Below are 52593 nucleotides of genomic sequence, written 5' to 3' on the forward strand. Positions count from 1 at the left end.
TCCAGGCGTTCAACCTTCTGGCGGGCCTGTCGGTCGTGGAGAACGTCATGCTGCCGGGCCTACTGGCGGGCAAATCCGGCCGCTCCCAGCATGCCCACGCGATGGGCCTGCTCGACCAGGTGGGGCTGGCCGCCAAATCCAAGCGGGTCCCGTCGGAGTTGTCCGGCGGTGAACAACAGCGGGTCGCCGTTGCCCGGGCGCTTTTCATGAAGCCAGACGTCATTCTGGCCGATGAGCCGACCGGCAACCTGGACACCGTTAACGGGCAGCGGGTTATTGACGCCCTGTACAACCTGAATGCCGCCGGCCAGACAATTGTCCTGGTGACCCACGACCGGAAAATAGCCGACGACGCTCCCCGGCTGGTTTCACTTCTCGACGGTGAAATCGAGACCGACAGCGGAATGGCTCATGCGCCCGACAATGTGACATGGCTCGCGGGACATTAGCCGCGACTTTCGGCCTGCTCCGGATCATCAATTTTCGGGCCGTTCGTAAACACGCATTCCGGGCCGCACTGGCCGCTTTCTCGCTGGGCGGCGGCGTCGCGGTCGTGGTGGCCGTCATGATCGAGGTCACCAGCGTGTCCAAGGCGGTGGAAGACGTCGGCTACCAGATCGCCGGGCCCGCACCGCTGCGCGTGGTCGGCGCCGCCACCCGCGGCGGCATCAGTCCGGCGGTCATCGAGGACACCCGGTCGGTCGCCGGGGTGGGCGCGGTGGTGCCCGTCATCCGCGGCGTGACGATGATCCGCAACGACGGCGACAGTGGCGGCAAGGGCACCGAGAGCTACGGGCTGGGCCTCGGCGTGGACTGCTCGGCGCAGTGGATCGTCGACCCGAAGGTCTGCCAAGCCGGGCAGCAGGAGCCACCGCCGGCGATCTCGAAGTCACTGGGCGACTCCCTGGACGCCTCGGCGACCCTGGTCACCGACGCCGGACAGCTGTCAGTGGAGAAGTTCCAGCGGGTGGCCGACCTGGACGAGGTCAACAACGGCCTGGTCGCGGTGCTGCCGCTGAGCATGGCCAAGGTGCAGTTCGCCCGCGGCGACCGAGTGGACATGTTGTACGTGACGCTGGCCCCCGACGCCGACGCCGGCGAGGTCCAACAGCAGCTGAAGACCACGCTGGGACCCACCTACAGCGTGCAGCCCCGCAGCGAACCGGCGAAGGGCTACAACGTCAACGACGTGCTGCTGCCGCTGCTGGGCATCTTCGCGCTGATCTCGATCGGTGTCGGGGTCATCCTGATCACCCAGATCACCCGGCTCTCGGTCGAGGAGCGCCGCCGCGAGATCGCGATCGCCTCCGCGCTGGGAGCCTCACCCGCCTCGATCATGACCGGGTTTCTCAGCGAGGCCGCGCTGCTGGGCGCGGCGGGATCGGCGATGGGCGTGCTGACCGGCATCGTGATCTCCGAGCCCATCGTGGCCAGCGCCAGTGAGCTCACCGAACGATTCGTCGGCGTCACCGTGCCGGTGGTGCTCAAGCCGGCGATCCTGGTGGTCGGCGTGCTGGCCGGGCTGCTGCTGGCGGTGGGGGCCGCGATCGGGCCCGCCCTGTCGGCCTCCAACACCCCGATCGCCGCCGAGCTGTCCGGGCGGGCGGCCCAGGAGCAGACCACACAACGCAAGATCTGGTTCCGGGCGCTGCTGCTGCTGGCGATCGGGCTCAGCGGGGTGATCGCGGCACGGCTGGCGACACTGTCCGGCGCCCTGGTGGCCTGGCAGGCCATCCTCGCCGACGTGGGCGCGGTGGTCGCGCTCATCGGGCTGCTGCTGGCCACCGCGTACCTGAGCGCGCAGGCCATCACCAGCGTGCGACCGCGGCCGGACAAGTCGCGCGGGGCGACGCTGACCATCGCCCTCAACGCGCTGCGCTCGGACCGCTCGCGCACCGCGGCGATCTCGGGCGCCATCGCGGTGCCGGTCGTGGTCGCGATCCTGCTCTCCGGGTTCCTCGTCGCGATTCACATCGGCGCCACCCGGGTCGCCGAATCCCAGGCGGACGGTCGCATCGCCATCACCACGACGCAGTTCGCCGACTACGGCCCCGTGGACGCCCGATTCGCCCCGCAGACGGTCAACAAACTGAACGCGTTGACCGGGGTGGAAAAGATCGAGCGGATGGCCGAGATCGAGATCAGCCTCAAAGACGGGTCACTGGCGCATATTCAGGCCCAGGACCGGCCGACATTTCCGTTCGGATTACTCGCCGGCCAATCCCCGGAGGCGAGTCAGAAGGCTAATCAGGTCGTCATCGGCAGCGTCCTCGCGCGGGAGAAAAAGCTCCATATCGGTGACATTCTGGTATTTGGAAGTGGACTCGATGCGCAGGCGATGAGCATCGGCACCATTGTGGCCACCCCCGAATACGGTGGCCGCCGGATCTACATGCCGTACTCGATCGCCGAGCAGATCTACGGCCCGCAGCCCGCCGGCCTGATCTTCGCCACGCCGGCAGCGGGATTCACCGCCGGCCAGGTCATCGAGAGCATCGGGGCCACCCAGTTCGACCAGCCGGTGACCGCGGTGGACACCGACGGCTACGCCTCGGAGATCGCGACGTCCATCGGCCGGTATCTGACGCCGTTGAACACCCTCAAGTACGGCCTGCTCGGCATCGCCTTCATCTCGGTGCTCTCGACGTTGCTGCTGGTCGGGATCCGGCGCAGGCGCGAAGTGGCGCTGATCCAGGCGCTGGGGGCCACCCGGGTGCGGGTGTTCTCCATCACCACCATCGAGGCCGTCGTCGCCGGCGCCGCCGGCGGCCTGTTCGGCGCGGTGCTGTCGATCGCCATCTCCGAGGCGGTCCGACGGGCCGCCGTGGTCAACGTCGGCCTGATCACCCCGCTGGTGTTCCCGTGGTCGGACGCGGTGCTCTACGCCGTATTGGCCACCGTCGCCGCGGTTTTCGCGGCCGTCATTCCCGCCTGGAAGAGCACTCGGTCCACTCCGGCGACCGAGCTTCGCGACGAGTAAGAGCTCCGCCGACACCGAGGATGCCATGACAGCGACCGCCCCTGCCGTGCCGGGATTCTCCGGCGAAGTAATCGCCCCGAGCGACGCCCGCTACGACGAGGTCCGTCAGGTCTTCAACGGCATGATCGACAAGCGGCCGCGGGTGGTGCTGCAGTGCCGCTCCACCGACGACATCGTCGCCGCCGTGCGCTATGCGGTGGCCGCCGGAGCCGAGATCGCGGTGCGCAGCGGCGGACACAGCGTTGCCGGTCATTCGGCCACCGACGGCGGCATCGTCATCGACCTGACCCTGATGCGCGGGGTGCGGGTCGACGCGCAAGCGCGGATCGCCTATGTCGACGCCGGCGCCACCTGGGGCGACGTCGACCCGGTGACCAGCAGGCACGGGCTGGCCTGCCCGGGCGGGGTGGTGTCGACGACCGGCGTCGGCGGGTTCTCGCTCGGCGGCGGCATCGGCTGGCTCTCCCGCGCCCACGGGATGACCTGCGACAACCTGATCGGCGCGACACTGGTGACCGCATCCGGCAACGTGTTGACCGTCAGCGAGACCGAGCACACGGACGTGCTGTGGGGGCTGCGCGGCGGAGGCGGCAACTTCGGCGTCGTAGCGCAGTTCGTGCTGCGGCTGCACCCGGTGAACGCGGTGACCGCCGGGGTGCAGTCCTACCCCGACACCGACGCCGAGGCGGCCCTCAAGCATTTCCGCGCCCAGATGGACAACGCACCCGACCACCTGGCGTCCATCCTCGACTTCTCCACCGACTTCACCACCGGCAAGACGCTGGTCAATGTGCTGGCCTGTTCAACACGGACCGACTCGATCGGCAGCAACGATGTCAGCGCCCTGCTCGACGTCCGTGGCGTGGCGGCGAAGCCGGTGGTGGCGGTGCAGCACACGCTGGACTACTCGACCTGGCAGCAGGCCCTCGACTACACGGCGCCGTACGGCTGGCTGAACTACTGGAAATCGCTGTTCGTCACCGAACTCACCGACGAGGCGATCCGCCGCATCGCGCTGCTGGGCCGGTCACGGCCCTCGACGCAGACCCGGCTGCACCTGATCCGGCTCGGCGGGTACGCCAGCCGCGTTCCGCCGGAGTCCACGGCCGTCGTCGCCCGCGACCACCCGTACATCATCCATCTGATGACGACCTGGACCGACCCCGCCGACACCGCTCGGTGCACGGCGTGGGCCGGGCAGGCCTTCGAGATCCTGCGCCCACTCGGCCCGGCGAGCGCCTACCTGAACTTCGTGGGCGACGAAGGACAGGACCGCATCCGCGCGACCTTCGGCGACGCCGGCTACCAGCGACTCGCCGAACTCAAGGCGCGGCTGGACCCGGAGAACCGGTTCACCCTCAACCACAACATCGAGCCCGCCGATTGACGTGCGCAGTTCTTAGTGTGTCGCCAACGCGGCCACACGTTTGCGCAGCGCACGGTGGGTATTGTGGTCCGCGGGGGAAAGGACGCAACCATGTCTGCCGCGCACGATCATGAGCAGGATCATGAGCTGGCTTTTGCCGGTGTCGCGCGCCTGGCACAGCTGGTGCATGAGCGGGAGGTGTCCCCGCGCGAGTTGGTGGCCCTGTACCTGGATCGGATCGCCCGGCTCGACCCCGTTCTGAACGTGTTCCGCACGGTGTTGGGTGACCGGGCGATGGACGAGGCGGCGCACATCGAGCGGCGGTTGGCCGCCGGGGAGGTGCTGCCGCTGGCCGGTGTGCCGATCGCGGTCAAGGACGACACCGACGTGGCCGGTGTTTCGTCCATGTGCGGCACCGGAATCGATGTCGGCCCGGCGAGCACCGACAGCGCCGCGGTGCGGCGACTGCGCGCCGCGGGTGCGGTGATCATCGGCAAGACCCACCTCTCGGAGTTCGGCGCCTACCCGGTGTGCGAATCGGCGACCTGGGGTGTGACCCGCAACCCGTGGGATCTGTATCGGACCCCGGGCGGCTCCAGCGGTGGTTCGGCCGCGGCGGTCGCCTCCGGGATGGTGCCGGGCGCCACCGGCAGCGACAGCGGCGGCTCGGTGCGCATCCCGGCCGCCTGCTGCGGGTTGGTCGGTCTCAAGGGCCAGCGCGGCCGGATCAGCACCAAGGAGTCGCCCGAACGAGCGTACCGCTTCCACGGCCTCAACCACATCGGGCCGCTGGCTCGCAGTGTCGTCGACACGGCACTGCTGCACGACGCGATGACCGGGCCCGAACCCGACGACGAGATTCCGTCGCCGCCGTCGGCGCCGCCGCTGATGGACGCGCTGGTGGCGCCGACGCGGCGGTTGCGGATCGCGATGTCGTTCAAGCCGGTGGTCCCGGTGCACGTCAGCGACGAGGTGCGCCGCCCGGTCCTTGAGACCGCGGAGTTGTTGCGTTCGCTGGGCCACGACGTCGTCGAGCGCGACCCGGTCTACCCGGTGGTGGGGATCGCCGCGGTGCTCGCGCTGTTCATGAACGGCTTCGCCGATGAGATCGATCGACTCCCGAAAACCGAACTGCTGGAACGGCGGATGCAGGCCGAGGCGCGGACCAGCCGGCTGGTTCCGGACTGGCTCGCCCGGCGTGCGGTTGCCGCCGAGCCCCGGATCACCGCCCGCTCGCAGCGCCGGATCGCCGACTTCGACGTCCTGATGACACCGGTGCTGGCGATACCGCCGGTGCGGGTGGGCTACTTCGAGGGGTTCGGACCGACGCGCGCCATGCTTCGGATGCTGAAGTTCATTCCGTTCACCTTCCCGCAGAACTACAGCGGCCAGCCGGCCATCTCGGTGCCCACCGGTATCGACGCCGCCGGGGTGCCCGAGGCGGTGCACCTGGTGGGGCGGACCAATGATGAGGCCACCCTGATTTCGCTTGCGGCACAGCTGGAGTCGGTGCGGCCGTGGGCTCAGCGCCGGCCGCCCACCGAGGCGCTGCTGAGCCAGGTCGGCTAGGCGTAGCGCTGGGACAACTTCGACAGTGTCGCCTCGATGCCCGCGGCGTTGATCTTGTCCGGGGCGGACCGAATTTCTCACAGCTTCCTTAGAGTCGGGCTTCCGGATCAGCCCGGGTTTCTGTCGGGGGGTCGAACTAGTGTTCGGGTTATGGGTAGGGACGCGCTCGCCGATCGGGACGCCATCATGGGGTGTCTCGATGAGCAGGAGGCGATTAATGCCCGGTTGGCGCAGTGTTCGTTCGACGCGTTGAGCCCCGAGGAGCTGGTAGCGGTGCTGGCCCGCCGGGAGGTGTTGGCGTGGCAGGCGCCGGTGATCGATCATCAGATCCTGGCCCGGCTGGTGGCCGAGGGCCATTCCGAGGTGCTGGCGGGGTGCTCGCTGGCCAAGGCATTGAGTGAGCGGTTGCGGATCAGCTCGGCGCAAGCCCGACGGCGGGTGGCTGAGGCCGCTGATCTGGGTCCGCGCACCGCCATGACCGGTGAGACCCTCGAACCGGTGCTGCCCAGCCTGGCTGCCGCACAGGCGGCCGGACTGGTCGGCCCGGAGCAGGTGGCGATCGCCCGTAAGGCCATGGAGAAGATCCCGGCCCGGGTGGCTACTGCAGACCGGGAACGCGCCGAGCGTGAGCTGGCGGAGCTGGCGACGCTGTTCGCCCCGGAGGCCTTCCAACGGTTGGCGGTGCACTTGATCGCCGTATTGGATCAAGACGGCGACGAGCCCGACGACCGCGAACGGCAAGCCCAGCGCGGGCTGCGACTGGGGCCGCAACGCGCCGACGGGATGAGCACCTTGAGCGGCAAGATCAGCCCGGAGCTACGGGCGACCTTGGAGCCGGTGCTGGCCAAACTGGCCGCCCCGGGGATGTGCAACTCCGCCGATGAACAACCCTGCGTGTCCGGCGCCCCCAGCCAGGAGCAGATCCAGAACGATCACCGCAGCCGGGATCAACGCCAGCACGATGCCCTGCTGGCCGCCTTGCGCGCCACGCTGGCCTGTGGAGACCTCGGTCAGCTCAACGGCCTGCCGGTCACGGTGATTGTCTCGACCACCCTGGCGGAGCTGCAGGCCGCGTCCGACCATGCACCTCACACCGATCAGCCGCGGCCCGAACCGGCACCGCCGGTAGGCGAGTCCCGTATCACCGGCAAGGCGTACACCGCAGGCGGCAGCCTGCTGCCCATGAGCGATCTGCTGCGCATGGCTTCCCACGCCTACCACTACCTGACCATCTTCGACGGGAAAGGACGGGCACTGTGGTTGGGCCGCACCAAACGCCTCGCCTCGGCGGATCAGCGCATCGTGCTGCACAACCGCGATCGGGGCTGTACTCGGCCGGGATGCACCGTGTCGGGGTATCTGTCCCAAGCGCACCACCTGGAACGCGATTGGGCTGACAACGGCCAAACCGACGTCGATTCCCTCGCGCTGGCGTGCGCGCCCGACAACCGGATGGCCAGCGAACAGGGCTGGACCACCCGACTCGGCGAATCCGGCCGCGTCGAATGGATCCCGCCGCCCAAACTCGACCACGGCCAACCCCGCGTCAACCCCTTCCACTTCATCGAAGCCGTCATCGACCACCACCGCCGACCGCCGCCCGAGGAGCTGCCACCGCCCGACGCCGAGTGGCCGTGGCCCGACGACCCGGTTCGCGATGATCCATTGTTCGACGACCCACTGTTCGACGAGGCCAGCTACGAAGCCGTTCCCGTCGAGGGCCCCGTCCAACGACACCTCTTCGCCGACGACGACTGGCAAAAAGCCGGGTGACGGCCGCTACCGGCGGCAGGACGTGGGGTCAGCGATGCAGGTAGCCATTGTCGCGGTACCACTCGTAGCCGGCACGCAGCGCGGTGGCGAACGGGGTGAACGGCACGCCCAGTTCCTCGCGGGACTTGGTGGCGTCGGCGAAGATGTCGGCGGTGGACAGCCGCATCTGGCGGGCGTCGATCGGCAGTCGCGGTCCGACTACGGCGCGGGCCACGCTGACACCCGCCGCGGCCACCGGGATGAACCAGCGCGGCAACATGACCGACGGTGGACGCCGGCCGAAGAGGTTGTTGGCTTCGGTGAACGCCGCACGAAACGACAGGTTCTCACCGCCCAGGATGTAGCGCTCCCCGATCCGGCCCCGCTCGGCGGCGGCGATGTGCCCGGCCACCACGTCGTCGACCGAGACGAAGTTGGTGCCGCCGGGTGCGGCGAACCACAATCGGCCGTGCTGCGCTTCGACGAGCATGGCGCTGGCGATGCGGTTGACGTCGCGGGGCCCGATCACCACCGAGGGGTTGACGATCACCGCGGGAAGACCGGCGGCGACGGCCTTGCGCAGTTCGGCCTCCGCGAGGTGCTTGCTGTGCCCGTAGGGGAACTGCCGGGGCCGGATGTTGAATTCGTCGGTCTCGACCAACTCGTGTCCGCGCGACGGGATACCCAATGCGGCAAGCGAACTGGTATAGACGAAGCGCTTGACTCCGGCCCGCTGGGCGGCGGTGGCCATGTCGCGGGTGCCGTCGACGTTGGTGCGATACAGCCGGGTCTGGGTGCGGTGGCGCCAGTAGTCCGAGATCGCCGCGGTGTGAAACACCCAGTCGCAGCCGGCCATCGCCTCGGTCAGCGCCTCGACGCCGTCGAGCACGTCGCCCACCCGGGTCTCGCAGTCCAAGCCGTCCAGCGCAGCCATCGGTGAGGTGGCACGACGCAGCACCCGTACCTGCATGCCGCGCTCCAGCAACGCGGCGACCAGATTCGAGCCGACGAATCCGGTTCCCCCGGTGACGAATGCCCGCATCAGATCAGAACCGGTAGGTGGTGCAGCCGACCTCGACACCGGAGCCGACGGCCATGATCAACGCGACGTCGCCGGGCTTGACCAGTCCGCGTTGCCGCGCGTCGGCGATCTGGTAGGGCAGCGTCGAGGTGAACGGATCACTGGTGCAGCCCTGCACCGCGAGGTCGACGAAGCGTGACCGGTCCACCCCGGTGCCCGCGGCGAGTTCGTCGAGGGCGGTGCCCGGAAGATACGGCGGGAACACCAGCGAGATGTCCTCGGGCTCCAAGGATTCCAGCGTCAGCAACTCCTTGACGGCCGAGGGCAGGCAGCTCACGTAGATGGCGGCCAGGTTCGGGTCGCGGTCGACCCGCAGCCACATCCGGCCGTCGCGCTCCTGGGTGTAAGTCCGCAGTGCGCCCCGGTATTCGGGGTGGTGGGCGAAGACGAACCGGCCGAAGCCCTCCGGGCCGGCGCTGGGGCTCAGCATGATCGCCGACCCGGTCTCGGTGATGCCGGCGCGCGGGTAACCGCTCTGCGGGGTGTTGTTCTCCACCTCGGAGGCCAACACCATGGCGTGGCCGGTCCGGCCGGCGCCGATCATCCCGGCCGCGACGTGGCAGCCGTTGAGGAAACCGACTCCGCCGTTGAGGATGTCGAACGCGAATGTCTTGGGGGCATCCGCGGATTCCGGCTCGGCGTTGATCCCGACCTCGCCGGCGACCAGGGTGGCCACGGCCGGTTCGGACAGGAAGTCGTCGCGGTAGATACCGGTGTGGATGACCAGTCCGACCTCGGTCCGCTCGACCCCGCTGTCATCCAAGCAGGCGGCCGCGGCGTCGACGGCGAACTGGATCGAGCTGGGCTGCGGGCCCGCGGCCCCCAAATCGGGCACGGCTATGCCGATCCCCTCGATACGCACCCGCGGCGTGGCCGGCAACTCCCGGCGGCGGGACCGGGTGCCGCGGGCGGGCTGCCCGGCCTGGCCGTTGCCGGCTCGGCGCATCCGGTCGGGCAGGTCGTCGAAGGTGTAGAGCCCGGTGCCGATGGTCTGCCCGGAGCCGGTGATGGACAGCACCACATTGTCACCGGAGTTGATCCGGCCCGCATTGATGTAGTCGTACAGCGCGACGAAATGGGTTGTGGTGGCGGTGTTTCCCCGTTCTGCAAGGTTGCAGATGGTGTTGGCCCGGCTGGCCGCACCGGCGCCGAACACCCGGTTGATGGTCAGGATGGCGTCGTTGATCGACGCCTCGGAGGTCTGGTGCATCAGCAGCTGGTCGGCCGTCTCGGGACGCCAGCCGTGCCGCTGCATCACCGCCGCGACGTAGGGCACCGAGTGCTTCACCGCGATCGCTGTCTGGGTGACCGAGTCGGTGACCATGATGGCGCCGCCGTGCGGGCCCTCGGTGGCCTTGGCGATGCACAGTTTGGCGAATTCGCTGTAGGTGGCCAGGTCGAGGTCGTGGAAGCCGACCCGGTCGCCTGCCCCGAGTTCGAGTACCGCCGCCGCGCCGGCGTCGCCGACGGTCAGGCAGGCCAGCCGGGGGTCCATCGCACCCTCGATCTCCTGCTGCGCGGTCTCGGTGATGTGGCTGATGTATTCGCCGCTGAACACCAGCGCGTTGCGCACCAGCCCGGTCTTGAGGAAGTCCTGGGCCACGCTGACACCGGTGAACATGCCCGCGCAGGCATTGTTGATGTCGAAGCACACCGCGTTGGTCAGCCCCAGCTCGTCGCGCAGTTGTGAGGCGGTGCTGGGCTCGAAGGTGAACATGTGCTCGGGGCCGTCGCAGCGGGAGATGTTGCAGGCGATGACCAGATCGATCTCCTCGGGGGCGTAGCTCGACCGGGACAGACAGTCGGCGATCGCCTTGCGGCCCAAGTCGATCGAGAATTCGTCGACCCCGGCCATCCGCCGGTTCTTGATGCCGGTGAGACGCTCCAGCGGGATCTTCACCTCGTTGACGCAGTCGGCGAGCACCTGCTCGGTGGAGACCGCCCGCGGCGGCAGGTACACCCCGAGGCTTTCGATGACGACGTTGCGGGACGGACCGGCCTGCGCCGGGGTGATCACCGGTGCCGGGGCGGGTTGGGCCGCCGGGACCCGCTGGGGCGCGACCACCGCGGGCTGGGGCGTCGCCGCGGGCTGCTCGGCTGGCCGATCGGCCTTGGCGGCCCCGCCGATCGGGCCGAATTCGGCGGCCAGCTCGGCGATGGTGCCGTAGACGAACATCGACTCCGGGCGCAGCTCCATGCCGAGCTCACCCACCCGCACCGCGACCTCGAGTGCCTGGGTGGAAGCGCCGCCGAGGGCGAAGAAATCATCGGTGACCCCGACCCGGTCCACGTCGAGCACCTCGCGCCAGATCTGGGCGAGTGCCTCCTCGGTCGCGTCGCGCGGCGCTACAAAAACGGAGCACTCCTTCTGCTCCAGGTCGGCGTCGAGAGCCAGCAGCGCCCGCCGATCCACCTTGCCGCTGGGCGACAGCGGCAGCAGGTCGGTGGCGCGGAACACCGCGGGCACCATCGCCGCGGGAACCAGTTCCAGCAGGAACCGGCGCAGCTCCGCGGTGCCCGGGAGCGCCGCGACCGGCACGATATGCGCGATCAGTTGGGTGTTGCCGGAGCTGTCCTTGCGTGCCACGACCGCGCATTCGGCGATGCCCGGATGGTTGGCCAGCGCGGCCTCCACCTCACCGAGCTCGATCCGGAAGCCGTTGATCTTCACCTGATCGTCTCGGCGGCCCAGGTATTCGATGTTGCCGCACGCCCGGTACCGGGCCAGGTCGCCGGTGCGGTAGAGCAACGCGCCCGGGACAGCACTGAACGGGTCGTCGCCGAACGCTGCGGCGGTGGCCTCCGGCCGGTTCAGGTAGCCGCGCGCCACGCCGACGCCGCCGATGCACAGCTCGCCCGGCACACCCACCGGAACCGGGTTGCCCACGGCGTCGAGCAGGTGTATCGCGATGTTGGCGATCGGCCGCCCGATCGGAATGACCGGCTCGGTTTCGCCACGCACGCAATGGAAGTGCGTGACGTCGATGGCGGCCTCGGTGGGACCGTAGAGGTTGTACAGCTCGGCCGGGAGCACCTCGAAGAACGCGTCGCGCAGATCAGCGGTGAGTGCTTCACCGCTGCAGAACACCCGCCGCAGCCCGGTGCAGGATGCGGCCTCGGGCTCCGCCAGGAAGCGACGCAACATCGAGGGAACGAAATGCATTGTGGTGACCTGCTGTTCGGCGATGATGCGCGCCAGGTAGCCGGCGTCCTTGTGGCCTTCCGGTTTGGCGATCACCACCCGGGCACCGACGATCAACGGCCAGAAGATCTCCCAGACGAACGGGTCGAAGTTGATCGGGGTCTTGTGCAGCACCCGATCCTCGGCGGTCAGCCGATAGGCGTCCTGCATCCACAGCAGCCGGTTGCGGATGCCGGCGTGGGTGTTCAACGCCCCCTTGGGCGTGCCGGTGGAACCGGAGGTGTACATCAGGTAGGCGAGCTCGGCCGCGGTCACCTCCGGCGCGGAATCCGCCTCGGCCGGCGCCGCGGACGGCTGATCGAGGCAGAGCCGGGCGCCGGTGAAATCGGTTGGCACACAAGTCAACTGATCCCGGCGGGTGACGCAGACCGGCGCGTCCGGCACGTCGGCCAGCATCGCCTCCATCCGCCGGACGGGCTGGGCGGGATCCAGCGGCAGGAAGACGCCGCCGGCCTTGAGTACCCCCAGCAGGGCGATCACCAGATCTTCGGAGCGTTCCAGCAGCACCGGCACCACGTCGGTGCCGGCGCCGGTGCCGACACCGAACCCGCGCAACCGATGTGCCAGCCCGTTGGACCGCCGGTCCAGGTCGGCGTAGCTCAGCTCCCGGCCGTCGAAACTCACCGCCACGGCATCGGGTGTGCGTGCGGCAGCGGCAGCGACCATGTCGTGCAGAGACGCCGGGGCATCCGGGTAGTCGACCGTGGTGTCGTTCCAGGACTGCAGCCGGGCCCGTTCGGCGTCGGTGAGCAGCGGCAGCCGCGACACCGGGGTGTTCGGGTCCGCGGCGATCCCTTCGAGCAGCAGCCTGAAATGCTCGCCCATCCGGTCCATGGTCGCGGCGTCGAACAGATCGGTGTTGTACTGCAGCGCCAGCTGCAGCTGGTCCTCGTGTTCGCCGACCTGCAGGGTGATGTCGAACGGCGAACCGCCCTGGCCGATGTAGAGCGTCTCCAGGGGAAGTACGGCGTCGGATCCGGCCGCGTTGGCGGTGTTTTCGTCGAACAACCGCACCTGTTGCCAGGCGAACGACACCTGGAACAGCGGGGTGCGCCCGGCGTCGCGCGCCGGCCGCAGCCGCTCCACGAGCAGCGGCAGCGGGAACTCCTGGTGTGCGATGGCGCCCAGCACGGTGTCTTTGACCTGGCCCAGCAGCGCGGCGAAACTCGGGTCGTCGCTCACGTCGACGCGCAGCGGCAGCGGGTTGGTGACATAGCCGACCATGCCCATCAGCCCGGCCCGGTCGCGGCAGGCGAACGGCGAGCCGATGACCAGGTCGTCCTGGCCGCTGTAGCGGTGCAGCAGCACCGCGTAGGCCGCCAGCAGTGTCATGTAGGGCGTCGCGCCGGCCGTCCGCGCGACCTGCTTGATCCCGGCGGACACAGCGGCGTCGACGCTGAACCGGTGGAGCGCACCGACATAGGTCTGCACCGCCGGACGGGGCCGATCGGTGGGCAGCGCCAGCGTCGGCAGCTCGCCGCTCATCGCGCCCCGCCAGTATTCCCAGAGCCGTTCGCCCTCAGGGCCGTTCAGCATCGCGGTCTGCTGCGCGGCGTAGTCGACGTAGCGGTCGGCGGTAGCCTCCGGCATGGCGGCGCCGTGCCCATGCGCGTAGAGCCCACGCAGCTCGTCGAGGATGACGTCGATGGACCAGAAGTCGACGGCGATGTGGTGCACCGTCAACAGCAACACGTGGTCGTCGGGGCGTTCGAGCAGCGTCAGCCGCAGCACCGGGCCGTTGCGCAGATCGAACGGCCGATCGGTCTCGGCCTGGATCCACTGTTGCAGCTCCGCCGGGTCCGCACCGATGCGGTGAGTGTCGATCCGCACCGGCCAATGCGCGTGGACGAGTCCGATCGGCTGGCCGTCACGCTCGGCGTAGGTGGTGCGCAGCATCGGGTGCCGGTCCACCAACGCCTGGGCGGCCCGCTCCAGGGCCGGCACGTCGAGGCGGGCGGCGATGCGTCCGGCGTAGGCGACGGTGTAGGCGGCACTGTCGGGCGCGAGCCGGTGGACGAACCACATCGACCGCTGGCCGTAGGACAGCTGGTGTTCGGTTGTCTGCTGCTGCGCTTTGGCCGTCAGCAGCGCAGCCAGCAGTTCGCGCTTCTGCGCCGGCGACAGGCCGGAGATGTCGATGGGCCCATCGGGTCCGTCCGTCACGGGCTACTCCCATCCTGGGCGTGCTCGCCCTCGGCGATCATCTTCGCCAGCAACGCATCCACTGCCTCGTCGGAGAGGTCGGAGACCTGCGCGAGCACGTCAGCCTCCGGTGTCGGCAGTGGGACGTCGGGTGCCGCACCGGTGCCGGGAACCGGGATCGGCTCGGCGTGGCCGCCGGCGGCCAACTGCCCGCTGAGCCAGCTGGACAGACTGACCACACTGGGGCCGTCCAGCAGGCGGGCGACCGGCACCACGATGCCGAGTTCCCGCTCCACCTGGATGCGCAGTTCCAGGGTGATCAGTGAATCCACCCCGAGATTGTTCAGCGGCGCGGTGACATCCAGGCCCGCCGGGGCCAGTCCCAGCTTGCCGGCGACCAGGTCACGCAGATAAGTCTCCAGCAGCTGCTGACGTTGCGCCGGATCGGCGGCCTGCACCGCCTCGAACAGCCCGCTCGCGGTGGCCAGGTCGTCCGGGCCGCCCGGCACCGCCGCCTGCAGGTCGCGCAGCAGCGGTGACTGCGCGCTGGGACGCCACCGCGCCCAGTCGATGTCGAGCACCAAGACCTGGGTCGCTTGGGACGTCGAGTCGGCCAGCAGCGCCTCCAGCGCGGCGAAGTACGCCGCTGCCGACATGCCTTCGACGCCGTAGTGCGAGAAGTGGCGGTGCAACTCGGAGTTGGTGAACATGCCCAATCCGGCCCACGGGCCGAAGTTGACGCTGAGCGCCGGCCGGCCGGCAGACCGACGGTGCCAGGCCAGCGCGTCGAGGAACGCGTTCGCGGCCCCGTAGTTGGCGGCCCCGGGCGAACCCAGCACCGACGCGGCCGAGGAGAACAGCACGAAGAAGTCCAGCTCGGCATCGGCGGTCTGGGTGTGCAGGTTCCAGGCGCCCTGCACCTTCGGCGCCATCACCGCGCGCAGCTTCGCGGCGTCGAGACGCGCCAGGATCGCATCGTCGACGGTGCCGGCCGCGTGCACCACGCCGCGCAGCGGCGGCATCGTCGCACCGATGGTGGCCAGGGCCGCCGCGACGTCATCGGCCTTGGTGACATCACCTTGGGCGACCGTCACCTCGGCGCCCGCCGCCCGCAGCGCGTCCAGGGTCGCCGCAGCGGCGGCCGATGGCGCGCTGCGCCCCATCAGGACCAGGTGGCGGGCGCCGCGCTCGACCAGCCAGCCGGCGATCTTGCCGCCGACCGCGCCGAGGCCGCCGGTGATCAGATAGCTGGCGTCGTGGCGCACCGCGAACTCGCCGGGCTGTTCGGACAGCGCCGCCGGGTTCTCCAAGGGCTCCAGTCGCGCCACGTAGCGGCGGTGGCCGCGCAGCGCCACGTCGGTCTCGCTGTTATCCGACCAGATCTCGCTGAACAGGCCACGCAGTTCTTCGGTGCCGCTGTCGGTCGACAAGTCGACGGCGGTGGCGCGCAGTTCCGGATGTTCGTGGTCGATGCTGCGGGCCAGCCCCCAGACCGGCGCCTGCCCCACCGCCGGTGCGGCGGGCCCGGCCTCGTCCCAGCCGGCCGGTTGCGCACCGCGGGTCACCAGCCACAGCCGCGGCGACTCCGGCCAGCCCGACAGCGTCAGGGCCTGGATGAGGTGGACCACGCTCAGCGACCCGAGGGTGGTCGCGGTGTCCAGCGACTCGTCGTCGGAGACCAGCAGGTTCCACAGCTGCACCACGCCGCGACACGGCGGCCGGTCGCCGCCGAACGCCGCGCGCAGCAGCTCAGCGAAGTGTTCGGGTTTGTCCGGGTCGATGCGGTAGCTGTCCGCGCTCACGCGTTCGATCTCGGCGAGCCCGACGACCGCCTCCACCAGCACGCAGGACTGCGACTGCGCCTCCAGGTGGTCCCGCAGCGTGTCGGCCACCGGGCCGTCGGACAGGATCAGCCAACTGCCGGGTTCGGCCGCCCGGCCTTCAGACCGGCCTGAGCCGTCGGCGACGATCGACGCGGGCTGCCAGCGCAGCACATAGCTGCGGTCGCGCGGATCCGCGGGGGCGACGACGACCGGCTCACCGGCCTGGCCGGCGACGAGGGTGCCGGTGGCCAGCAGCGACCAGTGGCCGCCGGCCGCACTGGCGTAACACTCGAACGCGTCATCGGTCAGCGCGAACTGCAGGGTGCTCGCGGCGGCCGGACCGCCGCGCAGGCTCAGTTCACCGACCGACCGGCTGCCCGGGCCGAACGCCAGTTCAGCTGCCTTGCAAGCCAATTCACCCAGCTGCTCGGCCGATGGCGCCGTCACGCCCGTGACATCCAGCTCGGCCAGCACCGTTCCGGGCTGAGCGGCCGACCGGATGGGGCCGCGCCAGCCGCCCGAGGCTGCGGTGCTGCCGCGGCGCGGCGCGGCGATGGAGCCGGCATCCAGCCAGGAGTGCACTCGCTGCCAGGGGTAGGTGGGCGCGGGAACGCAGTGGCTGCCCCGCGGGTAGATCTGCTCCCAGGCCACCGGGTGTCCCCGGGTGTAGAGGGCTCCCAGCGCGCCGAGCATGGTCGAGCGGCCCTCATCGTCGCGGCGCATCGAAGGCAAGAGGCTGCAGGTGCGCCTCATGTCTTCAACGTCTTCACGGGCCGCCGTCAGCAGGATCGGGTGCGGGCTGAGCTCGACGAAGGTGTCGTGTCCGGTCTCCAGCAGCCGTCGCAGCGCCGGTGAGAACCGCACCGGCGAACACAGATTGGCCACCCAGTAGTCGGCGTCCAGCAGCTGCTCGCCCACCAGTTCCCCGGTGACCGTCGAGTACATCGGCACCGCCGGCGCGGTCGGCTTCAGCTTGACCAGGCTGCCGCGCAGGCCCGCCCCGAGGGCCTCCATCTGCGGGCTGTGGGAGGCCACGTCGACCTCGATCCACCGGCAGAACCGGTCCCGCTTGGCCAGTTGGGCCATCAGCTCTTCCAGCACCGCGCGCTCACCGGCGAGCACCGTCGACCGGTGGCTGTTGCTGGCGGCGACCGCCACCTCGCGCTCATGACCGGCGATGAGCTCCTGCGCTTCGGTCAGGGTGGTCTCGGTGACCATCATCGCGCCGCGGCCGCGCACGCCCCGCAGCATCCGGGCCCGCGCGCAGATCACCCGCGCCGCGTCCTCGAGGCTCAGCGCCCCGGCGACGTGGGCGGCCGCCACCTCGCCGAGGCTGTGCCCGACCACCGCGGCGGGTTCGACGCCCCAGGACCGCCACAGCGCGGCGAGCGCCACCTGAATCGCGAAGATCGTCGGCTGCAGAATGCCGATGTCGGAGAGCTTGGACTTGTCCTCGTCGCGGGCCAGCTCCTTGAGGATCGAGTGCCCCAGGTGCGGGTGCAGCGCGTTGTCGCAGGCGGCCAGCGCGTCGGCGAACACCGCTTCCTCGGCCTGCAACCGCTGCGCCATGCCGTGCCACTGCGAGCCCTGCCCCGAGAAGATGAACGTCACGCCGGGACCGGGCCGGCCCGGCGAGCAGTGCCCGACCGTCAGCCCGGGACGGGACTCACCGAGCCGGTAGGCCGACAGCGACTCGAACAGCGCGGCCGGTGAGTCGCCGACCACCGCCAGCCGGTAGTCGTGGTGGCCGCGGCGTGCGCCGGCGGTGTAGCAGAGGTCGGCCAGCGCGCCGCCCCCCGCGAGACCGCCGGAAAACAGCGCCATCTCGTACTCGCCGACCAGTGCGGTCAGCGCCTCCGGCGACCGGGCGGACAGCGCCAGCAGTTCGGCGCGCGGCGCGGCATCGTCGTCCGGGTGGCTGCTGCGGACCTGCGGGGCCTCGGTGAGCACCACGTGGGCGTTGGTGCCACCGAACCCGAAGGAGCTGACGCCGGCCACGGCGCGGCTGCCCGCCGGCCACGGGGTCAGGGTCTGCGCCACCTCCAGCGGCAGGCTGTCGAACAGGATGTGCGGATTCGGCTCGGTGTAGTTCAGGCTGCCCGGAATGGACCGATGCTGCAGCGACAGCGCCACTTTGATCAGCCCGGCGATACCGGCAGCCGCCTCCAGGTGGCCGATGTTGGTCTTGACCGAGCCCACCAGACAGCGGCTGCCCTCCGGCCGGCCCTCGGCCAGCACGGTGCCCAGGGCGTTGGCCTCGATGGCGTCGCCGATGGCCGTGCCGGTGCCGTGCGCCTCGATGTACTGGACCGCACCGGCCGGCAGGCCCGCCCGGCGGAACGCCTCGAGGACCACGCGCTCCTGCGCCCGCCCGCTGGGGGCGATCAGGCCGTTGGTCCGGCCGTCGGAGTTGGTGGCGCTGCCGCGGATCACCGCGTAGACCGGGTCGTTGTCCTCCAGCGCCTTGCGCAGCGGCTTGAGCACCACCACTCCGGCGCCCTCGCCGCGCACATACCCGTCGGCGTCGGCGTCGAAGGTCTTGCACCGGCCGTCGGGGGCCATCACCCGGGCCTTGGAAAAGTTGATCGCCAGCGCCGGCGACAGGATCACGTTCACCCCGGCGGCCAGCGCCATGCTGCACTCGCCGTCGCGCAGGCTGCGGCACGCCAGGTCGACGGCCACCAGCGACGAGGAGCAGGCGGTGTCGACCGACAGGCTCGGGCCGTGGAAGTCGAAGGTGTAGGACAACCGGTTGGCGGCGATGCTCAGCGCGTTGCCGGTGCCGGTGTAGGCGTCGACGAGCTGGGGCTGACCCAGCCGCAGGAAGCCGTAGTCGTTGGTGGAGATGCCGACGAACACGCCGGTGCGGCTGCCGGCCAGCGCGTCCGGGACCTGACCGCCATCTTCCAGGGCCTCCCAGGCCACTTCGAGCAGCAGCCGCTGCTGCGGGTCCATCTGCGCCGACTCCCGCGGCGAGATCCCGAAGAACTGAAAGTCGAATTGGTCGACCTGGTCCAGGAACCCGCCCCGGCGGGTGACCGCGGTACCCGGCACCGACGGATCGGGGTTGTAGAACGCGTCGACGTCCCAGCGGTCGGCCGGGACCTCACCGGTGGCGTCCACCCCGCCCGACAACAGCCGCCAGAAGGCCTCGGGTCCGTCGGCCCCCGGGAACCGGCAACCGATGCCGACGATCGCGATCGGCTCGTCGGCGGCCGGCCGTTCGGCGGGTTCGGGCGGCTGGCTACCGGACTGCTCGTTCTTGGCCACGCGGGCCAGGTGGTCGGAGAGGATGTCGATCGAGGGATATTCGTAGGCGATGGTGGGGGCCAGCTCACAGCCCAGCCACTGCTCCAGGGCGGTCGAAAGCCGCACCGCGTGAATGGAATCCAGCCCGTAGAAGGCGAACGGTTTGGCCGGGTCGACCTCGGCGACGGGCAACTCGAGGTCCTGGGCGAGCCGATCGACGAGCCAGGCGCTGATCTCGGCCGCGGTGCGAGTTTCCGCGGCCTGCTGTCCCGGCTGCGCCGCCGGGGCCGGTTCGGACTCGGGCTGCGGCGGCGGCTGCGAGGCGGCCGACGGCCACTGCGCCACGACCGGCAGCGCGCCGTCGAGGTACTGCTGCTTGCAGGCGCTGCGCTGAATCTTGCCGCTGGAGGTGGTGGGCAGTTGCAGCGGCTGCACCAGGACGACGGCGTAGGTGCGGACGGAGTGGTTCTCGGTCACCGCAGTACGGATCGCCTGCATCGCCTCGTCGGCGGCGTCGGCACCGATCCGGCTCGGGTCGACCTCCTGCACCACCACGAGCTGTTCGGCAGCGCCCGGTTCCGGGGCGATCGAGAACACCGCACCGCGGCCGCGCAGCAGCCCCGGGTTGGTGTTCTGCACGGTCAGCTCGATGTCGTTGGGGTAGTGGTTGGTACCCCGGATGATGATCAGGTCCTTGCGGCGACCGGTGACGAACAGCTCCCCGGAATGCAGGAAGCCCAGATCGCCGGTGCGCAGGAAGGGGCCCTCGCCGCTGTCGGACAGGGTTGCGGCGAACGTCTCCGCGGACAGCTCCGAAGCCCCCCAGTAGCCGTGGGCGACGCTGCCGCCGGCCAGCCAGATCTCCCCGACCCGGTCGGCGGCGCATTCCCGGCGGGTCTCCGGGTCGACGATGATCACCCGCTGGCCGCCGCGCGGCTTGCCGCAACCCACCAGGGTCGCGACGTTGGGGTCGTCGGCGTGCACGTCGATGACCCGGTTGTCGCCGAGCGCGACCCGGTCGATGTGCTGCACCATCGGCACCGGGCGGTCCGAGCCGCCGGAGACCAGCAGGGTGGCCTCCGCCAGCCCGTACACCGGATAGAACGATTCCTTCGCGAAGCCGGCCGGTGCGAACGCCTCGGCGAACGCGTCCAGGGTGGCGGTGCGCACCGGTTCGGCGCCGCACAGCGCGACCGTCCAATTGGACAGGTCCAGTGCCGCGCGCTCGGCCGGGCTGCTCAGCTCGACGCACATGTCGAAGGCGAAGTTGGGCGCCGCGGTGATCATCGCGCGATGCCGCGAGATCGCCTCCAGCCACCGCATCGGCCGCTTGATGAACGCGGTCGGCGGCATCAGGATCGAATGGCCCCCGACATAGAGGGTTTCCAGCAGCCCGCCGATCAGGCCCATGTCGTGGTAGGGCGGCAGCCAGAAGACGCCGACCACGTGCGGCATGTCGGTGTTGGCGTCCCAGGCCTCGGCGATGGTCACCAGGTTGTGCACCAGGTTGCCGTGGGTGAGCACCACGCCCTTGGGGGCACTGGTCGACCCGGAGGTGTACTGCAGCATCGCGATGCTGTCGCCGTCGATCCGCGGCGGCGTCCAAGCCGCCTCGCTGCCCGCGGCGGTGTCGTCGGTGATCGTCCACCGCAGCGCCTGTCCGCCCGGCAGCGCGTCGATCGCGGGCTTGATCCTCGGCTCGATCTCGCTGGTGGTGAGCGCGAAGCCGGGCTGGACGTCGACGATGATCGACTCGACGCGCGGGAGGAGGTGTTCGCGCATCGGGGGGTGCACCGGGATCGCGATGGCACCGGCGTAGAGGCAGCCGAAGAAGCCGGCGATGAAGTCCAGGCCGGGCGGGCACAGCACCAGCACCCGTTCCCCGGCGGCTCCCTGAGCCTGCAGGTCCGCGGCGATCTGGCGGGCACGCCGGTCGAGTTCCCGGTAGGACGCCCGACTGGTCTCGTGCTCGTCGCCGTCACGGGAGAAGCTGAACGCCGGGGCATCGCCCCGCTGCTGGGCACGCTGCATCAGCAGGTCCACCAGCGTGCGGAGGGTGTGCACCGTGTCGTCCGGCCCGCTCATCGATCGCGTCTCCCGTATGGCTAACGAAGATGGGTTCAAAAATTGGGCCCAAGGATTCCGTAGGCAACCTTGATTAAGGTTACCTTAAGAACCAGGACGTCAATCTCGTGATTTTCGGCGACGACGACCGCACGAGCAAGTTAGGTCACCCATCCCGGTGACGGCGCGAAGCTCAGCCCTCCAGCTTGTACCCCAGTCCCCGCACGGTAACCAAGTGCACCGGATTGGCCGGATCGGCCTCGATCTTGGACCGTAGTCGTTTGACGTGGACATCCAAGGTCTTGGTGTCGCCGACATAGTCGGCACCCCAGACCCGGTCGATCAACTGGCCGCGGGTGAGCACCCGGCCGGTGTTGCGCATCAGGTATTCGAGCAAGTCGAACTCCTTGAGAGGCAAGGTGATCTGCTCGCCGTTGACCATGACGACATGGCGTTCGACGTCCATGCGCACCGGGCCCGATTCCAGCACGCCCTCGCCGACGCCGCCCTCGTCGTCGCCGCCGCGGCGCAGCACCGCCCGGATCCGCGCGATCAACTCGCGGGCCGAATAGGGCTTGGTCACGTAGTCGTCGGCACCGAGTTCCAGGCCGACGACCTTGTCGATCTCGCTGTCGCGGGCAGTGACCATAATCACCGGCACGCTGGAGCGGGCCCGCAGTTGTTTGCAGACATCGGTGCCCGACATCCCCGGAAGCATCAGGTCCAACAGCACGATGTCGGCACCGGAGCGGTCGAACTCGGCCAGCGCCGCCGTTCCGTCGGTGACCACGGTCGCCTCGAACCCCTCCTTGCGCAACAGGAACGCCAGCGGATCGGCCAGCGACTCCTCGTCCTCAACGATCAAGACGTGTGTCATCGCCGCTGCTCCTCCCCTGGGTGACCGACGACGGGTGTGATCACTGTTCCTCCTTCTCATGGTCCACACTGCCCTGGTAGGCGGGAATCGCCAAGGTGAACGTCGAACCGGTACCCGGCTGGCTCCACAGCGAGATGGTGCCGTTGTGGTTGGCCGCCACGTGCTTGACGATCGCCAGACCGAGCCCGCTGCCGCCGGTCGCGCGCGACCGGGCCTTGTCACCCCGGAAGAACCGTTCGAAGACGCGTTGCTGATCCTTGCGCGCGATGCCGATCCCACGGTCGGTGACGGCGATCTCGACGAAGCCGTCGCGGCTCCGCCGGCTGATCGACACCGGCGCACCGTGCGGGGAGTAAGCGATGGCGTTGGACACCAGGTTGGCCAGCGCGGTGACCAGTAGCGGCTCGTCGCCGAGCACCCGGAAGCCACTCGGAGCGTCGGTGGTGATGGTGATCTCCGCGTTGTCGGCCGCCACCTTGTGCCGGGAGATCGCCTCGTTCACCACACTGTCGACATCGACGGCGCCCAGGTCCGGCAGCGGGTCGGCGCCCTGCAGCCGGGACAGCTCGATCAGCTCGCCGATCATGTTGGCCAGCCGGTTCGCCTCCAACAACACCTTCTCCGCGAACGGGCGTACCGCCTCGGGGTCGTCGGCAGAGGCCAGCAGCGCTTCGGCGAGCAGGCCCATCGCCCCCACCGGAGTTTTGAGCTCATGGCTGACGTTGGCCACGAAGTCGCGCCGGCTGGCTTCCATCCGGGCCTGTTCGGATTGGTCGTCGACGATCACCACCGCGAACCGGCGATCCTCATCGGACAGCAACCGGGCGTAACCGCGCACCGCCGAGAATTCCGATCGGGTGGCCCCGGCTGCCCGCTTGGCCGCCGAGAGGTCGAAATCGACCTCCTGCTCACCGTCCAAGGCGAGCTGCGCGGCCGCCCAGGCGTCGTCGTCGAGGAGCCGGCCGTGCACCAGCCCCAATTCAGTGGCGCGCTCGTTGAGATAGACGACATCGCGGTGGCTGTCGACGACGACGATCCCCAACGATGCGTGGGCCACGATCTGCTGCAGCATCTGCGAGACGGTGATCCCGGCTCGTTCGGTGTGAACCCGCCGGCGCCGCTCGGCAAACCGGGGCGATAACCAAAAACCGGCCGCGACGCCCACGATGAGCGCCGGCAGTGCCGACGCAGCAGCGAGCGTCAGCGCCGAAGTCGCAGCCACGGCAAAATCGTACGCAGTCCGGGACCGACGGTTGGCCAGCGATCGACCATGACGTGCGCCGAACGTGAATTCAGGGCGAAGATTTCACCGGATTTCCACCCGGAATTCACACTGGACGGCCCGGACGGGCTATTTGGCGCCCTGGCTGGCCACCGCGGCCGCTCCGGCGGCGGCCGCCTCCGGGTCCAGGTAAACGCCGCCGGCCAGCTTCGGGCGCAGCTCGGAGTCCAGGTCATAACGCAGCGGGATGCCCGTGGGGATGTTCAAGCCCACCACCGCCTCATCCGACATGCCGTCGAGGTACTTCACCAGGGCCCGCAACGAGTTGCCGTGCGCCGCGATCAGCACGGTCTTACCCGAGCGCAGCTCCGGGATGATGACGTCGGTGTAGTAGGGCAGGAAACGCGCCACCACGTCGGCCAGGCATTCGGTCAGCGGGCCGCCGCCGATGTCGGCGTAGCGGGAGTCGGTGTCCTGGCTGTAGCGGCTGCCGGGCTCGATCGGCGGCGGCGGGGTGTCGTAGCTGCGCCGCCACGTCATGAACTGCTCGTCGCCGTAGCGGGCCTTGGTCGCGGCCTTGTCCAGGCCCTGCAACGCGCCGTAGTGGCGTTCGTTGAGCCGCCAGGTGCGGTGCACGCCGATCCAGTGCCGGTCGGCCGCGTCCAGTGCCAGGTTGGCGGTGGTGATCGCCCGGCGCAATAGCGAGGTGTAGACCACGTCGGGCAGCAGGTCGTGCTCGACGAGCAGGTGACCGGCGCGCACCGCCTCGGTGCGGCCCTTGTCGGTCAGATTGACGTCCATCCAGCCGGTGAACTGGTTGCTGGCGTTCCATTCGCTCTCACCATGGCGCAGCAGCACCAGCGTGGCAGTGTCAGACATGCCGGTCAGTGTCTCACGGGCCCCGGGGTCACTCGTCGTCGTCCTTGTCCTCGTCGTTCTCGTCGTCCGGGTCGTCCTGGTCGATCAAATGCTCGAAGGCCCGCAGGTTCTTCAGCGACTGCCCGGTGGAGACCCGCCACTCCCACTCCTTCTGGATGGAGGAGGCGAATCCCAACTCCAGCAAGGTGTTGAAGTCGAAGTCGACGGCTTCGAGCACCTGGCCGAGCACCCGGTCGATCTCCTCCGGGCTCACCGTGGCCAGCGCCATCCGGCCGACCAGGTAGATGTCGCCGAGGTTGTCCAGCGTGTAGGCCACCCCGTAGAGCCGGCGGTTGCGCTTGAGCAGGAACCGGTAGACCCCGGCATGGTTCTCGTCGGGCTTGCGGCAGACGAACGCCTCGACGCGCACGGAGTGTTCCCCGATGCTGAGGATCGTGTTGGTCTTGAGCTTGCGCTCGCCGGGCAGTTCGACGACCAGCCCGGGCAGCCCGCCATGCGCGCCCGGAACCGGCGAATAGCTCAGCTCGGCCGCGGTCAGGGTCTCTTCGATGAGCCGGCGGACCTTGCCGGGGTTCACGCCGGGGTTCACGCCCGCGCCCCCTTCCGCGCCGGCCAGCGCCTGGGCCGGCGTGCCGCACCGACCACCCGCATGCGCTCGCCGCGCGCCGCGGCGAAGTCTTCGATCGCGTTGGTGTAGCTGGCCAGCTGGGCGTCCACGGTGCGCTCCCAGGAGAACGTCGCCGCGTGGGCGACCGCGGCCCGGCGCATCGCCCAGCCGCGGGGCCCGGAACCCAGCCGCAGCAGGCCGCCGATCGCGCTCGACCACGCCTCGATGCCGTGTCCGGCGACCAGCGTCCCGGTGACGCCGTCGCGCACCGCCACCGGCAACCCGCCGACGGCCGCGGCTACCACCGGCGTCCCGCAGGCCTGCGCTTCCAGGGCGACCAGGCCGAATGATTCGGAGTAGCTCGGCACCGCCACCAGATCGGCCGCCCGGAACAACGCGGCCAGATTCCCCCGGGACTGCGGCGGCAAGAACGTCACGCGATCGCTGATACCCAGGTCGGCGGCCAGCCGAACCAGCCCGCCGGGTGCGGCCAGCCCGCTGCTGCCCGACGGGCCGCCGGCCACCACCACGCGCACCCCGGGCAGCTCGGCCGCCGCCCGCAGCAGAATATCGGGGGCCTTGAGCGGCTGGATGCGGCCGACGAAGGCCACGATCGGCTCGTCGGGCGACAGTCCCAGCGCGGCGCGGGCCTGCCGCTTGTCTCCCGGGCGGAAGACCTCCAGATCGACGCCGGGGTGGGCGACATCGATGCCGGCGGGGTCGGCGCCGTGCAGCGCGACTAGTTGGTCTGCTTCGTCCTCGGTGTTGACGATCAACCGGTCCGCCTCGTCGACGACCTGTTGCTCGCCGACCGAGCGCATCGGCGGTTCCGGGCTGTCCCCGGCGGCCAGGGCCGCGTTCTTCACCCCGGCCAGGGTGTGCGCGGTGTGCACCAGCGGCACCGCCCAGCGGTCGGCGGCCAGCCAGCCGACCTGGCCGGAGAGCCAATAGTGCGAATGCACCACGTCGTAGTAGCCGGGCTCGTGGGCGGCCTCGGCGCGCAGCACCCCCGCGGCGAACGCGCACAACTGGGTGGGCAGGTCGTTCTTGTCCAGGCCTTCGAACGGGCCGGCCACCACGTTGCGCACCAGCACGCCGGGGGCGACATGGGCCACCGGCGGATCGGCCGACGACGTGGCGCGGGTGAAGACCTCCACGTCGACCCCGCGGCGGGCCAGGTGCAGCGCGCTCTGCAACACGTAGACGTTCATCCCGCCGGCATCGCCCGTGCCGGGCTGAGCCAGTGGCGAGGTGTGTACCGACAGCACCGCTACCCGGCGCACATCAGATCCGAATCCACGCCCCACCCCGTCATCTTTACAGTTCTGCTCAGGCGGGCACTTCCGGGACCGCCGGTACGGCGGGTCCACGCGAGCGGCGCATCGCGCCGACCGGATCGGCATACAGCCCGCCCAGCGACACCGTACCGGCGCCGGCTTCCTGGACCCGGTTGCCGAACGCGGTGACGCGGATGGTGCGTCCCGACAGCACCGATCGCTCCGCGACGGCCCGCTCCACCTCGGCGATGCCTTCCGGGTATTCGGTGAAGCCCTGGCCCCCGACCACCAGGTCGTCCGGGTTGAGAACGTCGCGCAGCAACGCCACGGCCTCGCCGAGCGCCCGGGCCCGTTCGGTCAGCAGCGCCCTCGCCCGCTCGTCGCCGGCCCGCGCCTCCCGCACCAGGCCGGTCACCGCGGCCGACGCGGCGCCGGTTCCGCCGGGCAGGATCCGCAGCCGACGGGCCGCGGCCAGCACCGCCTCGTCGCTGACGGTGGATTCCAGCTGCCCGGAGCCACCGAGCAACTCCGAGGACACCGGCAGGCCGGCGATGGTGCCCGGACCACTGGCCGGGCTGTGCACCCGGCCGCCGATCACCAGTGCGTAGCCGACCGTCTCACGCGCGTACACGTAGAGGCTGGTGGAGCTGTCCGCCACCGGGCGCCGCACCCCCAGCAGCAATTCGGCGCCGGCCATCGCGTCGACGTGCGAGGCCACCGACACCGGCAGGCGCAGTTCCTCGGCCAGCACCGGCCCGACCGGTGCGGCCGTCCAGCCCAGCCTCGGGTGATCGACGTAGCCGGTGGCGCGGTCCACCGCCCCACCGGTCGCCACCCCGACCCACAACGGCCGGCGCTTGCCCCAGCGGGTCAGATACCGGCGGGCACTGGCGGCCAGTGACGCCAGCGCCGGCGCCGCGCCGTTGGCCGGGGTGGGGATCTCGACGACGTCGAGGGTGCGGCCCAGCAGGTCGGTGGCCACGATGCTGGTTGTCTTCGCCCCGATGTGCAGGCCCAGCGCCAGGAACGGCTCGTGATTGACCACCACCGGCCGGCGCGGTCGTCCGATCGCCCCGGAGGTCGCCAGGTCGGCGCGCTCAAGCAGCAGCCCGGCCTCCAGCAATGCACTGACCTGGCGATTGACGGTGGCGACGCTCAGTGAGGTGGCACCGGCGATGGCCTCGCGCGCGATCGGGCCGCCCTGGCGGACGGCGGCGAAAACCGCGGCGCCTGCGGTGTCCGGCAAGTGCAGCGACGGAGCCACCACGCGCGGATGCGAGCGGAGGCGGTGATGAGAGACGGAGGTGAGGGAGGTGCGCACGCTGTGGTCCTTGTCTACAAGAGTCCGATGGGGGCTGGCTGCAGCTGAGACCCGGCGAACTCTCTCCTCCAAGGAGCGCTACTCGCAGCAGGTCAAGCGCAGCAACATGCGCGGCGACAACACGCGCCGTGGGCGAGCGAACAGACCGCTGTCAGATAGCGGGCACTGCGGTACATAGCCGGAAAATGTATCACGATCGCCCACGGCGGGCCGACGGCACTGTTATTGACGGATTGGCAAATTCCAAGTGTTCCCGCGCAGCTCCTAAAGTTGGAGCAATGACGGAATCTCATCAGCACGCCGCGCAACGAATCGCCGTGGTCACCGGAGCGAGCTCGGGGATCGGCGAAGCGACAGCGAGAACCCTTGCCGGGCAAGGTTTTCACGTGATCGCCGTGGCCCGGCGGGCCGACCGGATCACCGCGTTGGCGCAGCAGATCGGCGGTACCGCGGTCGTTGCCGACGTCGCCGATCAGGCCGCGGTCGCCGCGCTGGCCGAGGAGTGCGACCGGGTCTGCGACTCACTCTCGGGCTCGATCAACGTGCTGGTCAACAACGCCGGCGGCGCCCTGGGCCTGGCCCCGGTCAGCGAGGCGGACCTCGATCACTGGCGGTGGATGTGGGAGACCAACGTACTGGGCACGCTGCAGGTGACGCGCGCACTGCTACCGAAACTGATCGACTCCGGCGACGGCCTGATCGTCACCGTCACCTCGATCGCGGCATTCGAGATCTACGACGGCGGCGCCGGCTACACCGCCGCCAAACACGCCCAGAGTGCGCTGCACCGCACGCTACGCGGCGAACTGTTGGGAAAACCGGTGCGGCTCACCGAGATCGCCCCCGGCATGGTGGAAACCGAGTTCTCGCTGGTGCGCTTCGACGGTGATCGCGAGCGCGCCGACGCGGTGTATGCGGGCCTGACTCCGCTGACCGCCGCCGACATCGCCGACGTGATCGGATTCGTGGCCTCCCGGCCCCCGCACGTCGACCTGGACCAGATCGTGATCCGCCCGCGCGATCAGGCCTCCGCAACCAGGAAGGTGACACGGGCTAGCCGCCGGGCCGAGTAGTCGGCGCCGTCGTCGTGGGTGTCGTGGGGGTACCCGACAGCGTCGGGGCGTCGGTCGGGGTGGCCGGGGCGGTGCTGGGCAGCGAAGTGCGCGGCGGCCCGGAAGACGACGGGGCCGACAGCTCGGACATTGAGACCCAGGTGTCCCAATCCACCGCCCAGTCCCAGATGTCACCGTCGGCGTAGGACAGCTGGATCGAACTGCCGGTCACCTCGACCGGGTCGCCGTAGATGGCGCTGTGGAAGTACTGCTCGGCGTCCTCGGTCGACAAGTTGATGCACCCGTTGGTGACGTTGGTGTTGCCCTGGGCGCCCGCGCTGGCCGGGTTGGCGTGAATGAACTCGCCGTTGTTGGAGATCCGGACCGCCCACCGCTCATGGATGTTGTGGTAGCCGGCGGCCGGGTTGGACATGTAGAAGTCGGCGTATTTCTCGGTGACCACGTGGATGCCGTTGCGCGTGACGTTGCGGGCCTGGTCGCCTTCGCCGTAGCTGCACGGGAAATCCATGATGACGCCCTCGTCGCGCTCCACCCGGATACGGTGCGAGGAGATTTCGGCCTTCACCACCTGGCGCCGTCCGATCGAGAATTGCAGCGACATGTCCTGGGCGCCGTAGGCGCCGTCGCCGAACGCCAGGCCGTAGAGCTTGGCGTCGACGTTGACCGTGGTGCCGGCCGGGAAGTAGTCGCGGCTGCGCCAGTGCACCCGGGCGCCCTGCACCTCGTCGGGCAGCCAGGCCCAGCTGCCCTCCACCGGCGGCTCGGTGGTGATGGTCAGGGCCCGCTCGACGGCCGCCTTGTCGCTGATCGGCCCGTCGAACTGCAGGATTACCGGCGCCGCGACGCCGACCGTCTGCCCGTCGGCCAACTGGAAGCCGCCGTCGATGATCGCACTCGGGGTCACCGTGGTGACCGTGCCGGCGACCGGCACGGCGTTGCCGTCGTGGCCCACCACCGACCCACTCCAGGTGTAGACGGCGTCATAGCCCAACGGCTCGGTGACGGTGTAGCGGGTGCGGTCCCGGTTGAAGGTTCCGGACAGCACCTTGCCCGCCGGGCTGGTCAGTGCCGCCCGCTGGAACCAGCCGTCGGAGACCGTGACGGTGATCTCGGCCGTCGGCAGCACGTCGGTCTGGCCGACGGGGGGCTCGAAGGACAGGGCGGGCGCCGCCGGCGGCGCGTTATCGGCGCTGTTGCCGGCCCGGCCGAAACAACCCGCCAACGCCTGCGGCGCCAGCACACCGGCCGCCAGCGCAGCCAGAGCCTTCCGCCGGGTCACGTTCACGCCATCCCAAGATACCGGCCGGGACCGCCTGACCACCTGCGATGTTGATTACAGCGCGCAACCCACCAGCACCGGCTCCGGGTGCAAGATGATGCCGAACGTGTCGTGGACCCCGTCGCGCACGGTGCGCGCCAGGCTCAGCACGTCGCCGGTAGTGGCCCCGCCCCGGTTGGTCAGCGCCAGCGCATGCTTGCTGGACAATCGGGCGACCGCGCCCTCGCCCGGATAGCCCTTGCCGAATCCGGCGCGCTCCACCAGCCAGCCGGCCGCCAGCTTCACCCCGCCGGGCGCGTCCCAGTGCGGAACCGGGCCGGCCTGAGATTCAGCGATCTGACGGTAGGAATCATGGGGCACAACGGGGTTGGTGAAGAACGAGCCCACACTCCAGGTGTCGTGGTCAGCCGCGTCAAGCACCATGCCTTTGGCGGACCGCAGCGCAAGCACCGCGGCGCGTACCGCGGCCGGGTCGGCCCGGTCGCCGTCGCCGGCGCCCAACGCGGTGGCCAGCTCGCCGTAGCGCAGCGGCGCGCTGCGCCCGGCGGGATCGAGCTCGAATTCCACCTCCAGCACCACGGCGGCATCCGAGTGCTTCAGCACGCTGGTGCGGTAGCCGAAGTTCAACTCCGCGGGCGGTGTCCAGCGCACGATGCCGGTACTGCGGTCCAGCAACAGCACCCGGGTCAAGGTGTCGGCGACCTCCGCGCCGTAGGCCCCGACGTTCTGCACCGGGGTCGCCCCGGCAGATCCGGGGATACCCGACAGGCACTCCAGGCCTCCCAGCCCGGCGGCGACCGCGGCGGCGACCACGTCGTCCCAGATCGCGCCGGCCTGGGCCCGCAGCAGATTGCCCTCGATCTCGATGCCGTCGCTGGCCAGCAGCACCACGGTCAGGTCGGTCAGGTCGTCGGCGATCACCACATTGGAGCCGCCGGACAGCAGCAGCGGGCGGCCGCCGTCGCGGTCCAGGGCGGCCAAGGTCGCCACGATCTGCTCGGTATCGGCGCAGCTGATGACGCGTCGGGCGACCGGCCCGACTCGCAGGGTGGTCAACGGCGCCAACGGCACCGCCTCGGCGACACGCGCGCCCGCGAACTCGGAACCCGCCACGGCCGGTAACGGTAGCGTGACCAGCTATGCCGCGTACATTCACGCTCTCCGCGCAGTATCCGGCGGGCGTCGAACTGGTGTATGCCGCATTCGCCGAGGAGCGGTACTGGCTGGCCCGACTCGCCGATTCCGGCGCCGACACGGTGGCGCTGGAGTCGATGGCCGTCGACGCCGACGGCGGCGTCGACGTGGTCACCACGCAGGGCATTCACCGGGACAAGCTGCCCGCGCTGGCGGCGCAGTTCCACCCCGGCAACCTGAATGTGACACGCCACGAGATGTGGCGCCCGGTACGTGACGGCAGGGCGCGCGCGGAGGTCACCGGCAAGATCGTCGGCGCGCCGGCCAAACTGTCCGGGGAGGCGGCCCTCGAACCGGCCGGAGGGGGCTGTGAGCTGACGCTGACCGCGACGGTGCAGGTCGACATCCCGCTGGTGGGCGGCAAGATCGAAAGCTTCATCGGCGCCCAGCTGGCCGAGCTGGTGGCCGCCGAGCAACGGTTCACCTCGACGTGGCTGCGCCAGGGCGGCGCGCCCCGGCCGGAATAAGCTGGCGCCATGCGGATTGCGTGTGCGCAGATTCTGAGCGGCACCGACCCGGCCGCCAACCTGGAGCTGGTGGCCGACTACACCGAGCGCGCCGCCGGACAGGGCGCGCAGCTGGTGGTGTTCCCGGAAGCCGCGATGTGCCGGTTCGGAGTGCCGCTGGGCCCGGTCGCCGAACCGCTCGACGGGCTCTGGGCGACCGGGGTGCGCGAGATCGCCGACCGGGCCGGCGTCACCGTCATCGCGGGGATGTTCACCCCGGCCGACGACGGGCGGGTCAGAAACACGCTGCTGGCCACCGGGCCCGGAACCGACTCGCACTATCACAAGGTTCACCTGTACGACGCGTTCGGTTTCACCGAATCACGCACGGTCGCACCGGGGTTCGATCCGGTGGTGATCGATGTCGAGGGCGTGGGCGTCGGCCTGTCCACCTGCTATGACATCCGGTTCCCGGCGCTGTACACCGAACTCGCCGACCGCGGTGCGCAGCTGATCGCGGTGTGCGCGTCGTGGGGCGCGGGGCCGGGGAAGCTACGGCAGTGGGAACTGCTGGCGTGCGCCCGGGCGCTGGACTCGACCAGCTACGTCGCCGCCGTCGGGCAGGCCGACCCCGGCACCGCCGGGCCGGCGACCTCGTCGGGCGCACCGACCGGGGTGGGTCACAGCCTGGTCGCCTCCCCGTGGGGTGAGGCGGTGGCGTCGGCCGAGGCGGCCCCGCAACTGCTGGTCTGCGACATCGACCTCGACGTGGTCACCACGGCGCGCCGAACGCTGGCCGTGCTGAGCAACCGTGCCGACTTCGTTCAGGTCGGTAAGGCAGAATCGCGCGGGTGAGCAATCCGCCCGGACCTCCCCACGGCGACCAGTCACCTTGGGCGCGCCCCAGCGGCCAGCCCGGTCAGCAGCCCGGCCAGGGCAAACCCCCGCCCCCGCCGGAGCCGTCCGCGTCACCGACCCGGCAGATGCCGGTCGGCGGGCAGCGTGACGAACCCACCACCCGGATTCCCAGCGCGCCCGCGGCACCCGCGCCGCCGCCACCGGGCCCGCCGCCGGCCGCGTCGCCGGTCTCACCGCCACCGGCCGGTGAGGCGCCCACCACCGTCATCAAGACGCCGGCCGGCGGTCACCGGCCGGCCCGGTTGCTGCGCGATCCGCTGGCCCTGGTCCTGATCTTCGTGACGGTGATCGCGCTGGCACTGGCCGGTTTGATCGGCGCGGAACTGATCGCCCGCCGGATCGCCGACAACAAGGTCGCCAAGGCCACCGAGTGCGTGGTGCACGACAAGGCCACGGTGTCGTTCGGGGTGACGCCGCCGTTCCTGTGGCAGCACTTCACCGGCAACTACACCAACATCTCCATCCACACCGCGGGCAACCAGGTCAAGGACGCCAAGCAGATGACGGCCGACCTGAACATCTCCGACGTCGACCTGCACGGCACCGGCGACTCCAAGGGCACCATCGGCGCCCTGGACGCCACCCTGACCTGGCCGTCCGCCGGTATCAAGGAGACCGTCCAGTCGATGGTCCCGCTGCTGGGCAACCTGGTCTCGGACCTGAAGACCAACGCCCAGGATGGCACCGTGGAGCTCAAGGGCGCGTTCGGCCTGGCCACCGTCGTGGTCAAGCCCGAGGTGGTCAACGGTGGCCTGTCGCTGAAGGTGCAGAAACTCACCGGCCTGGGCGCGCTGACCCTGCCGCGGGAATCGATCCAGCCGGAGCTGGACCGATTCGCCCGGGAACTGACGAAGCGTTACCCGCTCGGCGTGCGGGCCGACAGCATCCAGGTCACCGACACCGGCGTGGTGGCGCGGTTCTCCAGCCGTGACGCCGCCATCCCGCGGAGCGACGACCCCTGCTTTGCCCACCTGTAACCTGCAGTGATGAGCACATCCGGGGCAGCCAATCCCAAGCATCGGTTCACCGGCCTGCCGGCAGTGCTGCTGGCACTGACAGTGCTGCTGGTACTGGCGGTGGTCGCGCTGTTCGGCGGACAGGCCTATGCGACACACCGGGCCAAGAGCCTGGTCGCAGACGCGGTCCAGTGCGAAGCGGACGACAGCGCCACGGTGTCGTTCGCCTCCGATCCGCCGGTGCTGGCCCAGTACTTGCGGGGCGACTACCCGCACATCTCGGTGCAGACCGCCGGCAACCAGATCCGCAAAGCCAAGGGCATGCAGCTGGACCTGGACATCCGCGACGTCCACGTGCAGAAGAGCGCTGATTCCAAAGGCACCATCGGGTCGCTGGACGGCACCATCACCTGGCCGGCGGACGGCATCAAGCAGTCGATTCAGGATGTGGTCCCGGTGATCGGCAGCATCGTCACCGGCAAGGTCAGCACCGACCCGGCCGCCGGCACCGTCGAGCTCAAGGGCCTGCTCAACCGCGCCACCGTCAAGCCGCAGATCGTCGACAACGGGTTGCACCTGGAGGTGGTGGATCTGGAGGCGCTGGGCAAGGATCTGGACAGCGAGACCGTGCAGCGCAACCTCGATGACCTCACCGGCAAGGTGACCGGCGACCTGCCGCTGGGGATCCACATCGATAGCTCGCAGGTCACCGATTCCGGTGTGGTGGTGAAGTTTTCGACGCGGAACGCCACCATCCCGGCGTCGTCGTCGAGTCAGTGCTTCGCGAGGCTGTAAGCGCTGGCCTGATTACGGCGTCCCGCTGCGCCCGGCCCCGCCGCGCTTGCGAACGCCGTTAGCCCAGCCCGTCGAGCACCGCCCGGGTGCCCGACAGTCCCAGCCGGGTCGCCCCGGCATCCAGCATCGCCAGCGCATCGTCGGCGCTGCGGATGCCCCCGCTGGCCTTGACGCCGAGGCTGCCGCCGACGGTGTCGGCCATCAGCCTCACCGCGCGCACCGACGCCCCGCCGGTCGGGTGAAACCCGGTGGAGGTCTTGACGAAATCCGCGCCGGCGTCTGCGGCGGCACGGCAGGCGGCGACCAGCGTGGCCTCACCGGCCAACTCCAACAGCGCTGCGGACTCCACGATCACCTTGAGCACGGCGTCGGGCGCGGCGGCCCGCACCGTGCCGACGTCGGCGCCCACCGCGGCGAAATCGCCCGCCACCGCCGCGCCGACGTCGATGACCATGTCGATCTCGGCCGCCCCGGCCGCCACGGCCAACGCCGCGTCCTGCGCTTTGACCACCGGCAGATGCTTGCCGGACGGGAAGCCCGCGACCGCGGCGATCCGGACGCCGGCCGGGTTGGCCGCCGCGGCGATGGCCACCATCGACGGCGAGACGCACACCGCGGCGACACCGAGTTCGGCGGCTTCGGCGACGAGGGCGACGACCTGCTGGGTGGTGGCTTCGGGCTTGAGCAGGGTGTGGTCGACCAGTTCGGCCACCCGGGCGCGGTCCCAGCGCTGAGCAGACATCAGAAGGCCTCTTCCTCGGCGCCGGGGTTACAGCCGGATTCGAGCATCGTCACGCCGTCGACGACGGGCCGCCACGGCTCCAGGTTCCAACTGGTCTTGCCGGGCCGGGCGAACTCGGCATAGTTCCAGTGGCAGCGGAATTGGTCGCGCATGCTGGCGGTGTCGGCATCGGGGGCGGCGGCGAGCACTTCGCGCCAGGCCTGCTCCCCCTCGGCGGCGGCGTCCACCCGCGCCGCCGCGGCCCGGCCGGCCGGCGTCGGATACACCCGCAGGCTGGCCAGTCCCGACCCGCTCGAGTAGCTCACCCACTCGGTGCGGTCGACGAAGCCGGCGTCGGCGGCGGCCGGCGCCGCAACGACCAGTGCGGCCGCCAGGGCCGCGAACAGGATCGAACGCAACATCGGCGTTAGTGAGACTTGCCTTGAACCTCGAGCAATCGGGGCCGCACATCGACCAGGTAGACCCCGGCCGCGCAGGCGGCGATCGCCATGCCCATCACCTGCAGCACTAGGGCCAACAGTCCGCACACTCCCAGGATCACCAGCCATACCGGCTTGGTGAGCTTGTCGGCGGCGGTGTAGGCATCGGCACGCTGCATCGCCGCGTGGACGAACGCGTACACCGCGGTCGCGAACACGACAAGCTGCAAAACGCCAAGGACGGTACCCACCAGGCTCATAGCGACCACGCTGCAAGCCTAGGCGGGTACCGTCCGGGACGTCGAACTGCGTTTACTTCTGGGTGACCTTCTTTGCCGGAGCCTTCTTAGCCGGAGCCTTCTTGGCGGCGGTCTTCTTGGCCGGGGCCTTCTTGGCGGGAGCCTTCTTGGCCGGGGAAGCCGTCTTGGCCTCCTCCTTCTGCGGCAGCTCGATGCCGACCAGCTTGGCAGCGCGCTCGCCGACCTCGCGGGTCTGGGTCGCGACGTTGCCCAGCACCTCCTGGGTCAGCTCGACAGCCTGGTCGACGTAACCCTCCACCTGCGCCGAGGCGTCATCGAGGCCGGACTGGTTGCGCAGCCGCACCAGGGCGGCCTCACCGCGCGCCACCAGGTCGCTGTACCGGCCGCTGGCGGCCTCCGCGTAGCCCTCGGCGGCCCTGCGCAGCTCGTCGGCGGTGAAGCGCTCGCGCAGCTCGGCGAACTGCTCGGGCAGCTCCTCCTGCAGCTTGGTCAGCCGGGCACGGCTCTCCTCGACGCGGGTGGTGGCGTCCTCGCGGGCCTCACCGGCGCGCTCGCGCAGGGTGGCGACGAGGTCGGTCACGGTAGCCAGGGCCAGGTCGGCGGCGCCGATCGCGGCGAGCAGCGGGGCCTTCAGTTCGTCGATGTTCGGGTTCTCGGCCATGTCTGTTTCCTTTCGGTTGGGTTTCTGGTTTGTCGGTCAGGAGGACGAAGGATGATCAGGCAGGTGTCGTCTCCTCACCGTCGGCTTGGTTCTGCTGAACGAAGGACTCGTAGGTGTCCAGCAGAAACTGCTTCTGCCGTTCCGTGATCGCGGTATCGGTGATGACCGCGTCCCGGACCTCGCTCTTCTCGCGAGGCTCGAGGATGCCCGCCTGGATGTAGAGCACCTCGGCGGAGACCCGCAGGGCCTTGGCGATCTGATTGAGGACGTCCGCGGACGGCTTGCGCAACCCGCGCTCGATCTGGGACAGATACGGATTGCTGACGCCGGCCTTGTCGGCGAGCTGCCGCATGGAAACCTGGGCGGCTTCGCGCTGCGCCCGGATGAAACTGCCGATATCGGCCGCCGCCGTGGACACCACCGTGGCAAGTTTGTCATCTTGCGACACCGGCGCCCCCTTTCGTGGACTTACGACTGCTGACAAATGCCACGATACGGCCTAGTGCTAACTTTTGCAAGCGTTCGCTAGCACTTGCTAGCGCAGGTCAGAACATAAGTTGGGCTATGGCGTAGATCCCCAGCCCCGCCAGCGCACCCACGACGGTTCCGTTGATCCGGATGAATTGCAGGTCACGCCCGACATGCAGTTCGATGCGCCGGCTCGCCTCCGCGGCATCCCAGCGCTCGATGGTCTCGGTGATGATCGCGGTGATCTCCACCCCGTATTGGGCGACCAGGTGCTGCGCGGCCCGGACGATCCAGTTGTCCACTTTGTCGCGCAACTCGACGTCGTCCCGCAGCGACTCACCGATCTGCACCACCGCGCCGGCGACGCGGGTGCGCAGCGCGCCCGTCGGGTCGTCGACCCCCTCGAGCACGTACCGCTTGAGGGTCGCCCACGCCGTCGCCGCCGCTTTGGCGACCTCTTCGCGCGCCATCACCTGGTCCTTGACCGAGTCCGCTTTGGCGATGGTGGCGGCGTCGTACTGCAGGTCGTTGGCGAACTCGAACAGGAACCGGGTCGCGTTGCGGCGCAGTTCGTGGTCGGGGTTGCGGCGCACCTTGTCGGTGAAGTCCATCAACTCGCGGTGGATCCGGTCGCCGACCAGGTGGTCGATGAACCGCGGCGACCAGGTGGGCGAGTCGCGCTCGACCACCCGCTGGATGACTTCGCCGGCGTTGAGCGACCACTGGAAGGCCCGGTCGGCCAGCAATTGGATCAACGCCTCCTGGCGATGCTCGGCGAGCAGGGTGCCCAGCATCCGGCCGACCGGCGGACCCCACTGCGGCTCGGCGATGCGCCGCACGATCATCCGGTCGATGACGTATGCGACCTCTTCGTCTCGCAGCAGTTCGACGAGCACCCGCAATACGGTCGCGGTCTCGGCGGCCACCCGCTCGGCGTGCGTCTGCTCCGAGAGCCACTTGCCCAGCCGTCCGGCGACCTGGGCGTCGCGCAGCTTGGTCTCCACCACCGGCGGTGACAGGAAGTTCTCCCGCACGAAGGTGCCCAGACCCTCACCGAGTTGGTCCTTCTTGCGTTTGATGATCGCGGTGTGCGGGATCGGAATTCCCAGCGGGTGCTTGAACAGCGCGGTGACCGCGAACCAGTCGGCCAGCGCGCCCACCATGCCAGCCTCGGCGGCGGCACCGACATAACCGACCCACGGCCCGACCCCGCCGTGAGCAGCACTGTCCACCTGCGCCCACCGGCACAGCAGGAAGACGACGGTCGCGCCGAGCAGGAAGCTCAGCGCGACCACCTTCATCCGGCGCAGATCGCGCAGCCGTACCGCGTCGGCGACCGGATCGGCATCTGCGAAGGACTCTGCCAGCGACTGCACGGTCCGTGCAGCACCCGGCCACGTCGGGCGGTTCTCTCGATGCACCACCCCACCATCATCCGCCATCTTTGCCGCTCGGTATATGCGGCAGTTCCAGCTTCGCCTCGCCTCCGGCGAGCCTCGCCAAACCACTCGGTATATGCGGCAGTTCCAGCTTCGCCTCACCTCCGGCGAGCCTCGCCACACCGCTCGGTATATGCGGCAGTTCCAGCTTCGCCTCTCCTCCGGCGAGCCTCGCTAAACCGCCGGTAACTGTTACCGGCCCACGAAGTTTGCTGGACCGCGCCGTATTATCTAATACGTCTAGTGAATGGGAATCCGCGATAGTGGCAGAGCAGCCTAGGGCCGGCACCGCCAAGACCGATGGTCGAAAGCGGCGTTGGCATCAACACAAGGTCGACCGCCGAAACGACCTGATCGACGGCACGATCGAGGCGATCCGGCGCCGGGGCCGGTACGTGAGCATGGACGAGATCGCCGCCGAGATCGGGGTGTCCAAGACGGTGCTCTACCGCTATTTCGTCGACAAGAACGATCTGACCACCGCAGTGATGATGCGCTTCGCGCAGACCACGCTCATCCCCAACATGGCGGCTGCGCTGTCGGCGAATCTCGACGGCTTCGACCTGGTCCGCGAGATCATCCGGGTGTACGTGCAGACCGTGGCCAACGAGCCCGAGCCGTACCGATTCGTGATGGCCAACAGCTCCGCCAGTAAGAGCAAGGTGATCGCCGACTCCGAGCGCATCATCGCCCGGATGCTCGCGGTGATGCTGCGCCGCCGGATGACCGCGGTCGGCATGGAGACCAGCGGCGTCGAGCCGTGGGCGTACATGATCGTCGGCGGGGTGCAGTTGGCCACCCACTCGTGGCTGCTGGATCCGCGGATGAGCGCCGACGACCTGATCGATTATCTGACGATGCTGAGCTGGAATGCGCTGTGCGGCATCGTCGAGGTGGGCGGATCGCTGGAGAAGTTCAACGCCGGGCCGCATCCGTCGCCGATGCTGCCCTGGCGCCGGGCGGCCCGGGCTCAGTAGGTCAGTAGGTGTAGAAGCCCCGGCCGGACTTCTTGCCGAGCTGACCCGCCTCGACCATGCGCAGCAGCAACGGCGGCGCGGCGTAGAGCGGCTCCTTGAACTCCTCGTACATCTTGTCCGCGATCAGCTTGAGGGTGTCCAGGCCGACGAGGTCGGAGAGCCGCAGCGGGCCCATCGGATGCGACAGCCCGGCGACGATGGCCTTGTCGATGTCCTCGACGGTGGCGAATCCGGATTCGAGCATCCGCACCGCCGACAGCAGGTAGGGCACCAGCAGGGCGTTCACCACGAAACCGGAGCGGTCCGAGCAGCGCACCACCTGCTTGCCCAGCACCGCGCTGGCGAACTGCTCGGTGCGGGCGGCGGCGGCGGAGTCGGTGACCAGCGTGCTGACCAGTTCGACCAGCGGCAGCACCGGCACCGGGTTGAAGAAGTGCAGGCCCAGCACCCGCTGCGGGTTCGCCGTCGCCGCGGCGATCTTCATGATCGGAATGGAGGAGGTGTTCGACGCCAGCACCGCGTCCGGGTCGGTGATCACCCGGTCCAGTTCGGCGAAGATCTTGGACTTCACGGTGTCGTCTTCGATGACGGCCTCGATGACCAGCTGCCGGTCGGCGAGCTCGCCCAGGTCGGTGGTGAAGGTCAGGTTGCCGACGGCGTCGTCGCGCTCGCGTTCGGTGATCTTGCCCGCGCTCACCCCGCGCTCCAGCGACTTGACGATCCGGTTGCGGCCGGCGGTGACCAGTGCGTCGGTGGTTTCGAAGACCTTGACGCCGACGCCGGCGCGCGCCGACACCTCGGCGATGCCGGCGCCCATCTGCCCGGCTCCGATGACACCTACTCGTTGGATCGACACAGCACTCCTTGCGTTGGTACGGCGAACAGACACCAAAGCCCCTCGACACGTCGGTGCCAAGGGGCTTTCGTGTCTGCTCGGCAGATTAGTGGAACTGGCCCTCTTCGGTGGAGCCGGCCAGCGCCGTGGTCGACGACGTCGGGTCGACGGTGGTGGCGATCCGGTCGAAGTAGCCGGCACCGACCTCGCGCTGGTGCTTGGTGGCGGTGTAACCCCGCTCCTCGGCGGCGAACTCGCGCTCCTGCAGCTCGACGTAGGCGCTCATCTGGTTGCGGGCGTAGCCGTGGGCCAGGTCGAACATCGAGTAGTTCAGCGCGTGGAAGCCGGCCAGCGTGATGAACTGGAACTTGAAGCCCATCGCACCCAGCTCGTTCTGGAACTTGGCGATGGTGGCGTCGTCGAGGTGCTGCTTCCAGTTGAACGACGGCGAGCAGTTGTAGGCCAGCATCTGGTCGGGGAACTCGGCCTTGACGCCCTCGGCGAACTTGCGCGCCAGCTCCAGGTCCGGTGTGCCGGTCTCCATCCAGATCAGGTCGGCGTACGGCGCGTAGGCCTTGGCCCGGGCGATGCACGGCTCCAGGCCGTTGCGCACCCGGTAGAAGCCCTCGGCGGTCCGGTCACCGGTGATGAACGGCTGATCGCGCTCATCGACGTCGGAGGTGATCAGGGTGGCGGCCTCGGCGTCGGTGCGGGCGATCACCACGGTCGGCACGCCGGCCACGTCGGCGGCCAGCCGGGCCGAGGTCAGGGTGCGGATGTGCTGCTGGGTGGGGATCAGCACCTTGCCGCCCAAATGGCCGCACTTCTTCTCCGAGGCCAGCTGGTCCTCCCAGTGCGAGCCCGCGACGCCCGCGGCGATCATCGCCTTCTGCAGCTCGTAGACGTTGAGCGCGCCACCGAAGCCGGCCTCACCGTCGGCCACGATCGGGGCCAGCCAGTTCTCGACCGAGGTGTCGCCCTCGACCTTGGCGATCTCGTCGGCGCGCAGCAGCGCGTTGTTGATCCGGCGGACCACCTGCGGCACCGAGTTGGCCGGGTAGAGGCTCTGGTCGGGGTAGGTGTGGCCGCTCAGGTTGGCGTCACCGGCGACCTGCCAGCCGGACAGGTAGATGGCCTTCAGGCCGGCCCGGACCTGCTGGACGGCCATGTTGCCGGTCAGCGCACCGAGGGCGTTGATGTAGTCCAGGTCGTGCAGCTGCTCCCAGAGCACCTCGGCGCCGCGGCGGGCCAGGGTGTGCTCCTCGACGACGTGGCCTTGCAGCGCGACGACGTCCGCCGCGGTGTAGGTGCGGGTGACACCCTTCCAGCGCGGGTTGTTGTCCCAGTCGTGCTGGATCTGCTCGGGGCTCTTCGGCGTGCCAACGGTCGACATGGCTACTCCTTCTGGTCGCGATCGTCGGGCGCTTCTCGAATTTGCCAAACACCCCGACGGATTCACTGGTGTGTTAATGCGACCTTGGCACAGCACATCCGCCCAGTTCCACTGGTTTTCGTTGCCAAGTTTGGCAAAACAGTACGGTCGTTATGCGAAGTTTGCGAAGAATCTCTGGGAGGCCCCGTCGTGGTAGCCGTCGAATAAGCTACCGGCGGGTAACATATCCGCACAGGTCAACGAGGGTATTAGCAGTACGCCCGTACTGACTAGAACGTGTTACAGCGGAAAGATCGCCGCGAGCGCTTTGACCTCTTCGCCGACGACGTATGTGAGCGTTCTAACAGCACGATCGGCCAGTGCGGACCCGAAGCGATCGGTCGATCCAGCCGGGTGAATGTGCGAGACGATCTCTAGTTTGTCGCCCAGCGCCACGGCAGCGTCGTGTTCCAGCGTCACCCGCAGCGGCGCCGCGAGCAGTTCGGGGTAGCTCGACAGGTAGTCCTCGACCACGCTCCAGTACACCGAGTTGTTCACGTGGTCGAACAGGTCGATGTCGGTGAACCGGATCGGGTACTCGTGGATCTCGGCCGAGTCCTCACGGTCACCGGCTTTCAGGTAGGCCTTCCAGCGCAACCGGTCCACGCTGGTGGTGCGTCTCAGTCCGGCTAGGAAGTCGTCGGAGATGCGCGACGGGCCCTGCGTCTCGCGGTTGATGTTGATCCAGAACGCCTCGGATTCGATCAGGCCGCCGCTGCGTTTCCCGTCGATGCGGACCCGCATCTCGCACCAGCGGTTGGAGGTGCCCGAACACCAGCGCCGCACCCGCAGCATGTCCTGGAACTCGATCGGGCGAATCACGTCCATCATGGTGCGGCGCACGATCCACAGCGGGTGGGTCTCCTGGTAGCCGCCCTCGCGCAACTGGTCCTGGCCGATGTCCTGGATGTGTCGGGCGGCCGCGTCCATCCGGAGCCGGCCCGCCCGGTCGATGTCGGCGACGCGCAGCGGCCACTGCCGGTCGAAGACATCGGGATGCGGGTCGGGCACCGGCATCAAAACCTTGGCCAAACCGGTCGGCTCGTCTGTCTGCTGCATCGCGATGCTCCCCGTAGATTTCCCCGAGCGATCATGCCATGCCAATAATGCGAACGCGGCCTTCGCAACGGGTAACCTCGGCGGCGTGGCCAAGACCTACGTCGGCGCCAGGGTGCGCCAGCTGCGCAGCGAGCGCGGGTTCAGCCAGGCCGCCCTGGCACAGCTGCTGGAGATCTCACCGAGCTACCTCAACCAGATCGAGCGCGACGTCCGGCCGCTGACGGTGGCGGTGCTGCTGCGCATCACCGAGGTCTTCGGCGTGGACGCCACCTTCTTCGCCTCCCAGGACGACACCCGGCTGGTCGCCGAGTTGCGGGAGGTCACCATGGACCGCGACCTCGACATCGACGTCGATTTGACCGAGGTGGCCGAACTGGTCAGCGTCCACCCCAAACTGGCCCGGGCCATGGTCAACCTGCACCGCCGCTACCGGATCACCACGGCACAGCTGGCCGCGGCCACCGAGGAGCGCTACACCGACGGCAGCGGCACCGGCGCGATCACCATGCCGCACGAAGAGGTCCGCGACTACTTCTACCAGCGACAGAACTACCTGCACGAACTCGACACCGCCGCCGAGGAACTGGCCACCCGGATGCGAAGGCACCAAGGCGAATTGGCCGTCGAACTGGCCAATCGTCTGACCGAGGTGCACGGCGTGCACATCAACCGCCGGATCGACCTGGGCGAGACGGTGCTGCACCGCTACGACGCGCAGACCAAGACGCTGGACATGGGCCACCACCTGTCGTGGGGGCAGCGGGTGTTCAAGATGGCCGCCGAGCTGGCGTACCTGGAGTTCGACGACTTGATCTGCGCCATGGTCGAAGAGGGCAAGTTCACCTCGAAGGACTCCCGCACGCTGGCCAGGCTGGGGCTGGCCAACTACTTCGCGGCGGCGATCGTGCTGCCTTACGGCCAGTTCCACGACAGCGCCGAGACTTTCCGCTACGACATCGAGCGGCTCTCGGCGTTCTACCGGGTCAGCTACGAGACCATCGCGCACCGGCTGTCCACCCTGCAGCGACCGTCGATGCGGGGCGTGCCGTTCTCGTTCGTCCGGGTCGATCGGGCGGGAAACATGTCAAAACGTCAGTCGGCCACCGGTTTTCACTTCTCTTCCAGCGGCGGAACCTGCCCGCTGTGGAACGTCTACGAGACGTTCGGCAACCCGGGCAAGATCGGCGTGCAGATCGCGGAGATGCCCGACGGCCGCAAGTACCTGTGGGTGGCGCGCACCGTCGAGCGCCGAGCGTCGCGCTGGGGCCAGCCGGACAAGACGTTTGCGATCGGGCTGGGCTGCGAACTGCGCCAGGCCCACCGGCTGGTCTACTCCGAAGGGCTCGATCTCAACGGTGATAACGCCACCCCGATCGGGGCCGGCTGCCGGGTCTGCGAACGCGACAATTGCCCGCAACGGGCGTTCCCGGCGCTGGGCCGTGACCTTGATCTCAACGAACACCGCAGCACGGTATCGCCGTATCTGGTAAAGCAACAGCGGTAGTACTGCAGGTCAGAAATGTTTTTTCGAACTCTCGTGCCAGATTTGTGCCATATTCGATCCGAAGACAGGCGCACTATGCCGGGGTGGCTGGGGGCGCCGATAGCTCGCTGGCGACGCGTTGCGTGTTTGACCCCGCAAAGGTGGGGTACCTGACTGTTGCTCCTGATGCCCGGAGTCTGACTTCTATAAATTCATGCCGCCCTGACCGGGCTGGCCTGGAAACACGGTGTCGACGCGGGATGTGGAACGGCGAGCCAGGACTCAAATATTTTGGCCCGTCACAGGGTCTCCCCAAAGAGGGTGTCCTGTTAGAGGCCCGGCGTCTGGCTCACGGTCGTCATGCCGCCCCTGATGGGGTTGGCCCCCATGGACGATGCCGACGCCGGGCACGACTCGAACTGCACATGGCCGGGAAGACAGCATGGACGTAGTGCTGGGCGTTGATGCCCACAAGAGGACCCACACCCTGGTGGCTGTCGATGGCGCGGGGCGGAAGCTGGCGGAGAAGACCGTCCCAACGACCACCGTCGCCCACCAGGCGGCCATACGATGGGCGCGCCAGCGCTTCGGGACAGAGCTGGTATGGGCGGTCGAGGACTGCCGGTCCTTGACTGCCCGCTTGGAGCGGGATCTGCTGGGCGCGGGCCACACAGTGGTACGCGTCCCTCCGCACTTGATGGCCCGCACTCGCTCCTCGGCACGTGAACGGGGCAAGTCCGACGGCATCGATGCCTTGGCCGTGGCACGGGCGTTCCTTCGTGAGCCCGACTTGCCTGTCGCCTACCACGACCCGACGTCAATGCAGCTGCGGGTGCTGGTCGACCGCAGAGACGACCTCGTCGTGCAGCGCACCGGCACGATCAATCGATTGCTGGTCCGAATCCATCATCTCGACCCTGGTCATCACACCCCCAGGAACTGGGTGGTCAAGAAAGCTCGCGCTGAAGTTGCCGCATGGCTCGCCAGCGAGGAGGGATTGATCGCAGAGCTCGCCCGCGACGAACTGGGCGACATCGAACGCCTCTTCCACGACGTCCAGATCCTTGACCGCCGCATCGGTGAACGGATTCGGGTCGCAGCACCCGCGCTACTGGACCTGCACGGGTGTGGAGAACTGACAGCTGCCAGGATCGTGGCCGAGGTGGCGCGGGTCGAGCGGTTCAAGAGTGAGGCCGCCTTCGCCCGCTACGTCGGCCTTGCACCCATCCCGCACACCTCTGGGACCTCGAACGTTCGCCTGTTGCCCACCAGGCAGGGCAACCGCCAACTCAACAAGGCCATCCACCGCATCGCCCTGACCCAGATCAACCGGGGCGGGCCAGGCAAAGACTACTTCCAGCGGCGCCTCGACGAGGGAGACAACCGCCACCGCGCACTGCGCTCACTCAAACGACGCCTCGCCCGCGTGGTCTACACCAGGCTCCACACCGACCAGGCAGATGACGCGCCCACACGACTGCAAACGGCATCGACGTCCACCTAGCGCCCCCACCATGGGCCGGGCTCGCACATCGGCTTCCGACCCCACGCGTTGCCATGCATCCGGTCGTGTGCTTGCCTAGCATGCGTAAGCGCCACGGGCCGCGCCCCAGCGGGTTGGCGATGACGGCGTCGAGAACCTGCGGATAGCGCTGGCATGCCCCTCGTATTTCATGCAGCCTCGTCGAGAGTGCGTCGGCGATGGACATCCGCGGCATTGATGATGCGCGCCACCGTGGAGTGATGGACCCCCACACGCTTGGCGATCCTATTCAGCGGATCGCCCGCTTGGCGGGCGGCAAGGATCTGCGTGACGACGTCGACGGGTTGGCTGGTCGCCTTCATGGCGACCAGTTCCGCCGCGAGTTCCGCCGCGAGTCCACGCGCGTATGCATCCGCGCCGACCGCCGCGCCCTGAGCGCGGCGAGTACCCGCGCCAGATCGTTCCATCGCGGCCTTAGATGCAGGCGGCGCGGTTTGATGACCGCGGTTGGGTGACGCCGAACGCGCGGTAGGGGCCGCGGCTATATCCGCGCTACAGGGCGCGTTGCGCCTGCGACGTGCAGGTTGGTCGCCGACCGCGACGAGCGCCAGGGTCGCGACTCCGATCGCGAGGTCGATCACCAGCGGCAGGACGGGCGCGAGTCCGGGTCGGATTCCCGCGATGACCGCAAGGTCACGCAGCGCGACGAACGACAACAGGAACGCACCCAGCGCGAGTGCGGTAGTCGCGGCGAGAGCGACGCGATAGGTATGTCCGAACGTGCTGGCCTTCGCCAAGACGGCAAGGCCGTGCACGCCCAGTAGAAGCACCGTCGGCGGCACGACGGCGACCCCCGTCGCGAGCCACTGGGTGTCCGGCGTCGCCAGAATCCAGGCATGGGCCACATTGCCCACCAGCGAGACACAGGTGGACAGGATGAGCCAGGTCCAGAAGAACCGGACCGCCCGGCGATGGTGGCGGTGCGCGAGGTCCGCAGCGGTGAGCCTGATAGCTGTCATGCCCCCTCTCCCGTCAGGGTGCACTCGAGCGTCTCGCCGTTGACGTCAATCACCAACGTCGCCGATGCCCCCAATGCGGTGAGGTAGGCGCTCAGCGTCGACAACAACATGTCGGATTGGCGCTCGAGTCTGCTGATCTGCCCCTGGCTGGTGTTCAGCGCGGCGGCCAGCTGCACTTGAGTGACCCCAGCGATACGGCGAATCTCCGATAGGTCGATCACACCCCCAATAATACATTAATGCGATATAGCTCTGATGCTATACTGGTGGTGGAGCGAGACGCGTAACCAGCAAGGGAGGCCCCAGTGAATCGAGGAGTCTGCCAGTTACCCCACCCAGTCCAGTCCATACCCTGTACCGATGCGGTCAGCCGCGGGTACTGCCCGTTCTGCGTCACTGCGGCGCGCATCCCCCTCGGGCCGATCAACCGGTCGCTGGGAATGCCTGAGGGCGTCAAGCAGGCGGCGCTGGATCGCCTAGTCCGCATGGTTACTGTCAACATGTTCTGCTCGGTCGAGGATCGCCAGCACCTGGCGATGCTGCTCGACACCGATGGCGCGCTGCGGGCCTTGTCGGCACGCGATGCCATCTGCGCAGTCGGGTCGTCGCGACCCGACATGCGAGACAGTCAGCGGCGGCGTCCGGAAGCGCGCCGGATCTGTCGCGGGCGAACACTATTGACACCGGCCAGGCAAGGTCGCTGACGCTTCCGCGCGCGTCGCGGACCTCCTGGAGGCCTGACGCTTCCACGACCCCCAGAACCCTCCCCCGCCGCACCGGCGGCTGAAAGGACGGCCACAATGCATTGGCTAGTCTCGTCGGCAAATCCCGACGACGTCACCCGCTTCGAAGTGCGGGCGCGCTACACCCAGCGACTCGTACTGACCAGAGCCGTGTGCCGGGAACTGGGACACGCGACACTCGATGACGTCGTCGGCGAACCTGCCCGAGAGGCCCTGCGACTACTCACCACATGGATACATTCGGCCTACGGCCTGCCAGAAGACCGCGGTGTCGACTACCGCCACGGCCTCGACGACCCCCAACTCGATGAATACGGCAGCGACCTAAAGCCCGAACTCGAACTGGGGACCGAAGTGTGCGCGGCCATGTTCATGGTCTTCACCGCCGACAAAGACTGGGAGCTCAAGAGCGACGTTAGACACCTCCAGCGAAAGCTAGAGGCTTACCGAGATGCCTACCCGACCGACAGCGGGAGCAACAGAGAGCCCTAGACACCCCTACGGTAGCTGGCGGGCGAATTACGCCGACGCTCTCGATGGTGTCGCCAAGATTGCGATGCCGATCAAGAGGCCCGTTCCCCTACCGAGTTCACTGCTCTCGGGCACGTCAGTCATCCTCATGCGGAGTCACCGAAGCCGCCTTCTCCCGCAGAGTTCGTCGCAACCACTCGTCAAGCTGGTCCCGCTTACGCTCCTGCTCGTCGTGACGGTGCTGACCGGCACTCTCGGTGAGGTGCAGGTTGCGCAGCTCAGCCTGGCGCATCGCCTCGGCCTGCGGCAACAGCATGTACGGGTTGCCGTACTTGACCCGGGCATACTTCAGCATCTCAGCACCACGAAGCGCCTCAAGATACTGACGGTGCTCAGATGTCACGGCCCTCACGGCGCCCTCCTAGCGATCTGGCCACGCCATTCACTTGCTTCGATATGACACATTTCGGATGCTAGCCAAACCTCCTACCGAAGTTCGACCTCACACTTTCAGGCGGCAGTCCACCCTGGTCACACGCGGTGGCTGCAATTCTGCTGATAGGTGCGCTGTCTGATCACCGCCTCAGGGCGGCGCGACGCGGCGGTCACTCGGTTGGAGACTAGCCTGCGCGTCAACGAGGTGACCGGTCTATGGATCGACGGCGTTGACGTGTAAATGAGTCTGATCGTCGTCCGCCGCGGCGAGGAAGCGGAAGTGCCACGTTCAGCCCAATGGGGGATCTGGACGGGGGGAAGCCTCGAAGGGCAAAAGGAAGGAGGAGCGCAGCCAGCCCGAGACCCACCCGTATAACACCATCCACGTGGGTGCTCTGGGACACTATCTTCACCATCAGGTCGGACGGGAGCCGGGAGCCCGGGAGAGGCGTGGAGGCATGAAAACATGGATATTCCAGGCCAACCCGAGGCGCTACGACATCATGGCCGTGCTGGAGAATCGCGTTCCAATAGAGAGATGGTCGATAACCCAGCATGCTGACGAGATCGCCCCGGGGGACCGCGCCGTGCTGTGGGTAGGCGGCCCGGATGCACCCGGTGTCTACGCCGTCGGGGTGGTCACAGGTGAACCATTTACAACAGTGACTGATGATCCGCATTGGCGGCAGCCCGAGGACCGCCCGGCCCCGAGGTTATGGTGCCCAGTCCATTTCGACACGATCCTGCTCGGCAACCTGATCCCTAGGGCCGACCTGAAATCGGATGCCCGCTTCGTCCGGTCGCGGATCATCACGCAACCTTTCGCCGGGAATCCGTTCCCGGTCACGAACACCGAATGGCAAGCCATCGCCGACCGGCTACCGCCGATAACTCCTGGGCTCAACCCGGTTAGAGATAAGACGAACTGGGCCTGGGATGAGGTTGTCCTGGCTTGCGACCTTGTAGTAGGCAACAATTGGCAGACCATCTCGGAATCTGACCCCGCGGTCCACGAACTCTCGGTATACCTTCGCGCCCAACACCCCGCTCCGGTCCCGGACCAGTTTCGCAGCACAAGTTCCGTCCACCGAAAACTTGAGAACATCCGTACCGCCCATCCCACCTACAAGGGCAAGTCGACTAAAGGTGGGAGAACTACTCGCATGGCCGTAGAGGCGTTCCTGGCCAACCCTGACGGTATGCACCGGGCAGCGGAGGAATTACGGCGGTATGACCGCCTCGCCCGCCCGACGGCGGACGCCAACGCCGATTGGGGAGATGCCGAACCCGACGGTGAAACCGGACCCGATTACGCAGCCTCCGTCGAAGGCCGCGTCGTCCAGCGGCTTGTGAACCTCCGCGAGCGCGATCCCAAGCTGCGGAACGCCAAGATCAAGCAGGCCCGGAGGCTCACCGGAGCCATCGCCTGTGAAGTATGCGGGTTCGACTTTGGGAAGGTCTACGGCGAGTTGGGCGAGGGCTTCATTCATGTCCACCACCGCGTACCCCTGCACTTCACCAAAGAGACGCTGTCCACCTTGGACGATCTAGTGCTGGTGTGCGCGAACTGCCACCAGATGATCCACCGCCGACCCTCCTGGAAGTCGCCGGAGGACCTTAAGGCGATCATCGCTGCCGTAGCGGGTGGGCCCCAACCCGGGTAACCCTTACGAGCATCAAGTCGTCCAGCGAGCCTGTCGATGAAGCGAGAGCCCTGGGAGTTAGGCTCCCAGATGTCGTAGTCGAGCGGTACCGTCCGGCCCATGTTGAAAGGCAGAATGTGACCCTCACCTCGGTCGAGATATGCACCGGAGCGGGCGGGCAAGCTCTTGGGCTCCACAACGCAGGCTTCACCCACCGCGCCGTGGTTGAGGTAGACCCACACGCCTGCGCGACGTTGCGGCTGAACAGGCCCCAGTGGAACGTGTTGGAGATGAACCTGCTTGATGAGTGGGACGCCTCGGTGTATGCCGGGGTTGACCTTCTCGCTGGGGGTGTGCCATGCCCTCCGTTCTCCAAGGCAGGGCGGCAACTCGGGGCCGATGACGAACGCGACCTGTTTCCTCGCGCCCTGGAGCTTGCCGAGGTGCTGCAGCCCAAGGCCGTGATGCTAGAAAACGTACGCGGCCTCCTCGATCCGCAGTTCGACAACTATCGCCACGGCGTCAACGACCGGCTGAAATCGCTCGGCTACGAGCCGTACTGGAAGCTGCTCAACGCCTCCGACTACGGGGTGCCGCAGCTCCGCCCGCGCGTGATCATGGTGGCGATCCGCGACGGGCTGCGCGAGTTCCAGTGGCCTACGCCGAACCGTGAACCGGCGCTGTCGGTCGGCGAAGCGCTCAAAGACCTCATGGGCGCCAACGGCTGGGAGGGCGTTGACGACTGGGCACGCCGCGCCAGCACGATCGCGCCGACGCTGGTCGGCGGCTCCAAGAAGCACGGCGGACCAGATCTCGGTCCCACCCGCGCGCGCAAGGCATGGCTGGCGCTAGGCGTAGACGGCAGAACCATTGCCGAGGAGGCACCCGGTCCCGGCTACGAGGGGGTGCCCCGGCTGACGGTGCGGATGGCGGCGCGGCTCCAGGGCTTCCCAGACTGGTGGGAGTTCGCGGGCCGCAAGACCGCCGCGTACCGTCAGGTAGGAAACGCGTTCCCACCGCCGGTGGCCGAGGCGGTCGGCCTCCAGATCAAGAAGGCCATACGCAAGCCCGCGAAGAAGTCGCTGGCTTCGGTCGCGTGATAGGCGAGATAACAAAGGCACGCAACCGGTTCCACGCGAGCCTGGTCGCCGACTACACGCTGTCGATGTCGCCGGACGGTGTGGCGTCGAACGCCGACGGTAGCCAGAAGACGAGCAGGGCTATCGCCGGGTACATCGCGGAACAGTTGGGGGCGCAGACCCAGGAGAAGCTCAAGGGGCAGCAGGCAGGCACCCAGTTCGAGCGCGCGGTGAAAGTCTTCCTTGACGAGACATTCCCCCACCTTCAGAGCGTGCGACCCGGCGCATGGACGGTCATCAACGTCGGTGGTAAGAGGCGACACGGCAGAAAGAACGTCATCAAGCCCGGCGAGTTCAACAGCAAGAACGAGGATGTCAACCAAATTTCTAAGTATGAGCCCTATACGCACCTCGCCGACCTAGCCATGGCTATCGAGGAAAACCGCAATCTGGAGGCGGTGCTTGGAAACTCGTACGAGATCGGCCCCGACATCCTGGTACTGCGAGACCCGGTAGCCGACGACGAGATCAACCGCGACAAGCAGGGGAACTCCCTATCACTGGTTGATGACCATACCGCCCGCCACACGATCATCCGTAGCGCAAATCAGCCGAAGCAGATCATCCACGCCCTAGTCTCGTGCAAGTGGACTATCCGGTCGGACCGCGCCCAGAACTCGCGATCGGAGGCACTCAACATCATGCGCAACCGCAAGGGCCGCACCCCGCACATCGTCGTCGTGACCGGGGAACCCACCCCGTCGCGCCTAGCGTCGCTCGCGCTCGGTACTGGCGACTTAGACATCGTTTACCATTTCGCACTGCCCGAACTGGTCGAGGGAGTGAAACTGTCCGGGAACGATGAGGCGATCACTATGCTCGACATACTCATCACAGGCCAGCGACTGCGGGACATCACCGATCTCGCTCTTGACCTGGCCGTCTAGCCGCCAGGCTGCCAGCCCGTGGTCTTCATCGCGTTAGTCACCAGTCTCACGCAGCCGTCGAGGTCGTTCTTCACGTCCTGATCCCAGACGCGCACCACGCTCCAGCCCATCTCGCGCAGCGCGGAGTCGGCGGCCCGGTCGCGTTCGATATTGCGGGCAATCTTGGTGCGCCAGTAGTCAGACGAAGCCGTCTCGGGGTTCCAGTGATCGGGGTGGCCGTGCCAGAACACGCCATCGACGAATACCGCCACCTTCCAGCGGATGAAGCTGAGGTCGGGACTGCCGGGGATGTCTTTGCGGTGGAGCCGGTAGCCCGTCGCGCCCGCACGCCGCAGCGCCGCCCGCAGTGCAAGCTCAGGCTTGGTGTCTTTGGCGCGGATCGCCGCCATATTACGTGAGCGCCCCTCGGGGGATATGTGATCGGCCACGGCCTACCAGTCTGCCTGAGGCACCCATTGAGCTGAAACCCCAACAAGACCGACATGGCCTTGCAAGGCTTCACCGGTGGAAAACGTTGAGGAGCCGGAATGGATGATCGACGGGGTGCCGTACTGGAAGCTCAAGACCGTCCCGGGCGGCAAGAGGCGGTTCGGCGGTGAAAGACGGCTTGCGGCTTACCTGTGGTTCAACGTGCCCATCGGAGGCACATTCACCATGCGACAGCTACGCGAGGCGCTTGGCGACGACGGGGTGCCCGAGCCAGCTGAGCAGCTCGACCGTCGTCTCCGCAATCTAAGGAAGCAGGGCTGGAAGTTCAGGTCATACAAAGACCAGTACGGCCAGGCGATGGATGAGTACGTGCTGGAAGAAAAGGGCAACAAACTCTGGCTCGGCGAAGGTACCAAGCACTGAGCCGTCCCGGTAAGTCCGGGGACTGATTTCCTTGAATCACCCCGCCTTCGGTGGGGTGTGCCTGTGATCGTAGT

42 protein-coding genes (1 of these 42 running past the window's edge) are annotated in these 52593 nt (G+C 68.5%); 18 read left to right on the forward strand and 24 right to left on the reverse strand.

Features of this window, described 5'->3' with window-relative positions; all coding sequences use genetic code 11:
* The 5 genes from BST10_RS10670 to BST10_RS10690 form a co-directional block, all read left to right on the forward strand.
* A protein-coding gene (locus BST10_RS10670) for an ABC transporter ATP-binding protein (RefSeq protein WP_232062549.1) crosses the window boundary here: on the forward strand, positions 1–449 show its 3' portion. 343 nt of this gene lie to the left of the window's left edge; the window shows 449 of its 792 coding nt (coding positions 344–792); its start codon lies beyond the left edge, outside the window; the stop codon is at positions 447–449.
* Positions 431–2980: an FtsX-like permease family protein gene (locus tag BST10_RS10675; protein WP_235673686.1), complete on the forward strand. Its 2550-nt coding sequence runs from the start codon at positions 431–433 to the stop codon at positions 2978–2980. Before BST10_RS10670 ends, BST10_RS10675 begins: the two co-directional genes overlap by 19 nt.
* Before the next feature lie 25 nt (positions 2981–3005).
* On the forward strand, positions 3006–4367 hold the full coding sequence (locus BST10_RS10680) for an FAD-binding oxidoreductase (RefSeq protein ID WP_083037741.1): 1362 nt from the start codon (positions 3006–3008) through the stop codon (positions 4365–4367).
* Between the two features lie 90 nt (positions 4368–4457).
* Positions 4458–5915: an amidase family protein gene (locus BST10_RS10685; RefSeq protein WP_083037742.1), complete on the forward strand. Its 1458-nt coding sequence runs from the start codon at positions 4458–4460 to the stop codon at positions 5913–5915.
* Between the two features lie 150 nt (positions 5916–6065).
* Complete coding sequence (locus tag BST10_RS10690) at positions 6066–7688, forward strand: HNH endonuclease signature motif containing protein (RefSeq protein WP_083037743.1); 1623 nt, start codon at positions 6066–6068, stop codon at positions 7686–7688.
* Positions 7689–7716: 28 nt separating this feature from the next.
* On the opposite strand, the gene BST10_RS10695 is transcribed toward BST10_RS10690, so the two are convergent.
* The 9 genes from BST10_RS10695 to BST10_RS10735 all read right to left on the reverse strand — a co-directional run bounded on the left by BST10_RS10695 (position 7717) and on the right by BST10_RS10735 (position 27411).
* Positions 7717–8709, reverse strand: a complete 993-nt coding sequence (locus BST10_RS10695; RefSeq protein WP_083037744.1) for an NAD-dependent epimerase/dehydratase family protein — start codon at positions 8707–8709, stop codon at positions 7717–7719.
* A gap of 4 nt (positions 8710–8713) precedes the next feature.
* Positions 8714–14113 (reverse strand): non-ribosomal peptide synthetase, encoded by a 5400-nt coding sequence (locus BST10_RS10700; RefSeq protein WP_083037745.1) that lies wholly within the window; start codon positions 14111–14113, stop codon positions 8714–8716.
* Positions 14110–21249 (reverse strand): type I polyketide synthase, encoded by a 7140-nt coding sequence (locus tag BST10_RS10705; RefSeq protein ID WP_083037746.1) that lies wholly within the window; start codon positions 21247–21249, stop codon positions 14110–14112. The genes BST10_RS10700 and BST10_RS10705 overlap by 4 nt, the downstream gene beginning before the upstream one ends.
* Before the next feature lie 172 nt (positions 21250–21421).
* On the reverse strand, positions 21422–22105 hold the full coding sequence (gene regX, locus BST10_RS10710; RefSeq protein ID WP_013827421.1) for a two-component sensory transduction protein RegX: 684 nt from the start codon (positions 22103–22105) through the stop codon (positions 21422–21424).
* Between the two features lie 40 nt (positions 22106–22145).
* Complete coding sequence (locus BST10_RS10715) at positions 22146–23327, reverse strand: sensor histidine kinase (RefSeq protein WP_013827420.1); 1182 nt, start codon at positions 23325–23327, stop codon at positions 22146–22148.
* Between the two features lie 129 nt (positions 23328–23456).
* On the reverse strand, positions 23457–24206 hold the full coding sequence (locus BST10_RS10720) for a phosphoglyceromutase (RefSeq protein WP_013827419.1): 750 nt from the start codon (positions 24204–24206) through the stop codon (positions 23457–23459).
* A 28-nt stretch (positions 24207–24234) separates the two neighbouring features.
* Positions 24235–24795, reverse strand: coding sequence for a type III secretion system chaperone family protein (locus BST10_RS10725; RefSeq protein WP_013827418.1), 561 nt, complete (start codon positions 24793–24795; stop codon positions 24235–24237).
* Positions 24792–26120, reverse strand: coding sequence for a D-inositol-3-phosphate glycosyltransferase (mshA, locus tag BST10_RS10730; RefSeq protein ID WP_109559474.1), 1329 nt, complete (start codon positions 26118–26120; stop codon positions 24792–24794). Before mshA ends, BST10_RS10725 begins: the two co-directional genes overlap by 4 nt.
* 22 nt (positions 26121–26142) lie before the next feature.
* A complete protein-coding gene (locus BST10_RS10735) occupies positions 26143–27411 on the reverse strand; it encodes an ROK family protein (RefSeq protein WP_083037748.1) in 1269 nt (422 codons plus the stop codon).
* 278 nt (positions 27412–27689) lie between these two features.
* Between BST10_RS10735 and BST10_RS10740 the strand changes: the two genes are divergently transcribed.
* On the forward strand, positions 27690–28484 hold the full coding sequence (locus BST10_RS10740) for an SDR family NAD(P)-dependent oxidoreductase (protein ID WP_083037749.1): 795 nt from the start codon (positions 27690–27692) through the stop codon (positions 28482–28484).
* On the opposite strand, the gene BST10_RS10745 is transcribed toward BST10_RS10740, so the two are convergent.
* Positions 28465–29805, reverse strand: a complete 1341-nt coding sequence (locus tag BST10_RS10745) for a L,D-transpeptidase (RefSeq protein ID WP_049792825.1) — start codon at positions 29803–29805, stop codon at positions 28465–28467. The genes BST10_RS10740 and BST10_RS10745 overlap by 20 nt on opposite strands.
* A gap of 12 nt (positions 29806–29817) precedes the next feature.
* On the reverse strand, positions 29818–30876 hold the full coding sequence (locus BST10_RS10750) for a UDP-N-acetylmuramate dehydrogenase (RefSeq protein ID WP_083037750.1): 1059 nt from the start codon (positions 30874–30876) through the stop codon (positions 29818–29820).
* 26 nt (positions 30877–30902) lie between these two features.
* Here BST10_RS10750 and BST10_RS10755 point away from each other — a divergent pair, with 26 nt between their 5' ends.
* The 4 genes from BST10_RS10755 to BST10_RS10770 are packed head-to-tail and all read left to right on the forward strand — an operon-like array spanning position 30903 to position 34072.
* Complete coding sequence (locus tag BST10_RS10755; RefSeq protein WP_083037751.1) at positions 30903–31424, forward strand: DUF2505 domain-containing protein; 522 nt, start codon at positions 30903–30905, stop codon at positions 31422–31424.
* Positions 31425–31433: 9 nt separating this feature from the next.
* Complete coding sequence (locus tag BST10_RS10760; RefSeq protein WP_083037752.1) at positions 31434–32258, forward strand: carbon-nitrogen hydrolase family protein; 825 nt, start codon at positions 31434–31436, stop codon at positions 32256–32258.
* Positions 32255–33298, forward strand: coding sequence for an LmeA family phospholipid-binding protein (locus BST10_RS10765; protein ID WP_235673685.1), 1044 nt, complete (start codon positions 32255–32257; stop codon positions 33296–33298). The genes BST10_RS10760 and BST10_RS10765 overlap by 4 nt, the downstream gene beginning before the upstream one ends.
* Positions 33299–33307: 9 nt before the next feature.
* Positions 33308–34072: an LmeA family phospholipid-binding protein gene (locus BST10_RS10770; RefSeq protein ID WP_049792824.1), complete on the forward strand. Its 765-nt coding sequence runs from the start codon at positions 33308–33310 to the stop codon at positions 34070–34072.
* A 58-nt stretch (positions 34073–34130) separates the two neighbouring features.
* On the opposite strand, the gene deoC is transcribed toward BST10_RS10770, so the two are convergent.
* The 6 genes from deoC to BST10_RS10800 form a co-directional block, all read right to left on the reverse strand.
* Positions 34131–34814, reverse strand: coding sequence for a deoxyribose-phosphate aldolase (gene deoC / locus BST10_RS10775; RefSeq protein ID WP_083037754.1), 684 nt, complete (start codon positions 34812–34814; stop codon positions 34131–34133).
* Entirely contained in the window at positions 34814–35215 is a 402-nt protein-coding gene (locus tag BST10_RS10780) for a DUF2599 domain-containing protein (protein WP_083037755.1), read from the reverse strand. The genes deoC and BST10_RS10780 overlap by 1 nt, the downstream gene beginning before the upstream one ends.
* A 5-nt stretch (positions 35216–35220) precedes the next feature.
* Positions 35221–35493, reverse strand: a complete 273-nt coding sequence (locus tag BST10_RS10785) for a DUF2516 family protein (protein ID WP_041316890.1) — start codon at positions 35491–35493, stop codon at positions 35221–35223.
* Between the two features lie 52 nt (positions 35494–35545).
* Complete coding sequence (locus BST10_RS10790; protein WP_083037756.1) at positions 35546–36154, reverse strand: heparin-binding hemagglutinin; 609 nt, start codon at positions 36152–36154, stop codon at positions 35546–35548.
* Between the two features lie 55 nt (positions 36155–36209).
* A complete protein-coding gene (locus BST10_RS10795; protein ID WP_083037757.1) occupies positions 36210–36602 on the reverse strand; it encodes a helix-turn-helix domain-containing protein in 393 nt (130 codons plus the stop codon).
* A 97-nt stretch (positions 36603–36699) separates the two neighbouring features.
* Complete coding sequence (locus BST10_RS10800; protein ID WP_083037758.1) at positions 36700–38064, reverse strand: DUF445 domain-containing protein; 1365 nt, start codon at positions 38062–38064, stop codon at positions 36700–36702.
* 260 nt (positions 38065–38324) lie between these two features.
* On the opposite strand from BST10_RS10800, the gene BST10_RS10805 reads away from it, so the two are divergent.
* Complete coding sequence (locus BST10_RS10805; protein ID WP_083037759.1) at positions 38325–39038, forward strand: TetR/AcrR family transcriptional regulator; 714 nt, start codon at positions 38325–38327, stop codon at positions 39036–39038.
* A 1-nt stretch (position 39039) separates the two neighbouring features.
* On the opposite strand, the gene BST10_RS10810 is transcribed toward BST10_RS10805, so the two are convergent.
* The 3 genes from BST10_RS10810 to BST10_RS10820 form a co-directional block, all read right to left on the reverse strand.
* The gene (locus tag BST10_RS10810; RefSeq protein ID WP_013827401.1) at positions 39040–39894 is read right to left on the reverse strand and encodes a 3-hydroxybutyryl-CoA dehydrogenase; all 855 of its coding nucleotides are present in this window, start codon (positions 39892–39894) and stop codon (positions 39040–39042) included.
* 85 nt (positions 39895–39979) lie between these two features.
* Positions 39980–41266 carry an isocitrate lyase gene (gene aceA / locus BST10_RS10815; protein ID WP_013827400.1) on the reverse strand — a complete coding sequence of 429 codons (1287 nt, stop codon included), beginning with the start codon at positions 41264–41266 and terminating at the stop codon, positions 39980–39982.
* A gap of 279 nt (positions 41267–41545) precedes the next feature.
* Complete coding sequence (locus tag BST10_RS10820) at positions 41546–42364, reverse strand: acyl-[acyl-carrier-protein] thioesterase (protein WP_013827398.1); 819 nt, start codon at positions 42362–42364, stop codon at positions 41546–41548.
* An 85-nt stretch (positions 42365–42449) separates the two neighbouring features.
* Here BST10_RS10820 and ramB point away from each other — a divergent pair, with 85 nt between their 5' ends.
* Together ramB and BST10_RS10830 are read left to right on the forward strand one after the other, a co-directional pair.
* Entirely contained in the window at positions 42450–43868 is a 1419-nt protein-coding gene (gene ramB, locus BST10_RS10825; RefSeq protein ID WP_013827397.1) for an acetate metabolism transcriptional regulator RamB, read from the forward strand.
* A gap of 421 nt (positions 43869–44289) precedes the next feature.
* A complete protein-coding gene (locus BST10_RS10830) occupies positions 44290–45351 on the forward strand; it encodes an IS110 family RNA-guided transposase (RefSeq protein WP_083037760.1) in 1062 nt (353 codons plus the stop codon).
* Between the two features lie 167 nt (positions 45352–45518).
* On the opposite strand, the gene BST10_RS10835 is transcribed toward BST10_RS10830, so the two are convergent.
* Positions 45519–46349 (reverse strand): helix-turn-helix domain-containing protein, encoded by an 831-nt coding sequence (locus BST10_RS10835; protein WP_083037761.1) that lies wholly within the window; start codon positions 46347–46349, stop codon positions 45519–45521.
* Entirely contained in the window at positions 46346–46570 is a 225-nt protein-coding gene (locus tag BST10_RS10840) for a helix-turn-helix domain-containing protein (RefSeq protein ID WP_083037762.1), read from the reverse strand. The genes BST10_RS10835 and BST10_RS10840 overlap by 4 nt, the downstream gene beginning before the upstream one ends.
* 579 nt (positions 46571–47149) lie before the next feature.
* Here BST10_RS10840 and BST10_RS10850 point away from each other — a divergent pair.
* Entirely contained in the window at positions 47150–47584 is a 435-nt protein-coding gene (locus tag BST10_RS10850; RefSeq protein WP_083037764.1) for a hypothetical protein, read from the forward strand.
* Between the two features lie 115 nt (positions 47585–47699).
* On the opposite strand, the gene BST10_RS10855 is transcribed toward BST10_RS10850, so the two are convergent.
* Positions 47700–47918: a hypothetical protein gene (locus BST10_RS10855; RefSeq protein ID WP_083037765.1), complete on the reverse strand. Its 219-nt coding sequence runs from the start codon at positions 47916–47918 to the stop codon at positions 47700–47702.
* Positions 47919–48456: 538 nt separating this feature from the next.
* Here BST10_RS10855 and BST10_RS10860 point away from each other — a divergent pair.
* The 3 genes from BST10_RS10860 (at position 48457) to BST10_RS10870 (ending at position 51667) form a co-directional block, all read left to right on the forward strand.
* A complete protein-coding gene (locus BST10_RS10860) occupies positions 48457–49662 on the forward strand; it encodes an EVE domain-containing protein (RefSeq protein WP_083037766.1) in 1206 nt (401 codons plus the stop codon).
* 116 nt (positions 49663–49778) lie between these two features.
* On the forward strand, positions 49779–50741 hold the full coding sequence (locus tag BST10_RS10865) for a DNA cytosine methyltransferase (RefSeq protein WP_083037767.1): 963 nt from the start codon (positions 49779–49781) through the stop codon (positions 50739–50741).
* Positions 50738–51667 carry an NgoMIV family type II restriction endonuclease gene (locus tag BST10_RS10870; protein ID WP_109559470.1) on the forward strand — a complete coding sequence of 310 codons (930 nt, stop codon included), beginning with the start codon at positions 50738–50740 and terminating at the stop codon, positions 51665–51667. The genes BST10_RS10865 and BST10_RS10870 overlap by 4 nt, the downstream gene beginning before the upstream one ends.
* Here the strand turns inward: BST10_RS10870 and BST10_RS10875 are convergent.
* Positions 51664–52095, reverse strand: a complete 432-nt coding sequence (locus BST10_RS10875; RefSeq protein ID WP_235673684.1) for a very short patch repair endonuclease — start codon at positions 52093–52095, stop codon at positions 51664–51666. The two genes, BST10_RS10870 and BST10_RS10875, sit on opposite strands and share 4 nt — an antisense overlap.
* Positions 52096–52171: 76 nt before the next feature.
* Here BST10_RS10875 and BST10_RS10880 point away from each other — a divergent pair, with 76 nt between their 5' ends.
* On the forward strand, positions 52172–52519 hold the full coding sequence (locus BST10_RS10880) for a hypothetical protein (RefSeq protein ID WP_083037769.1): 348 nt from the start codon (positions 52172–52174) through the stop codon (positions 52517–52519).
* Positions 52520–52593 lie beyond the last annotated feature (74 nt).

The sequence above is a fragment of the Mycolicibacter algericus DSM 45454 genome, from assembly GCF_002086455.1.
GTDB classification, from domain to species: Bacteria; Actinomycetota; Actinomycetes; order Mycobacteriales; family Mycobacteriaceae; genus Mycobacterium; species Mycobacterium algericum.

What these genes read in the sequence shown, in the direction of transcription:
- BST10_RS10675 (WP_235673686.1), top strand. Translation starts at nt 431, where the DNA reads ATGGCTCGCGGGACATTAGCCGCGACTTTCGGCCTGCTCCGGATCATC.
- BST10_RS10680 (WP_083037741.1), top strand. Translation starts at nt 3,006, where the DNA reads ATGACAGCGACCGCCCCTGCCGTGCCGGGATTCTCCGGCGAAGTAATC.
- BST10_RS10685 (WP_083037742.1), top strand. Translation starts at nt 4,458, where the DNA reads ATGTCTGCCGCGCACGATCATGAGCAGGATCATGAGCTGGCTTTTGCC.
- BST10_RS10690 (WP_083037743.1), top strand. Translation starts at nt 6,066, where the DNA reads ATGGGTAGGGACGCGCTCGCCGATCGGGACGCCATCATGGGGTGTCTC.
- BST10_RS10695 (WP_083037744.1), bottom strand. Translation starts at nt 8,709, where the DNA reads ATGCGGGCATTCGTCACCGGGGGAACCGGATTCGTCGGCTCGAATCTG.
- BST10_RS10705 (WP_083037746.1), bottom strand. Translation starts at nt 21,249, where the DNA reads ATGAGCGGGCCGGACGACACGGTGCACACCCTCCGCACGCTGGTGGAC.
- regX (WP_013827421.1), bottom strand. Translation starts at nt 22,105, where the DNA reads ATGACACACGTCTTGATCGTTGAGGACGAGGAGTCGCTGGCCGATCCG.
- BST10_RS10720 (WP_013827419.1), bottom strand. Translation starts at nt 24,206, where the DNA reads ATGTCTGACACTGCCACGCTGGTGCTGCTGCGCCATGGTGAGAGCGAA.
- BST10_RS10740 (WP_083037749.1), top strand. Translation starts at nt 27,690, where the DNA reads ATGACGGAATCTCATCAGCACGCCGCGCAACGAATCGCCGTGGTCACC.
- BST10_RS10755 (WP_083037751.1), top strand. Translation starts at nt 30,903, where the DNA reads ATGCCGCGTACATTCACGCTCTCCGCGCAGTATCCGGCGGGCGTCGAA.
- BST10_RS10760 (WP_083037752.1), top strand. Translation starts at nt 31,434, where the DNA reads ATGCGGATTGCGTGTGCGCAGATTCTGAGCGGCACCGACCCGGCCGCC.
- BST10_RS10770 (WP_049792824.1), top strand. Translation starts at nt 33,308, where the DNA reads ATGAGCACATCCGGGGCAGCCAATCCCAAGCATCGGTTCACCGGCCTG.
- deoC (WP_083037754.1), bottom strand. Translation starts at nt 34,814, where the DNA reads ATGTCTGCTCAGCGCTGGGACCGCGCCCGGGTGGCCGAACTGGTCGAC.
- BST10_RS10780 (WP_083037755.1), bottom strand. Translation starts at nt 35,215, where the DNA reads ATGTTGCGTTCGATCCTGTTCGCGGCCCTGGCGGCCGCACTGGTCGTT.
- BST10_RS10785 (WP_041316890.1), bottom strand. Translation starts at nt 35,493, where the DNA reads ATGAGCCTGGTGGGTACCGTCCTTGGCGTTTTGCAGCTTGTCGTGTTC.
- BST10_RS10790 (WP_083037756.1), bottom strand. Translation starts at nt 36,154, where the DNA reads ATGGCCGAGAACCCGAACATCGACGAACTGAAGGCCCCGCTGCTCGCC.
- BST10_RS10800 (WP_083037758.1), bottom strand. Translation starts at nt 38,064, where the DNA reads ATGGCGGATGATGGTGGGGTGGTGCATCGAGAGAACCGCCCGACGTGG.
- aceA (WP_013827400.1), bottom strand. Translation starts at nt 41,266, where the DNA reads ATGTCGACCGTTGGCACGCCGAAGAGCCCCGAGCAGATCCAGCACGAC.
- BST10_RS10820 (WP_013827398.1), bottom strand. Translation starts at nt 42,364, where the DNA reads ATGCAGCAGACAGACGAGCCGACCGGTTTGGCCAAGGTTTTGATGCCG.
- BST10_RS10830 (WP_083037760.1), top strand. Translation starts at nt 44,290, where the DNA reads ATGGACGTAGTGCTGGGCGTTGATGCCCACAAGAGGACCCACACCCTG.
- BST10_RS10835 (WP_083037761.1), bottom strand. Translation starts at nt 46,349, where the DNA reads ATGACAGCTATCAGGCTCACCGCTGCGGACCTCGCGCACCGCCACCAT.
- BST10_RS10850 (WP_083037764.1), top strand. Translation starts at nt 47,150, where the DNA reads ATGCATTGGCTAGTCTCGTCGGCAAATCCCGACGACGTCACCCGCTTC.
- BST10_RS10855 (WP_083037765.1), bottom strand. Translation starts at nt 47,918, where the DNA reads ATGCTGAAGTATGCCCGGGTCAAGTACGGCAACCCGTACATGCTGTTG.
- BST10_RS10860 (WP_083037766.1), top strand. Translation starts at nt 48,457, where the DNA reads ATGAAAACATGGATATTCCAGGCCAACCCGAGGCGCTACGACATCATG.